Here is a 45,824-nt window from a genome sequence, read left to right on the forward strand (position 1 = left end):
GCAGCGCGCTTGCGATCGTGGAGATGCTGAAGACGGGAACGACCGCTTTTGTCGATATGTACGATCGCATGGATCAGGTTGCGCAAATGGTGGAGCAATCGGGAATCCGGGGTGCTTTGACGCGCGGCGTAATCGGATTGTGCCCGGAGGAGATTCAACAGGCGAAGCTGAAGGAAGCGATTGCTTTTGCCCGTGACTGGAACGGTAAGGCGGACGGCCGAATCACAACGATGATCTCTCCGCATGCTCCTTACACTTGCCCTCCTGATTATATTGAGAAGTTTGTGCAGGCAGCCCATGATTACGATCTGCCGGTTCATACCCATATGTCAGAGACGCTTGCCGAAGTGGAGCAAAATGTACGCGATTACGGTTCCCGTCCGGTTGAACATCTGGACAAGCTTGGTTTCTTCTCGCGGCCGGCGCTTGTTGCGCATGCCGTGCATCTGAACGATGAAGAGATTGCCCTGCTGGCCGAGCGCAACGTTGCCGTATCCCATAACCCTGTCAGCAACCTCAAGCTGGCAAGCGGCGTGGCCCGCGTTCCCGAGCTTCTTCGCGCAGGCGTGACGGTGTCGCTTGGGACGGACAGCGTAGCAAGCAACAACAACCTGGACCTGTTCAAAGAGATTAAATTTGCGGCGTTGCTCCATAAAGGAATCTCAGGCGATCCGACCGTCATTCCGGCGATGGAAGCATTGCGAATGGGAACCGTCTACGGTGCCCGTTCGATCTGGCAGGAAGGCAGCATCGGGCAGCTTGCGGAAGGAATGAAAGCCGATTTTATCGCGATTGATCTGGAACAGCCCCATTACTATCCGCTTACGGATATCGTATCCCACCTTGTTTATTCCGGATCCGGCCGGGACGTCAAGCATGTATGGGTAGACGGCAAAAAGGTTGTTCATAACGGCGAATGCACGATGATGGACGAGGAAAAAATCCGCTTCGAGGCACAGGCCAGCTTTGAACGGCTGCTCAACGCATAATGAGAGCGACAACTAGAAAACGTCAGCCGGTGATGAGTCCGAAGCGCTGGCTGGCTGTTTTCCTTGTTGCTCTGGTTGCTGTCATCGCGGTAGTCATTATGTACTACAACACCATTCAGCAGCCGTTCTGGAATTCGGAGAATCCGATCCGGAAAGAGGCAAAGGAAGCAGCCGGCTTGACCGAGGTATCATCCATCACGAAGCAGGTTTGGGATACGACATCGTGGATCGTGAAGGGCGAGAATGACGCGAAAGAAGAAGTTTACGTATGGCTGATCGGTCCGGACAAGACCGTTCAAACGGTCAAAGCCTCCGAAGCAACGGATAAAGATGCCATTAAGCAAGCCGTCTTGCAGAAGAAACCCGATGCGGCGGTCAAACGCATTCAACCGGGAACTTTAAACGGCCAGCTCGTTTGGGAAGTATTTTATTCGCAAGGCAAGAATCCCGAGAAATACAGCTACGATTTCTATGATTTCCGCAGCGGTGCTTACGTGACCGAATATCATCTTCCCGCCAAAACAGCGAGCTAGCCGCAATAACGCGGCTGGCTCCGCTTCCTGTTTTTACACCGCCTCTTTGATGTCGTTATATGATATACTTTCGTATGGCAGAGTTGATATACGTTAGTGTTGCTATATAACAGATATAGAGGAGGAAACCAACTATGAAACTTCGTATTGTCCCGTTCGTGCTTTCCGCTGTAGCTACAGCCTTGCTGCTATTCGGTGGATGGATGTTATATAAGCAGTTCGCCGTTGTTTCTCCTTTCCAGAAGTCTATTGGACAAATTGAAGGCATTGCTTCGGCGAATGCTCCTACTATAGATCAAGACCGCGTTTCGGTGCAGGTAACCCTTAAGCCGGATGCGAATTTGAAAGACGTTTACGAATCCATTTCCAAAGAAGGCAAAGAGGCGATTGGCAGCCGCGAGCTGTCGCTCGACATTACGAATCAAGCGCCAAGCGATCAATTAGAGAAGGTGTGGTCTTCGGTTCTGTTTAATGTGGCCGAAGCGATGGAAAAGAAAAACTACTCGGAGATTCCGAATGCTCTTCAGAAAGCAACCGCGGATCACGCGGGCATTACATTCGAAACCGCGCTTGACGATAACAATGTGTACATTACGCTGAAGGATGGTAACTCGACGAAGTATGTAGTGCTTCCACGCACTCCTGCTATGCTGGAGGTGTCGGCTAATGCGTAAATATTGGATTGAGATTACGGCAGGCTTTGTTCTGATGACAGTTGTTTTCCTTGCTTTCAGAGGAGTTAATATTTTCCCTGTCCTGCTGCTTGCTTGTTTGGCGGGGGGAGTCTGGTTTGCATCGCGCGGAGGCAAAGGACGTATGACCGCTCTGCCGGGGTCTAAGCGCAGCAAGCAGATTCACGCGGTATCCATCAGTTTTGATCAGATTGGCGGTCAAGATAGAGCCAAGCAAGAGCTTACCGAAGCTTTGGACTTCCTGGTTAAACAAGACGAGATTGCGAAGCTTGGCATTCGCCCGATGAAAGGGATTCTCCTTACAGGCCCTCCGGGCACAGGTAAGACGCTGCTTGCGAAGGCAGCCGCCCATTATACGGATTCCATCTACCTGGCTGCCTCGGGCAGTGAATTCGTCGAGATGTATGTGGGCGTAGGTGCGGGACGTATCCGAGATTTGTTCAAAGAAGCTCGCGAAAAAGCAAGAAAAGCAGGCAAGAAAAGCGCCGTTATCTTTATCGACGAGATCGATGTTATCGGAGGCAAGCGGGACGGCGGGCAGCATCGGGAATACGATCAGACGCTGAACCAGCTGCTTACCGAAATGGACGGCATTCATTCCGACGAGGCGCCGCGTATCCTGATTATTGCCGCGACGAACCGCAAAGAGATGCTGGACAGCGCGCTTCTCCGTCCAGGGCGTTTCGACCGTCATATCGGCGTGGATCTGCCGGACAAGAAAGGACGCCTTCATATTTTGCGTCTGCATGCGGCCAATAAACCGCTTGATGAGTCGGTTGACCTGGAACGAATCGCATCCGAATCGTTCGGCTTCTCCGGTGCCCAGCTGGAAAGCGTCATGAACGAAGGCGCAATCTACGCGATGCGCGAGCAGAGCGGGACGATCTTGGAGCAGCATCTGGCGATGGCCATCGATAAAGTCATGATGGGCGAGAAAACGGACCGCGAGGCTACGGCGGAAGAGCGTGAACGTGTTGCCCTGCACGAACTTGGTCATGCTATATCCGCAGAGCTGGTTCGGCCGGGAAGCGTATCTCAGGTGGCTTTGTCGCCGCGTGGTCAAGCGCTTGGTTATGTCCGTCATAACCCGCAGCAGGACCGCTATCTGTACACGAAAGAGTTCTTGGAAAGCCAGATTATGATCGCGCTTGGCGGCGCAGCCGCCGAAGAGATTTTCTACGGCGGACGCAGCACCGGCTCCCGAGGCGACTTCGATCAAGCGATGAATATCGTTCGCACGATGGTGGAATCAGGACTTACGGAGCTTGGTATCATTGACGCCAACATGATGACGCCGGACAAATGGGCGAACATTACCCGTTCCATCCTGGATGATCTGATGAGCAAGACAAAAGCGATGCTGGAAGCAAAACGCGAAGTATTTGTTCAATCCCTGGATGTGCTGATCAAGGAAGAAACGCTTGGCGGCGACGATTTCCGTGCTCTTCTAAGCCGGTTGTCCCAAAGCGCATAATAGTGGTATACCGCAATGAACGGCAGTTCATGTTAAACTGCCGTTCATTTTTTGGTGTAAAGGCAACAAAATCGAAAAGCGCATAAATCGTTCATTTGTTGTTCATGAGGTGTTCAAGATCCGTTCATCCTTCCGCCTTCATTCTTTGACTAAAAAAGGGTATAATGGATGCGAGGTAGAGAGAATTATTCTCAATCACACCCAAAAAGAGAGAAAACATACGAGGAGAGAATTTACAGAACTATGGCAATTAAAAAAGTTGGCGTTATCGGCGCCGGTACAATGGGGCAAGGTATTGCGGAAATGCTCGCATCTAAAGGGCTGGATGTGTATGTAATCGAAAGCTCGGAGGAACGCTTAACATACGGTATGCAGATGATCGAACTCAACCTGGATAAGCAGATTGAGAAATGGGCTCTGACGCAGGCTGAGAAAAAACTGATTCTGAATCGTATCCATACATGCACGAGCTATGAGGACCTGACTTCCTGCGAGCTGGTTATCGAATCTATCACCGAGGATTTGGAAAGCAAAAAGCAGGTCATCAAGAAGCTGGACGAGATTTGCGACGATAACGTCATTATTGCCAGTAATACCTCCACGCTTAGCTTAACCGAGCTGGCAAGCGTAACCGTCCATCCGGAGCGCGTTATCGGCCTTCACTTTATTTATCCGGTATCCAAGATCGACCTGGTTGAAATTGTCCGCGGCCTGAAAACCTCCGATGCCACGTTTGACGCAACGAAGGAATTCGTGGATGAGGTGATTCAGAAAAAAGGAATCATGGTGTTCGAGTCGCCAGGTTTTGTAACAACCCGTCTGATCTGCCTCTTCATTAACGAAGCGCTGCATGTTCTCGAGGAAGGCGTAGCATCGGCCGAGGATATCGACAATGCGATGCGTATCGGCTATTCGTTCCAGAGCGGACCTTTCGAGATGGCGGACCGCTTTGGCTTAGACTCCGTCCTTGCTGCCCTTGACCGGATGTTCCGCGAGTACGGGGAATTGAAATACCGTCCGTCCATCGTCCTGAAGAAGATGGTGCGCGGTGGACATCTCGGCGTGAAATCGGGCGTCGGATTTTTCAAATATGACAAGGATGGAGACCGTATCTAGATGAAAGTACTCGTAATCAATGCAGGAAGCTCTTCGCTGAAATATCAGCTTTATAATATGGAGAATGAGACGGTGCTTGCGAGCGGGCGCGTCGAGAGAATCGGAATGGATTCCTCGATCGTGACCCACGAACCTCCAGGCAAGCCGGACGTGACGCAAGTAAGCGAGATTCTTGACCACATCACGGCGGTTAAAAAAGTGATCGACATGCTGACGCATCCCGAGCATGGCGTAGTAGCTTCGATGGGAGAGATCGACGCGGTTGGGCACCGGATCGTGCATGGCGGCGAGGTGTTCAAGAGCTCGGCGCTTGTAACGGCTGAAGTGAAGCAAGAAATCAAAAAGCTGTTCGATCTTGCTCCGCTTCATAATCCGGCGCATATGATGGGCATCAACGCGGTAGAAGCCAATATGCCTAACGTTCCGCAGGTGGTCGTGTTCGATACCGCCTTCCATCAGACCATGCCTAATACTTCCTACTTGTATCCTATTCCTAGAGTGTTGTACCGCCGCCATAAAGTGCGTCGTTACGGCTTCCACGGAACATCGCATCAATATGTCAGCCGGAAGGCTGCCAAGTTCCTTGGCAAGCCGCTAGAGTCGCTGAAGATGATCTCCTGCCATATCGGCAACGGGGCAAGCGCAACGGCCATTCTGGACGGCAAGTCGTTCGACACCAGCATGGGGATGACGCCGCTGGAAGGCTTGATGATGGGTACGCGCAGCGGTGACCTGGACCCGGCCATTGTTCCGTACGTGATGAACAAAGAAGAACTGACGCTAAGCGAAGTGAATTCGATGCTGAACAAACACAGCGGCATGCTTGCGATCTCCGGCATCAGCAGCGATATGCGCGAAATCGTGGAAGCAATGGGCGAAGGCGACGCCAACGCCAAGCTGGCTTTCGATATGTATACGTACCGCGTCCGCAAATATATCGGCGCTTACGCGGCAGCGATGAACGGCGTTGACGTTATCCTGTTTACGGCAGGGGTTGGGGAGAACTCGAACGTTCTGCGCAAGGCGGTATGCGAAGGCATCTCGTTCCTGGGCGTTGAGCTGGACGAAGAACGAAACAATATTCGCAGCAAGGAAGTACGCGAGATTTCGACGGATGCTTCCCGCGTGAAGGTGCTGGTTGTACCGACTAACGAGGAGCTGCTAATTGCCCGCGATACGTATGCGATTGTGAAAGGCGAGTCCAAATAAGAATAGCAGTAGTTAAGGTAGCGGAGGGATCGGTTGCATGAGCAATGAGGACATGTGGAAGGCCTATTCGCGGGGGATGGCGGCCGTCATGAATGAAGGGGGCGTGCATGTATCCGCGCTGCTTCTACGGTCTTACCGCCAATTGAATTTATCCGATACGGAAGCCATGCTGCTGCTGCAGCTTATGCTGTTCGGAGAATCGGAAGGGATTGAATTCCCCACAATGGAGCAGCTGGCGGAACGTACCGGCTCGACGACCAGAACCATTGAGCAGACGATTGGCCGTCTGATGAAAGAAGGTTTCTTGACCATCGACGAGCGGATTGATCCGGTGACCGGAATTCAATCCGAGCAATATAATTGGAGCGGATGGCTGCTGAAGGCTGCCGAATGGGCGGCTGAAGAGAAGCGGGAGACGCGGAGAGCGGAGCGGCGCACGGTGAAGCGGGTCACGGATCCGGGCAACATTTTCTCGGTGTTCGAGCAGGAATTCGGACGTCTGTTATCGCCGATGGAATGCGAGACGATAACCGGATGGCTCGATCAGGACCGCTACGCGGATGAACTGATCCGGTTTGCCTTGAAGGAAGCCGTCTTTGCAGGCAAGCTGAATTTCCGTTATATCGACCGGATTCTGATTGAGTGGGGCCGAAACCGGGTGACGAACGTGGATGAGGCAAGAGCCCATTCTCAGAAGTTCCGTGGACCACGCGGATAGCACTTATATCGATTATACGAAAGCCTTGTACTTCCTAATGCGGGAGTACAAGGCTTTTTTCATTCCGTTATCGCGAGAACTGCTTCCTGTATTTCAGGGGCGATGTGCCTGCGTATGCCCGAAAGCAATTGGAAAAGTATGGCGCATGGCGGAAGCCCGTCTTATCGGCGATAACCGAGATGGACCATTCGGTCTTTACGAGAAGCAGCTTGGCTTGCTCCAGCCGGTATTGGTGCAAATAGTCCATGGGGGAGCAGTGATAGATTTCTTTCATGCACCTGACGATGTAATTGGGATGAAAATGAAGCGCCTCCGCCAGAATTGCGTTGGTCAGCTCCGATTGATAATGCTGCCGGATATAGGCTTCCGTCTTGCTGGCGAGCTTCATGGCCGGAGAATCCGTATTCGCGCGATCCCGCCGTTCCTCCAGTAAGCCAAGCAGCTCGATAAAGAGCTGATGCTCGTGCCAATAAACGCCTCGTTGATGCTCGTTGGAGTAGGTTAACAGCTGAACGAGATGCCGCTCGGCAAGAGTAAATTCAGGCGGCGCCGCATACTGGGGAATCTGGATAAAATAAGGGTTTTCCCAGACCTGTCGCAAAGGCATAGGCGGGGAAGAAGGTTCCGACGAATGCTCCTTCCAGTCCCCTTTAAAGTCGAAATGAACCCAATAAAAGGACGTATCGCTGTCGCAAGGCTTAGTTGAATAATGATAGCGGTCCGGCAGAAGCAGAAGCGCCTCACCGGCTTTGACTTCCCACTGCTTGTCTTCTTCCCCGATATATAACGTTCCCTTCGTTACCCACAGGAGATCAAACAAGCCAAGGTTGCGGCGGTTAGGATGTTGCTCGCCGGGCTTATACACGGTCTGGCCGATTGCGATGTAGTAAGGCATAGGAGGAAGCTGCAGGGTTACGTAAGTCATGCGGTTAGCCCATCTCCCGTCAGTGTTATATTTTATAAAAAAGAAGGTCGTTTTGCTTGTAGTTTCCTTGTCTTCCCGAGAATAAACTAGAAATCAGCAATAATCAAATCTTTTATATTCGAGCAGGAGGAACGTTCATGGCGAAGCAACTTAACAGGCAGCTGGGAAGCAGTCAGGTACATATTGAGGATGCTTTTTGGAACCGCTTTACGGAGCTGGTGCGCGAGACTGTCATTCCTTATCAATGGGAAGCGTTAAACGACCTGATCGCGGATGCGGAGCCAAGCTATGCCATCCGTAATTTCCGTGTCGCGGCGGGACTTGAAGAGCATCCCTACGGCGGTATGGTGTTCCAGGACAGCGACGTGGCGAAGTGGCTGGAGGCGGTTGGTTATTCCTTGGCGAATCATCCCGATGCCGAGCTGGAGCGCACCGCAGATGAAGTGATTGATCTCATCGCGATGGCTCAGCATGAAAATGGCTATTTAAATACGTATTTCACGATAAAAGATCCTGGCAAGCAGTGGACCAATCTGTATGAGGCGCATGAGCTGTATTGCGCGGGCCATATGATGGAAGCGGCGGTTGCTTATTATGAAGCTACGGGAAAACGCAAGCTGCTGGACGTCATGAGCCGGTTCGCCGATCATATCGACGAGATTTTCGGCGCGGAGGAAGGCAAGCTGAGAGGCTATGACGGCCATCAGGAGATTGAACTTGCGCTGGTGAAACTGTACCGGGCGACAGGGGAAAAGCGTTATTTGAAGCTGGCCCAGTTCTTTATTGACGAACGCGGGGCGGAGCCGAATTTCCTGGTCGAAGAAGGGAAGCAGCGTGACGGCTATAGTTTGTGGGCCGGAGGCAAACGCCCGATTCCAACCGTGCCGCAATTAGCGTACAACCAGGCGCATAAGCCGGTCCGCGAGCAGGAAGCGGCGGTGGGCCACTCGGTCCGCGCCGTGTATATGTATACCGCGATGGCGGATTTGGCGAGATTGACCGGGGATAAGCTCCTCCTTGAAGCCTGCGAGCGGTTATGGAACAACATGACGCGAAAACAAATGTATATTACCGGCGGCATCGGTTCCACGCATCACGGCGAGGCATTCTCGTTTGACTATGATCTGCCGAACGATACGGTATACGCGGAAACCTGCGCCTCTATCGGCCTGATCTTCTTTGCGCAGCGGATGCTGAAGCTGGAAGCAAAAAGCGAATACGCCGATGTCCTGGAGAGAGCATTGTATAACAACGTGGTAGGCAGCATGTCGCAGGACGGCAAGCATTACTTCTACGTCAATCCGCTTGAAGTATGGCCGCAAGCCTCCGAGAAAAATCCGGGCCGCCATCATGTGAAGGCCGAGCGTCAGAAATGGTTTGGCTGCTCCTGCTGTCCTCCCAACGTGGCTCGTCTGCTAAGCTCCTTGAATGACTATATTTATACGATATCTGCCGCGAACAATACGATTTACACCCATTTGTTTATCGGCAGCGAAGCCCGATTTGAACTCGCTGCAGGCTCCGTTGCATTAAATCAGCAATCGCAGCTTCCGTGGAAAGGGTATACCCGATTCGAATTTACCGATGTTCCGGGAACACGGTTTACATTTGCCCTTCGAATTCCATCCTGGAGCAGGGGGACGGCCGTTCTGAAAATTAATGGTCAGGCGGCGGAGTTTAAGGCAGAGAATGGGTACGCAGTGGTTAACCGCAATTGGCAGCGGGGAGACGTTGCGGAATGGGAGCCGGCGCTTGAAGCTCAATTGACAGCCGCGCACCCTCAAATCCGCGCAAATGCGGGCAAGGTGGCTATTGAGCGCGGTCCGCTTGTTTATTGCTTGGAGGAAACGGATAACGGAAGTCCGCTTGCCGCGGTGTCGCTCGTTACAACGGGAGAGCTTCATTCCCGCTTTGATGATCAATTGCTGGGCGGAGCGGTTGTCATTGAAGCCGAGGGGAAGCTGGATGAACAGGATTCCTGGCAGGAGGATACGCCGTATCGTCCGTATGAGCAGCGCAGCGCTTCAAAGCACATTCAGTTGAAGGCTGTACCATACTATCTCTGGGGCAACCGAGAGAAAGGCGAGATGACGGTCTGGATTCGGGCTTTGGGATAGATCGTAAGGAGAGCATGCGAATTGCCGCATGCTCTTTTTTTGGTATGTTGTTCGGGGTTTATGAAAATGCAGCCATCTCCCTGTCCTAATGGAGAGGAGTGGGCAAGCTTGATTATTGATGTTCATGCCCATATGGGCTGGGATCAAGTGTTTGATGAAGATTTTACCTTTGAAGAGCTGCTTGAAAAGCATGACATATATGGGATTGCCACTACGATTGTTCAGCCCGCCACCTGCCATGATCTGGACACGGTTCGCGCACAGCATGATGCTATTGGTGAACTCAGTAAGCGTTATCCCGGTCAGTTCCTGGGTATGGCCAACCTAAATCCTCATCTGCCTGACAAGGTGTACGAGGCAGAGGTTCGTCGCTGTATGGAGGAGCATGGATTTGCGGGCATTAAAGCCCATACGTTCGCTCATGCCGTTCACTCTGGCAGCCGCGACGGAAGGAAAGTGTTCGGTCTGGCGAGCAAACTGGGAGTACCGGTTATGGTCCATACGGGAGCAGGTATTCCATTTGCCAATCCTGCCAATTTGATCGGCGTAGCGCAGGATTATCCGGAGCTTCCCATCGTGATGGCTCACTGCGGCATGATGATTATGGCCGGTGAGACGGAAATCGCAATGAAAGCATGCTCCAATCTATACGCCGATATTACCTGGACAGCAGGTTTTAACCTGCGGCATTGGTCTCACCAATTCGGCGCTGACCGGTTCATGTTTGGTACGGATCATGCGGACAATACGGGCACCGAGCTGGCGAAGGTGAGAAGCTGCGGGCTTTCGCAGGAAGATCAGGATTGGATTTTGCATGGCACGGCCAAGAAAATATATAAGCTTTAATAGGCTTTTAATTAGAACGGAGGAAGCAGGGCGATGGTACAAAAACTTCGGGTAAGCGACAACGGGCGGCGCTTGACACAAGAAGACGGACAACCGTTCTTCTGGCTTGGCGATACGGCATGGGAATTATTTCATAAGCTGAATAGAGAGGAAGCAGAGCACTATCTGAGAACACGAGCGAACCAGCGGTTCAATGTCGTACAGGCGGTTGCTCTCGCCGAGCTGGATGGACTTGAGACGGCCAATGCATACGGCAAGCGGCCGTTAAGCAAGAATGAAGCGGGAGAATATGATCCTTCTTTGCCGTTAACGGAAGAAGAGGCTTACGATTATTGGAAGCATGTGGATTATATTATTGATTTCGCTGCCGAACTGGGGATTTATATTGCTCTGCTGCCGACTTGGGGAGACAAATACAATCTGATGTGGGGCAAGGGGCCAGTCGTGTTTAATGCTGAGAATGCCAATGCGTTCGGTCGCTGGCTGGGCGCAAGATATAGCAGCCGCTCCAATATCGTTTGGGTGCTGGGTGGCGACCGGCCCCTAACGGAATTCGAGCATTTTGCCATTACAAGAGCGCTTGCCGCAGGAATTAAAGAAGGCGGCGCGGACCAACTGATGACGCTGCATCCGATGGGAGGGCATTCTTCATCCTACCATGTACATCGAGAGACTTGGCTTGATTTTAATATGATTCAATCGGGACATGGCGAAGGTGTGCAGCGCAACTATGAGAAGGTGCTTTCCGATTATGGGCTCACGCCGGTTAAGCCAACGATGGACGCGGAGCCTTGCTACGAGGATCATCCTGTCGGCTTCAGAGCGGACAACGGCTACTTCGATCAATCGGATGTGCGCAAGGCTGCTTATTATGGAGTACTATCTGGAGCATGCGGACATACGTATGGACATCATTCGATCTGGTGTATGAGTCGGGGGCAGTATGGATCCTTAGAGTTTGATCAGGCTGGAGGGTATGTCATATGCGAATGGAAGGCTGCGCTCGAGCGGCCGGGAGCCAATCAGATGAAATTTGTTCTGGCACTGCTAGAGTCTAGGGGGTTAGAAGAATTGATTCCAGATCAGGAGCTTCTAGAGGATAACGGAGCAGGCTCAAATTATGTACCAGCAGCCAGAGGAAATACATTCGCCTTGTACTATTCGCCAAACGGGCTTTCCATTCATGCTCGACTTGGACGCTTATCTGGCCAAACGCTGTCTGCTTCTTGGTACAATCCAAGAAGCGGAGAATTCACCAATGCAGGAATACTGTCTAACGAAGGTACGAGACGCTTCATGCCTCCTAGCAGCGGAAGAGGTGAAGATTGGATATTGGTACTGGCCGAATAAAAAAATGTTAAGAAACGCAGTCAGTGTAATGAACATTTCCTTTGTAACGGTTAAGGCAAACGCGATTGCCGCGTACGACCGTTATGAGATTGAAATTCATGTAGATGAACCTGAATTTCGCAAGCGGCAGAAAATCGTGACAGCTTGATTCCGGTAGACGGATTTTGCGAAGCGGAAGACGGAAGCTTGTTTCGGATTCGTTTCATGCCGCGTTCGGCGAGCCGATATGTGTATACATTTTTTTACAGTATCAAGGAAGGGCAATTCGATGCCATTTGCCCGGCATTCGCAAGGAAGAAAAAACAAGACGTACTCTGGACCGCTTCCATCATTATAAAGTGAACCGGGTGCGGATCGGGCTAAGCTCCAGCCGGGTGCGCAATGCGCCGGCCTGGTTCGAACCGGTATGCGAGTCGGAGGATTTCACCTTCTGCTATAGCCAATTGGAAGGCTGAACGTCCGGAAGATGCGGGACCTGGCTTTTAAAATAACCCAAAAATGAACTGAGGCCCAAGTATGCTAAAGCTGCCGGAATAATCCCTGGCCTGATAAAAAACCAATGATTATGACAGAAGTTGTCACTATTAACCGTTACACTATCAGAGAAAGATCAATCTTAAAGGTTGAAGGAGATGAATAAATATGGACGTGCAACTGATTCCGTATATTATGCTGGACGGAGGCGCTCGTGAGGCGATCGCCTTTTACGAGCAAGCGTTAGGAGCGAAGGTGGTATTCAAGACGACCTTCGGCGAAGCTGGGCAAGAGGTGTCGGAGCAGGCGAGGGACCGAGTGGCCCATTCCGTCCTGAAGATCGGAGGATCGGATCTGTATGTCGCCGATACAGACCCGGGGGTCCGGTTCGCGCAGGGCAAGCAAGTAAACATCTGCATCAACATCGCCGATAAAGAGCAGGCCCAGAAGTATTATGAGGCGCTGAAAGAGGGCGGACAGGTCGAACACCCTCTGCAGGAGGTCTACTTCAGTCCCGCGTACGGGATGGTAACCGACAAATTCGGCGTTACCTTCCAGATTTTTACAAAGAGGACTTAATGGTTGGTTCACCTTGCGCAAGACCGATGGATGGGAGATTATAGTGCAATCAATAAAGCTGCAGCAGGTCAGAGGATCTGCTGCAGCTTTTTTTTAATACAATCTCTCCTCGGACGGGATCGATACCTCGACTGTTATGGAGTTATGAAGTTATGAGTAATCTGCCTTTCAAGAAAAGTTATGAAGGAAACTTAATACAGTAAATCGATCTTTAGCCAGTCGCCGATGCTAGTCGATTACGGTACGATTATATGAGGCGAGACCTACCTGCAGAAGAAACGAGTAAAGTAAAGATAGTGAAGCGAAGGAGGATGAACCTTGAATAACGAGAAATATGCAAACATGCTGATCATGCCAGAACTTAACACGATCGGGAAGCGATTGTTTCCTTTCGGCCTATTGTCGGAGCTAAGACAGCAGACCCCTGTCCGGTACGATAGTGTTCGAAATTGCTGGGACGTCTTCTCATATGGAGAAGTCCAGCGCATCCTGAAGGATCCCAAAACATTTTCTTCCGTGAGAGGAGCCGCGGGAGGCCAAAATCTACTGTTCATCGATCCACCCAAGCATAAGCAGCTGCGCGATCTCGTCAATAAGGCGTTTACGCCGAAAGCGATTCAGGGGCTGGTGCCGCGTATTGAAGAGATTTCCGCGGACCTTCTGGATGGCGTGGACGGAGTGGATATGAATCTGGTGAGTGATTTCGCCACTCCGCTGCCGGTCATCGTCATCGCCGAGCTGCTCGGAACGCCAGCAGAGGACCGGGCTCATTTCAAACACTGGTCCGATATTCTCGTCGAAAGCGCTGAGGACGAGTCTGCCGAAGCATACGAGGCGATCATGCGGAAGCGTATGGAGGCGATGCAGGAGCTCGCCCAATATTTTGGACAGCTGATTAAGGTCCGCTCTAGAATGCCGAAGGATGATCTGATCTCGGCCTTGCTCGCTGCGAAAATTGACGGGGTCCAACTGACGGAACATGAAGTGATCAGTTTTTGCGTGCTGCTACTGGCCGCCGGCAACGAGACGACGACCAATCTGATTGCGAACGGAATGCGCGTTCTGTGCGAGCAGCCCGAGCTGCAAGACGAGCTGAACCGGAGTCCAGAATTAATCCCCGGCTTCATTGAAGAGACGCTGCGGTATTACCCACCGATTATTGCGATAGGAAGGACCGCGACTATGGATGTCGAGCTCGGCTCGCACCGATTCAAAGCGGGCGACCAGATTATTGCCTGGGTGGGAGCGGCGAACCGTGACGAATCAGTCTTTGCCGCTCCCGAGCGTTTCGATCCTCGCCGAATGCCGAATCCACATATGTCCTTCGGCTTCGGCATTCATTTTTGCCTGGGTGCGCCGCTCGCTCGATTGGAGGGCAAGATCGCGCTTCAAATGCTGACGAATCGGTTCGATCAGTTCCAACTGCCAGACGGAAACGACTTGGTGCCGATTCGAAGCTCGTTCGTCTTCGGCGTTAAGGAGTATCCAATTTCATTCGTACGACGCTCCTGACGAATTCGTTGGTGGAATTCCTTTACGGGGCATGGAATTTTATAACTTATAGGTATGTAGGTTTCTTGAAAGAGAGAATGGTGTAATCGCATGGAAATTGGTATACGAAAAACATTCGTTAAGCTAAAAGGGAACGATAGTTTAAATAAGCTACCAGAACGAAGTTGCTGGCCAGATTGCACTTACTACTCGAAGGACAAGTCAATTCTATGTTGCTATTGGATATGAGAAGTTGGCAAAGCAAAAACAAATTCACGTTAGTTGAACCATAGACTGTTAAGCTACCGTTGACTAAAGTGAACAAGCCCTGGTAATTACCAGGGCTTGTTCTTATTAATTCAGGGATACAGCGTAATTGCTCTTTTAAGGAACATGACGAAGTACTGGCCGAATATTACGTATGGCTATTTTTCGAGAGATAGAAGTTGCTGCGCCACGATATAGCCCGATCCGCCGTTAATGCCGTGTCCTGGCCATGTGGCAGCACCTAGCATGAATAGATTGGGGATCTCCGTTCGGTGTCCAGGCTGGGAAGGTAGCGGACTGAACAAGTAGCTCTGCGCGAGATCGTGCGAACCGCCATAGGGATCGCCGGGGCCAGAATTTGGATTGAAACGGGCCAGGGTGTCAGGTGTGACGACGGACTTGTCGATGATAGCGCTTGGGATATTCGGAATATGCTTGCCTACAATGGAGATCACGCGTTCTGCAAATCGTTCAGTCAGCTCTTTCGTCCATGTACCGTCGCCGACGTCAATTTGACCAGCAGCATCGCCACGGGGACGACAAGGAACCTCAAGGACTTGGAGTCTCATGATCGCTTTGCCTACTGGCGCTCGGGTCGGATCGAGATTCGTAGAGCAATCGACTGTAAAAGTTGGCTTGGCCGGCAGAAGATCGGCCATCCCTTGTGCAATGGCTTGGGTAAAGCCGTCTAGCCCATCGGTCAGGTGGGGCTGGCCGACTCTGGCAAACCGAGAATCAGGCCATTTTGGGGCTTCACTCAGGGCGAGATGAATCTGAACGCAGCCTCTTCCATAGCGGAATCGCTTTGCTTGACTGCGAATATCAGGACTGACTTGCGTATCGGCCAAGAGCGACAGGTACAACTGGTCCGGGACGGTGGAGGCGACGACAGCATGCTTCGCGTGGTATTTTTCGCCTTCTGCTGTTTGAACGGCGACTGCCTTGCCGTCTTTGACTACAATCCGCTCGGCTCGCGTACTCGTCACGATCGTGCCACCTTGGTCCAGTACCAAGCGAGTCAAAGCCTGCGCAAGCTTCTCGCTGCCTCCTTCGGGAATAGGCATTCCGCCTCCCATCAGAGCCATCGTAGTGAGCGGCACCCAGATGCCGCTACCGACTTCGTCCGGCGTACGACCCAGATGCGTTACCCATGACGCTAACATGGCGCGCATGACCGGCGACTGGAATTCACTTACCGTGTTGCGGGCAGTGGAGAAGAGAGAAGCGGCGAAAGCCGAGTAGCCTTTGCCCCCAGCACGGTGGTCATATAGTAACTTCTGGAGGATCCCAGAAGCTTTTTGACCCGATAAGTCTAGGTTGAACAACTCGAATACGTTTCCCGCATACGGTGTAAATGCATCGAACATCCGTCCTAGCACAGCGCCATCACCGCGGGCCAGACGTTCTGCTTCGACGGTAAGTCCCTCGACTGAGCGTGCAAAGACAGCTGTCTCACCGTTCTCCATCGAAACGCCGGTTGGCAGATCTGTGTTCACGTAACGCAGTCCTCTCGCTTCGAGAGCTTCCCTGAAGTCCGCATAAGCAGGGCTGTTCAGGAACAAGGGGTGGGCAGCGGCATAGACGTCATGCTTGAAGCCAGGCAATGTCAACTCTTCAGTACGTAAAAATCCTCCTGGGCGGTCGTTCTTCTCGAGTATTAGGACGCTTCTCCCCGCACGCGTCAAATAAGCGGCCGCTATTAACGAGTTGTGGCCACTTCCAATAATGACTACATCGTACTTGCTCAACATCAATTCCTCCCTCCGTGTCTTATAACCAGATTCAGTTTAATGCAAGTGAGCAACGAGGGGTGGCGCTTGCTGTCGACTGATCCAAAATTATTCTTAAAAGATTTCCTAACTAGCTGTTTCACATTACAATGGTGTGATAGAACTGGATACGGACTATCTAGTGGAATTATTGGTTCACTTTTAGGGATCATAGGTTCGACTGCTTTTATTGAACTCCCATGAAAATAAACTTAGCTCAAAACCTGAAAAAGAACATAATAAAATAGACCCAGAATAATACTTTTTAAAAAAAAGGCTGAGCCTTTGAAATTGATGCTAATGGAGTTGTGTAGTAGTTTAGCATCTTTCATAGAAAAACAGAGGTAAGGCTGGTGCAACCAGTCAAGAGGATTAGTCTCCCATAAGTGCTACCCATAATGGGTGCGACATTCTGTGATGTTTGACAGATTAAACATTTTCATCCTCTGTGGTCAGCGCTGTTTTTGCGCTGCATGATGGTTAAAGGGCAGTTTAACGTAACATAACTCCTGACGAACTCGTCTTTCTATTGAAACGGATATATAACAAATGAGGGTGGTTTCTAAATGAAGATAATGTCTTGTTCGTCTGTTCTTACTCTGTGCATCGTATTTTGTCTTATCCTAATAGTAGGATGCTCTAATGCTAATGAAGGAACAACTACTGGAGAAAATACTAATTGGGAACCTTCCAAGTATGAAACAGTCAACGACCTTAATGGAGTAACGATGATTATTAAGAAAGGAACGGTCAACTCTACTGGATTGACTGTAGTATTCGAAAATAACTCTGGTAAGCAATGTACTTATGGTGAATTTTTTTCGCTGGAAAAGAAAATTGAAGGTAGATGGTATCACGTCCCTGTTACCATTGATGGTAATTACGCGTTTAATGATATTGGATATGGCTTTGGCTCTTCAAATGTTAGTGAATGGACAGTTGATTGGAAGTGGCTCTATGGAAAACTTGTTACTGGTGAATATCGGATAGTGAAAGATATACTCGATTTTAGAAAAGCAGGCGACTACGATAAATACTATTTGGCGGCGGAGTTTACAATCAATTAGCTATCAGGTCAACCCGCTCATTAAAGTAACGAGGAACGATAGTTCAAATTAACACAGTAGCAGCCGGCACATCATCGGTTGCTTTTTTTATTGAAGTAAAAGTGCAGGATAGCGGATTGCCAATTTCAAGGGGTTTAAGGGGGAGAGTCATGTCGCAAAAGAATTTGCTAAAAAAAGTGACAAAGGTTTTACGTACGATAGAGTGGGCGCTGCTGATCTTACTTATCGGTTATTCTATATTGATCATTAACCCGTTTTCCGACATGTACCAATTTAACAAAGATATCCATAAGGCGAAACGCGAAGGTATCTATTTCGATGCAGATGCGAAATTTCAGTCGTACTTCGGCACTGCAGTTCGTTTGGACGGAGTTGTATATAACCAGAAAGAACTTCTTGTTTATATGTCAGGGAAAGCATTCGGACCGAATTCAAAATTACCTAACCGGGTTCAAGTAAAGACAGACAAAGGAACCATCTTGCAATCCAGTGGTGGTGGAAGTTCTACGGATATTTTGAGAGCGAGAGGCATTTATGATTTCAAAGATGTCCCGGCAGGTATCCAATCTATTACCGTTTATAACGAAGCATACAGTGAATCGTTCTCGTTCCAAATTGATCTCCAGGGGGGCGATGTACAATGATGGACATAAAATATAGAATGAAACTTATGCCTATAGGTCATTTTCTGCGTTGGCTGGCCATCCTTGCCCTAGTTCTCTTCTTGTTCAGAGCGCATTACGGCTCAAAACCATGGAGCCTGGAAAGTGTCGTCCATCAAGCTCAATCTAGCATGGAGATGCCTTCGGCTTCAATTGCTTCGATTATGGACTCGGGCAGAGGCATACAATCGGTAATTCTGTTGGATCGTGAACATTCGATGTTCCATCATATGTTCGTCGCCCGTCCGTTTGGCATGTTGTGGGAAAACCGAGGCGGCACATTTGGTATGTCGCTTGATCCAGACGTTCTTATCGATTTCAAGTGGGGCATGTCGACTTTCGGCACATATCGACATTACTACTACATCGGTCAAGTTAAAGACTCGCGCGTCGCCCATGTCAAAGTCATCTGGCATGACGGATACGAGCAAAATGCTTACTTAACTGACGGAGTATATCAAGTGGCCCGGGCGATCAAACGTTCTTACGATGACGGTCAATCTCCAGTATTGAAAACTCATATGATAGCATATGACAAAAAAGAAACGAAACTATATGAATTGACGCCCGAGCAAAGAGAAGTTAAGAAAACTAAGTAACATTCAGAATAATTGCAGCGGGAACGTCTGATTATCCATTAACTTAACGCGAACTATAGTTCAAAACAATAAACCTTCAGTAGATCTGAGATCCGCTGCAGGTTTATTGTAGTAAAGGACAGCATTCAATATAGATGGATTAAAGCCTATCCGCGGCTTTTTGTTGAATCCAGTGCCGAGGAACTGCCAGACATATCACCTAGTAACCTAGATCTATTACAAAAATTTCAACTTAGTGTTAAAGTTGTTTGACATCAGGTACGACCCGGAGGTGAATCAATTGAAAAAACAAAGATATATGCTTGTTCTTGCCATTTTAATCATAATAGTTTTTATAGCGTACTTTACATTTTGGTGGAAGGATCCTTATAAGGAAATCAAACTGGACAGTCCCGCCTTTATTTATAGTGATCACTTTAATAAAACAACCAGGCTTACTCTCGAGGGGAACTATAACAGAGACGATCACAACTTCCAAGGTTCGTTGACAATAGGTAATAATATCAAGCTTGATCATGTTATAATTTTGCACGGTGCATTATTGATATCATATGAAGGCAGCGAACGAACATCCGTAGGTCCAGTATTTTTCGATCATAAACAGGTAAGAATCTCTGTTGAAATCACTGATCCTGGTTTATATAAGTTGCTTACCTCTGAAAGTTATGATGGTAAATCCAAGCTTGTGATCAGTTCACCTGCTACTACTGCCGAAGAGGCGAAAACAGTAACCGAGGATCTTATGCAAATTAAAACGATATTTGATAAATAATCGATACCTCTTATTAATTGAATGTTGAGCTACCATGAAAATTCATTGAAGTAACATCAAAAATAGACAAAATCAAAGAAGGGTGCGTATTTTAAGCTTTTTTAAAGTTGAGCACCTATCACAACACATATTTAATCATAGGATCAGGACACATCCGAAATAGAAACGGAATACCCCAAGCTCTCAAGTCTTCGTACGGAATTTCTAACGACCGCAACATGTTTATGTCGTTCAAAGTAGTCTTCGCCCAGATCTACATACATATCTTTTCGGGTTAGTAAGTAATAACCGATCCTTAGCATAGCATGAGCCACCACAATAGCGGCACGTTTTCTGCCTTTTTTAGCAAGTGTCCGACGATACATGGCACCAAGGTAGTTCTTGGATGCACCTACTGAATGTGCAGCTTCTGTCAAAGCAGCTTTCAAGTATTTGATTCCTTTTTTGCCTTTAGTCGACTTGCGCTTGCCGGCACTCTCGTTATTCCCAGGAACTAATGCAGCCCAAGAACATAAATGAGCTGCCTAGGAAACTGTTTCTCAATATTTGTTCCAAGCTCAGCTAGAATCTGTTCCGCCATGCGTGGGGCAATGCCAGGAATGGAATCTAATCTCTCTATGTCTTCCTGAAAAGAGCTAACTCTTTGGGCAATCTCTTGGTCTAATAGATCAATTTGTTCTGTCAGGAAATCGATGTGGTTTAGAATGGTTTTGATCATTAATCGCTGATGAGGATTCACATAGCCACGCAAAGCTAATTCTAGTTCTGGCTTTTTTCTTTTTTAGTGTACGTTGGGCTAAGTTTGCTAGTGTTTCAGTATTTTCTTCGCCACCTGCAATGGCACGAAGCATGTTCTTAGAGGAAACACCCATAATGTCTGAAACAACCGATCCAAGTTTAATATTTGCTCCTTCTGGAACTTTTTGAATTCGGTTGTGCTGACTAGCACGCTCTTCAATTATGCTACGACGGTACCGAACCAATTCTCTAAGTTCCCGTTGGGCGCGGTTTGGAATAAAACTAGCTGTGAGAAGCCCATGACGTAGTAGCTGAGCAATCCATTCTGCATCTTTGACATCGATTTTACGCCCCGGAAGTGCCTTCATATGTTGAGCATTCACGACTAGAAACTGAATGTCTTCCGATTCTAAGAGGTTAACTTGGTTTCCAAAATACACCGGTACTTTCCATCGCTACATGCGTACAGCCATGGTCTTTAATCCAGTCTATTAATTGCAATAAAAAGACTGTTTTAGTAGGGAAAGTACAAATCTCCTTTCCTTCGGGAGTCATTACACATGCAGCGATAGAGTCTTTATGAACATCCATTCCACATGCTCGTTCAATGAGAACATCCATTAAAAAATTCCTATCTACGGCTCTGTAATGGAGCTGGTGCAACAACCAAATTAGGATTAATCTACTATGAGTGCTTCCCGAGGGAGCGACATTCTGTGATGCACCGTGATCGTTGGAGTCAGACTAACAGATGGGCTCTAACGCACCATAGTTCATCGACCTTCTTCTCCCAGCCGTAGTAGCATTATTAACGGCATTTCTCTTTTCATTCTCTGTGGTGCAGCGCTGTTTTTTGCGCTGCATGATGGCTAACGGGGATGCTCCAATCAGTTGAAAGCAATGGTATAACTCGTTCCACAGTGTATTCCGCAAGTAAGCAGTGGCAGAAAATCATTGGTTTCTACGAAAGCACGGTTTTAAGATGTGGTTTGTTCAAATGTACCGATAAGCGATATGTGATTACGGGAAATGTTAGTTAAATAAGTCGAAGGTCATTGCCAGTATGATAACCTATAGGGTGATAAAATGAAATTGATCGGTAGTAAAACAGAACAAGATATGAGGCGTCAACTTATGTGTTCACATGACGCTTTGTTTTCTCAAGTTCCCGAAGCTATTACGAAGCTCAGGATACTACAGAATAAGTTTCCTAACCTACTCACAGCGTATAGCCTCCATTGGATACCAGAGCAAGGGGAGGACATCATAACTTACCTCATAAATACGGATACAGTGGCGATAGTCGAGACCAACCGTCATGATTTGAATATTGAGCCTATAATCGAAACAATGATGTTATCAGAATACAGGATTGGATTATCCAAGCAAGATCGCATTAAATTGGCAGTTGCACTGGAACTGGCACAAGAAGTTTTAAGGAGCATAGATAAGTAATGAGGTTGAACGGGAGACGATAGGCTGGCGATGGAACGATCCATCTGATTTTGCATTGCTGCAAGCACCACCCGGATTGAAAGCCTCTATATATTAAAGTATACATATTCCAAAGATCCGTACGACGACAATACCTCAACCAATCTCCTGCGCCGTCTCTTCTCGCAGCCTTTTGATATCACTGATCGGCGGGAGACCGAACAGCCTTGCGTATTCGCGGCTGAACTGCGAGGGGCTCTCGTAGCCGACACGGTAAGCGGCATCGGCGGCATCGAGGGATTCGGCCAACAGCAGGCGGCGCGCCTCTTGAAGGCGAATCCGCTTCAGGTACTGCAGCGGGCTCAGTGCAGTCACTTCCTTGAAGTGACGGTGCAGCGACGAGGGACCCATATGGGCCATTCTCGCTAGCTCGTCGATATGAAGCGGCTGGGCATAATCCAGCTTGATGCGGGCAATGACTCTGGCGATCCGACTAATGCCGCTACCGGCGAGGCCAAACTGCTTAAAGGCTTCACCTTGGCCTCCCTTCATTATACGGTAATAGATTTCGCGAACGATCAGCGGCGCCAGATGAGGAATGTCGCCAGGCGTATCCAGCAGCCGGACGAGCCGAACCGCCGCATCCAGAAGCTCGGGACTCGTCTGGTCGACGAATGCGCCCCGCTTCGCCTCCCTGCCATCTTCCGCCTCCGGCTCCACGTCTTTCATCACTTCCAGCACCTGGGCGGGATCCAGACCAAGCCGCATGCACAAATAAGGCGCTTCGGGAGAAGCCTGAATAAGTTGTGAGGTGACCGGCAGATCGACCGATACTACAAAATGCGAGGAGGGACCATATGTAAAGCTGTCTCCTCCCAGCATAACGACCTTCGTGCCTCTGGCGACGATGACGATTGCTGGCTCATAAACCGTATTGACCGGTAGTGTGGTTTTTGAGCTGCGGATCAAATGCAGCAATGGCACGGATGTTCCGAACATCCCGTCTCTGCCCGTATGACGCTCGATCAACCAGACCAGCTCGGCGAGCGTGTCAGCTGACTTAAGGCCACAAAAGAACGATTGCCTGTCTTGATCATCTCCTAACAGCGGCACTGCAAGTTGTGGTTGCGGCATTTTCTTCCTCCATCGTAATCCTCTTGGTAAGTTCATTATAACACCGATCTCCTGCACACGTCTGTTCAGTCGGAGGATTAGGCAATAACTTGATACGAATCGGTTACCTAGTAGGGCACCCATCGTTGCATAATTAAGGCGAAGATTAAACATACCTGAAAAGAGAGGCGAATCCGAATATGATAAGAAGAACGTTAGGGAAGAGTGGCCTTGAAGTGTCGGCGCTCGGACTCGGCTGCATGGGAATGTCCGACTTTTACAGCGGCAGGGACGACGAGGAATCCCTGCGCACGATCGACCGCGCATTGGAGCTAGGCATCAATCTGCTGGATACCGCGGATATGTATGGCGTCGGCAAAAATGAAGAATTGGTCGGCAAAGCGCTCAAGGGACGCCGCGACAAGGTGGTAGTGGCGACCAAGTTTGGCAACGTGCGTAGCGAGGACGGCAAGTACCTAGGTATCAACGGCCGTCCAGAATACGTCAAGGCCGCCTGCGAAGCAAGCCTGCGTCGTCTCGGCGTCGAATACATTGATCTGTACTATCAGCACAGAGTCGATCCGAACACGCCGATCGAAGAAACGATCGGCGCAATGGCCGAGTTGGTACGCGAAGGCAAGGTGCGATACCTTGGTATGTCCGAGGCGGCTCCGGCTACCATTCGTCGTGCGGCAGCCGTGCATCCGATCGCCGCGCTGCAGACGGAGTATTCGCTGTGGAGTCGCGACGTCGAAGACGACATCTTGGCTGTATGTCGGGAGCTAGGCATCGGCTTCGTGCCGTACAGCCCGCTTGGCCGCGGATTTCTGACCGGACAGATTCGCAAGTTCGAGGATCTGGCGGAGGATGATTACCGCCGATTCTCCCCTCGCTTCCAAGGAGAAAACTTCCAGCGCAATCTGGATCTCGTCGAACGAGTCTCCGAGCTGGCTGCCGAAAAGGGCTGTGAGCCGTCACAGCTAGCGCTTGCCTGGTTGCTGGAGCAGGGAGACGATATCGTGCCAATCCCTGGTACAAAGCGAATCAAATACCTGGAGGAGAATGTAGGCTCGCTTGCGGTCGAGTTGACAGAAGCAGACTTGGTGCGCATCGACGAAGCGGCTCCGCGAGGAACGGCATTTGGCTTGCGTTATCCCGAAGCTGCGATGAATGGCCTCAACCTGTAAGGCTGATTTTCACCATCTAATCTCATACGTTAACGGCAGCCGATCTTTTAGATCGGCTGCTTTCGTGTATGGAAATTTATCTTTAGTCAACAAAACGGGCAGATGACAATTACTTCATAGTTAACGAATCTTGAAATTACGATCACATGTTCGTTATAATATAGCTATAATGATGGTTTAGTTGGAGGAGACATATGTTTCAATCTTCAATGAAACTTGATGAAGTGCGAGTAATAGGTAAAGAAAGAGCTATTGAGCAGTTGAAATTTCTGGTTGTGCAGCAAATTAGAGCAGCTGGCGAAGAGGAAATGAATTATAGACGATCAATCTCTGAGACTGAACAGGACCTAATAGTAGCTGCTATACTAAAGTAATTGAATTAAACGGTCGGTAGTCCGAAAGGACTTTCCGGCTCTTTAATTTATTGTTGGGTGACAGGAGCATCAAAAAAGGTATTCGGATGTAGTAAAAGTTATTATTATTGTTAAATTTGTAGCATAGTATGTAAGTGAATGCTCTGCAAAGTGGCTGCCACAACAATAGATTATTAGAGTGTCCAAATATTATGGACATTTCTGGGAATTGCATATACACTTTATAGTGGCTGGGCTTTTGAAGGCGACGGTCTCGCTTTTATGCACGCGGGTGGCACGATCGGAGAGGGACTATTCTTCGCAACGCTGGAAGGACTGGGCACCGTTTACATCCAATCCTTGCCGTTCAGCAGGCTGGCGAGCCGCGTATTCGCAGCAGCGCCTCGCCGATTCGGCACGGGAGGCAAGGACGAAGGAAGTGCGGCAGGCGCTATCTTCAATATGCTGAAGGGTGACTAGCAGCCTATTCAACTACACTCCGTCCCGGATGGGATGGAGTTTTTTTGGCGGAGGGGAATCGATAATGAACTATGATTTTAATCGAGTGTGGTTGACCAGGAAGTTCGAGGAGATACAGAAACGAATTTTGAAAGCGCTTAATCAGCTGGATGATGGGCAGGTCAATTGGAGTCCGGGAACTAACAGCCACTCCATAGCGACGTTAATCAGGCATATGGAAGGCAATATGCTCGAACGAGTAAATAAAGGGATTCTCCATCAGGATATCGTAAGAGATCGCAATGCGGAGTTAAAACCGACGTTCACGACGAGCGAAGAGCTGTCTAGGAGCATACGGCAGCGCCTACAATTTGTGATAGATACTATTTCCTCCTTATCGGATGAGCAGCTGGAACGAACGCAGCAGGTCCGCGGCAAGGAACGCACAAACGCGGATATGCTGCATCAATGCGCGGCGCATTATTCGGAGCATATGGGCCAGATATTTTATATCGCCAAGCAATTATTGAAGGAAGATTATCAATCGACGTCGATTTAAAAAACTCTCTATAGCCGCATAGACAATTCCTTAAAGATTTGCTAAACTTTCAGACGGCGTTTGTTTAGGGGAATTCACTTTTAGGGAAGAAGGGGACTGTAGATGAACAAAACAGAGCTTGCAAGAGAAATTATGCAAACGTCACGACTGACGGGAGAATTCAAGCTTCGCTCAGGTAAAACCTCGAATCATTATTTCGATAAATACTTGTTCGAATCGAATCCCGTGCTTCTGGCTGCGATCGCAGAACAGCTTGCACCCCTTGTTCCGGAAGGAACGGAAGTTTTAGCCGGACTTGAAATGGGCGGTATTCCGATTGCCACCGCGCTTTCCCTCAAAACGGGCATTCCGGTCGTCTTCGTCCGCAAGAGAGCGAAGGAATACGGAACAAGCAAATTGGCCGAAGGAATCGATATTACGGGCAAAAAAGTCTGCATTATCGAGGATGTCATTACTACGGGCGGACAGGTGCTCTTAAGCGCAGCAGACCTTCTGAACCACGATGCGGAGCTGAAAGAGGTGCTTTGCGTCATCGAGAATGAAAAGGCTGGCAGAGCCAATCTCGAGGAAGCCGAATTCGAAGTGCGCTCCTTGTTCAAGATGGAGGAATTACTGGCCGCAGTTGAAGAAATCGTATAAGTAACCCGCATTTATTAATTCCTAAAAAAAGCTGGTCAATCTCGTAGTATGCGAGTTGACCAGCTTTTTCGGTTCATTTGCGGCCGTTCAGCATTTCCCAGCGGTACACGTATTCGAACAGGAACTCAAACGCTTCGATATGGCGCTTCGCTTCGAAGGCGTTCGCCCCCCATGCGTAAATGCCGTGCTTGCGGAGAATGATACCCGGAATCCGCTTGTCGAGGCGTTCCGTCACTTCCGGTACGATGCGAGGAATTTCAGCGAAGTTGGAGACGATCGGAATGTCGATATGCGCTTCCTCGTCCCAGATGTTGAGGCCTTTGATCAGTTCTACCCCATCCACAGGCACGGCTCTGCGCTCCCAGAACCATTCGGACATAACGGCGCTGTACACGGAGTGAACGTGGAAAATAGCGCCTGCGCCCGTTAAACGGTAAATCTCGTTATGGATAAGCGTTTCGGCAGATGGCTTTAGGCTTGTTGCTTCGCAAGCTTTGCCATCCTTGTCGACAAACAAGTAATCCTCCGGCGTATGTACCGTTTTATCCTTGCCGCTTGCCGTAATGGCGAAGTAGAATTCGTCAGGGTTGAAATCCCCTACGCGAACCGAGAGATTGCCGCTTGTTCCGGCAAACCATCCGCGTGAGGCGAACAATTCTTTAACGCTGCGCAGCTCCGCGAGCGCCTGCTGCTTTTGTTCCAGCTTAATATCGGTAAAAGCCATGTTAAACGATCCTTTCTTTCTTCAGCTCATGCACAATGTCATGGAAGGTAGTAAATTCGGTATGCGGGAGGCCAAGCTCCTTGCATTTATCCGTCAAATGATGGCGGGAGAAGACCGTATCGGCCAGCTTGGCGCCTTCAAAATCGGTTACGCTGTCGCCGATAATAATCCGTTCGTATTCGCTTGCCGGGAAACGGCGCATGATCGTAGTTTTGCACATTCCGCAGTCATTGGTGCAATGCTCGTCGCAGGGATGCGGCCATGTGATTTCAATCTGCTCGCCGCTGAAGTCGCTGCCGTTGCAGTAGATATGATCCTCCGGAATGCCAAACCGGGCTAGCACCGGATACACGAAGAAGTCGATGCCGCCGCTGGTCACGTAGAACTCGATCTGCTCGTCCTTGCAATATTGGAGCAGCTTGGCAAAGCCGTCACGGATTTGCACGTTGTTGATGCCATACTCCACAACTTCCTTCTGAATGGAAGCCGGTAGGAGGCGGAACATCTGGCCAACGCCGTCTCGGATCGAAATTTTCTGGGAAAGTACCGCGTTTGCAATGTCTTCCCATCCCGGCGGATTAAAATGCTTGATGATAGCTACAATGTTATCGTTGACGGTGATGGTTCCGTCAAAGTCGCAGAAGATGATGCGTTTCTTGGCTGTTGTCATTCCTTAATCCCCCATGCGTCAATAGCCGCTTGAAGCGGCTCATTACCCGGCTGCACCGCTGCTTCGCGAAGCGGTACGCCGTTCATAGCTGCCGTGATCGCGCTGCGGAAAGCTTTGCCGCCTGCCGCCGTGCCCATTGGATGGCCGTGGATGCCGCCGCCGGCATTAACGACCACGTCCGTTCCAAAGTCGCGCAAAATAAGCGGAACGAGTCCGGGATGGATACCGGCGGACGGTACCGGGAAGCTGGTCCGGAGCGTATCCGAAGGCGCGAGAAGCGCGTCTTTTACCGCCAGGTTCTCTTCCTTCGGCATCACAACTGAACCGTAAGGGGAAGGGAAGAGAACAAGATCCGCGCCTGCCAGACGCATCAGCTTGCCAAGCAGGACGGAAGCGCTGATTCCGTAATGCGGCGATGGATAAAAGGCGCCTGCCATTGCCGGATGCGCCGCGATTGGCACGTTAATCTCAGGATCCTTGCTCAGCTCGTGCAGCACGTCGTAGCCGTACGACAATACGTTGAACAGCAATGCGTTTGCACCAGCCGCGATAGCTTTGCGCGCTTGGCTTGCGAGCTGCGAGGTAGGGCCTGTCAGGTTAACCGCGTACAACAACTTTTGACCGGTTTCCTGCTGGGCCTTGCGGGCTGCCTCCATGCAAACCTCCACGCGCTTCTCCAGCGGAGTAAGCGGGTTCTCGAACAGGATCTCGTCATCCTTTATAAGGTCGACGCCGCCAAGCGCCTGCTTATAGAACTGCTCCTGAAGGTTTGGAAGATCATGTCCGACAACGGATTTAAAGATACTCATCAGGAGCGGGCGATCGTGAACGCCAAGAAGCTGACGCACGCCTTCCAGGCCGTATTTAGGACCAGGGAAGGCGGATTGGAATTGCTCCGAGACATCCAGATCAATGAGCTTGATTTTGCCGTCCATGGACAGCTTGCCGAAGATCGTCACGAGCAGGGCAGGGATATCGCGGCTGAAGTTGATGTCCGGGTACGCAATGCGGATATCCGCGAAACGCTCGCTGCCCGCCTGTTCATGGACTTCTACGGACAATACCTTGCCAAGATGCTTCTCCATCTCGGCTTTGCGAGCTTCAGGGAGCTCCGTCCAGCTTCCAACCGTTAAGCCAACGGCGATGGATAAAGCTTTTTTATCGAAATCCGCTTTCTCGTCAAAGCAGCGGTAAGTAGCGACACACATTTGATTCATTAGGACAACGTGCTCCTTTCAATATCGGATCCGATTTCGCCTGCGCGTTCAGCCGAACGCAGCATGCCGCGAACGACGGCTTCCGTTAACCCGCTAGCAGCCATGGATTCGATCGCAGCCTGCGTTGTACCGTTAGGGGAGGTGACTTTGCGGCGGAGTTCAGCAGGCTCTTCGCCGGTTGTTCTGACCATCTCGGCAGCGCCAAGAACGGTCTGAACGATCAGCTCCTTCGCTTGGTCGGCAGGGAGGCCAAGCTTCTCCGCGGCTTGCATCATGGCTTCCATGAAGAAATAAACATATGCCGGGCCGCTGCCCGACACGCCAACGATCGAATCCTGCAGCGATTCCTCGACAACCGCATTAATGCCGATCGAAGCGAACATCGTTTCCGCAAGCTTGCGCTGTTCTTCCGTTACGCTGCCCGAGTAGCTGATACCCGTTACACCCAGGCCGATTGTGCTCGAAGTATTGGGCATCGTGCGCACGATGGCGGCGGACCTGCCTAGCACGCGTTCGATGGAAGAGATCGACAGACCGGCGATAACCGAGACGATCAGCTGCTTCTCCGAGAGGAGATGCTTGATGGACGAAATCGCGCTGACGGCATCCTTAGGCTTCATCGCCAGGAAAATAATATCCGCATCCTGAATAAACTGCTCGTTCGTAGAGCCGTTTAATACCGTCTGAATACCATACTTCTCGCTCAGCTCGTTCAAACGGTCCGCGTTTTGACGGTTCAGCATCGAGATTTGCTCCGGCTTTGTCAGCTTTTGATTAATAAGTCCGCGTACGATAGCTTCCGCCATCGACCCTGCGCCGTAGAAGCTGATTTTCAAAGCTTCAATGTCTATCCCGGCATTTGTTTGTTCCATTGATAACATTTCGTTCACCCTCCAAGCTTGTTTTCCTCTATATCTTAACCGCGGATTTGACCGTTGCCGTAAACCCGGAATTTTGTTGATGTTAGAGCCGGCAGACCCATTGGTCCGCGTGCATGCAGCTTTTGCGTGCTGATTCCGATTTCCGCTCCAAAGCCGAATTCGAAGCCGTCCGTGAAGCGGGTAGAAGCGTTATGATAAACCGCTGCCGCGTCAACCTCGTTCAGGAAGCGCTCGGCATGTCCGGCATTCTCCGTTACGATGCATTCCGAATGCTTCGTGCTGTATTCGCGAATGTGATCAAGCGCCTCGTCTAAGTTTGCTACAATACGAATATTTAAAACATAATCGTTATATTCCGTAGCAAAATCCTGTTCAGTGGCAAGCTTGGCTTGCGTTATGTTTTCCGTCGTTCGTTTATCGCCGCGCAGCTCGACGTTTGCCGCAAGGAAGCGGTCAGCGATTTGCTCAAGATGTTTCTCTGCAAATGCTTCGTGCAGAATCAGGGTTTCCATCGAATTGCAGACGGAAGGGCGCTGAACCTTCGCGTTGAAGGCGATCCGTTCCGCCATGTCGTAATCCGCGCTCTCATCGACGAACGTATGGCAGATGCCGGCACCCGTCTCGATAACCGGCACGGTCGCGTTTTCGACTACATTGCGGATCAGTGCCGCGCCGCCGCGCGGGATGACAACATCTAGCAATCCGTTTAATTTAAGCATCTCGTTAACGGAAGCGCGGTCCGAATCTTCAATCAGCTGAATCGCATCCTCAGGCAAAGCGGTTGAAGCCAGCGCTTCCCTAAGCACCTCAACGATGCGGCGGTTCGAGTCCAGGGCGGCGGAGCCGCCGCGAAGCACAACGCAGTTGCCGGTTTTGAGGCAAAGGCCCACAGCGTCAACGGTAACGTTAGGACGCGCTTCGTAGATCATGCCGATAACCCCAAGCGGCACGCGCGTTTTCTCTACGCGAAGACCGTTAGGACGGTCGAATTGCTCAAGCAGCTCGCCCACCGGATCCGGAAGCTCCACAACTTGGCGAAGACCTTCCGCAATGTCCGCAACACGGGCTTCGTTCAAAGCGAGGCGGTCCAGCAGGGAAGGGCTTGTGCCATTCTCGCGGCCGCGTTCCAGATCTTTTTTATTGGCTTCGATAATAGAAGCCTGATTCTCGATAAGGGCATCGGCCATCGCCGTAAGGGCGGTGTTTTTCTGCTCGGTCGTCATTTTGTTCATGATGCTGGCAGCGGCCTGGGCAAGCGTTGCTTTTTGTCTAACTTCACTAACCATCACGATTCCTCCTAAAATGAAATGCGAAGCCATTCCTGCTTCGAAAGCATAAACGTAATGAATTGCTAAATACTCTATCGAAGGGAAACCCACTCGTCGCGGTGAATGACTTCGATTCGATTAACATCCACCCGGCGTTTTACTTCTTCGGTACTGAGACCGGCTACGGCTTGAACCTGCCAAGCTTCGTAGTTTACGACGCCGCGGCCAATCGTGTCTCCAGTCAGGTTTGTTACCTCTACAACATCCCCCGAATGAAAATCTCCTTGAATCTCGCGGATACCGGCTGGCAGCAAGCTTTTGCCGCGTACAAGCAGGGCATGCTCGGCGCCGTCGTCAACGATAATGCGTCCATGGGGGTTGGAGTGGAAGCCCAGCCATTGCTTCTTCATGGGCAGGCTATGTAACCGGGTATCGAAATAAGTGCCTTTGCCCGTACCGTCAACGGCTAATTGCAGATCACCAGCCTGTTGAACTTTTCCGATAAAAGCTCTGACGCCGCCGCGCATGGAAATTCGCGCCGCCTCGATCTTGGAGCGCATGCCCCCGGTACCGACCGCAGAGCCAGCTCCTCCAGCCAGCTGCATAATTTCCTCCGAGATTTGATCCACCCGTTCGATCTTGACGGCCTCCGGATTTTTTCGCGGATCCTCCGTATACAGGCCGTCCATATCGGTTATCATGACCAGGCTGCTTGCTTTCGTCATCGCCGCAACCAGCGCGGACAATTTGTCGTTATCGCCAAATTTCAGCTCAAGCTCGTCGGTAGCCACCGTGTCGTTTTCATTAATGATAGGTATGATGCGGAGGCGAAGCAATTCCTCTATCGTTTTAAGCGCATTCTGGATCCGTTTGCGGTTGGAGAAGTCTGCCCGGGTCAGCAGGATTTGGGCTACCCCGATGCCGAACTCTCCGAAAGCTTCCTGATAAGCCTGCATGAGCAGCGCCTGACCAACCGCGGCAGCTGCCTGCTTCTCGTGTACCGCTTTTGGCCGCGCTGCGTAACCGATCTGGCGGAAGCCCGCAGCCACCGCGCCGGAGGTTACCAGAATAAGAGGGCAGCCTTGCTTGTGCAAAGCGGCGAGTTCAGAAGCAAAATAGGTGATACGTTCGCGGTTTAAGCCGCCTTCTTCCGAGGTTAAGGAGCTGCTACCGATTTTGACAACAATTCTCTCCGACATCTTCTCATCCCATTTCCTGACAAAATAAAAAGACCTTCGTCCATAAAGGACGAAAGTCTATAGCTTCCGCGGTACCACCTTTGTTGACCGAATGGCAAATACGCGCAATCAGGTCCATCTCAAGCCTCATAACAGGAGGCGCTGTCCGGCTCTCGCCGGCCGCTCGGGGGTTGGATTCAGCAAGGAACCGAGGCAAATCTTGCAGCCTGACGAATTTGCTCTCTGGGCACGGCCGCCCTCGCTTACTAGTCCCGTCATCACGTTACATGTTCAGTTAATGCTAGCATATCATGATCATTCCTTACTGTAAAGCAAGGCAAACGCCATAAAACAGCCGTCAGACCGGGATTTGCCGGTCTGAAAGACAGATTAAAAGATGCCTAGCTTGCCTATCCGTTCGATGGCTTCAACGAGCCGTTCCTCGCTTGTCAAAAGGCCAAGGCGCACATAACCTTCGCCATGCGTGCCGAAACCGTTGCCCGGCGCGACAACAACGTCGGCTTGCTCAAGGACTAGGTCCGCGAAGGATTCGGAGGTATAGCCCTCTGGTACCGGAAGCCAGCAGAAGAAGGAGCCGCCGGGACGGTCAGCTTTCCAGCCGATTTTCGCAAGAGCGCCGAATACCGCTTCGCGGCGGCTCTCATAGCGGGCCGTAAGCTCGGTTACGCAATCCTGCGGACCCGTAAGGGCAAGCGCCGCCGCTTCCTGAATGCCGCCAAATAGGCTGCAATAGTAATGATCTTGAATCAGATTGATCAGGGAGACGATCTGGGCATTGCCAATAGCAAAGCCAACCCGCCAGCCAGCCATGTTGTACGTTTTGGATAGCGTATAGAACTCTACGCCGACTTCCTTTGCGCCGGGCGTTTGAAGGAAGCTGACCGGTTTTTTTCCGTCAAAGCCGATGGCGCCGTAAGCAAAGTCGCTTGCAACTACGACTCCCGTGCGGCGTGCAAAGGCAACTGTCTGCTCATAAAAGGCGGAATCCGCAACGGCGCCGGTCGGATTGTTCGGATAATTAATGAACATCAGCTTGGCGCGTTTCAAAGCTTCCTGATCAATAGCGCTGTAATCAGGCAAGAAACGGTTAGCCGCCGTCAGCGGCATAAAGCTCATCTCCGCGCCGGAAAGCGCAACGCCCGACCAGTAGTCCGGATAACCGGGATCCGGAACAAGACATACGTCACCTGGATTAAGCAGGCACTGGCTGATTTCAACGAGACCCGTTTTGCCTCCGAACAAAATGGCAACCTCGGTAGCAGGATCCACCTCAACGCCATAATCCTCTTTATAGCGTGTGGCTACCGCTTCCTTCAGGAATGAATAGCCGCTGAAAGGCGGGTAACGGTGATACATCGGATTAGCCGACGCTTCCTGCATTTTTGCTACGATATGGGGAGGGGTAGGCTGGTCCGGATTGCCTTGCCCCAGATTGATCACATCCCGGCCTTTGGCCGCTTGGGCATTCGCTTTGCCGACAAGCTTGGCGAAAAACTGCGTTGGCAGCGCCGTCATGCGGTCTGCCGGTTTGATTACATGCTCACTCACTCGAGTTTCCATTTGCTCACACTCCACCATCAATGCTCTCTAATCGCCTTAACGACATTAGCTTAAATGTAGCATGTAAAAACCGTTTATGTCGAGTAAATTAGTCGGCATGGAGCGTGCAATTAGGCTGTTTTATTCCGCAGGAATCCCGATTTTCTTTATAAACGGTTTAATGTCCTCTTTGAAGAGCAGTAGGTAAGGTCTGCGCTGTTCATCGAATACGAGAAGGAGCGGAGGCTTGCCATCGCAATAAAACAAGAACACATCGTCGGCCAGCAGCTTGGTGCCGTTGACGGAAATCGTAACCGGCTTCTCCAGCGGTACGCGGTAAACGTAATTGCAGCTGTCGTCATTCGTAAGCTGCGGGGCAAGTCCCGTAATGGATGAGATCCATTTGTTCGCAAATTCCTGGTACTCCTTGTCGTTTGGCGTGGTAAGCACGACTTTGCCGGCTTTCACGTCAAATACCTGAACGGGTTTAAAAGGCTGATCCTCCGGTGCTGCCGCAAAGGCGGAGGCAGAGGCGAACGTCAGCATGACGCATAAGGCGAGCAGCAAGGCTGCTAATCGTTTTTGGCGCATTTTATATCTCTCCTTGTCCGGGAATGAATAACTCTTCTCCATTAATCTGTCCATCTTGACACAGAACCATGAGAAGGTATCATTAGGGAAAAGTAATCGATGAAAGGAACAAGGCCTATGACACAGCTATTGCGTATTGCGCTTTTGCAAATGAATATAGAGGTAGGACAGCCCGAAGCGAATTTCGCCAAGCTGTCCGGCATGCTCGAGGAGGCTGCTTCCCAGCCTAACAAACCGGATGTCATCGTTTTTCCGGAGATGTGGAACACAGGTTATGCCTTAACCGAAATTACGGAGCTCGCTGACCCGCATGGTGAACGCACGAAAGCTTACCTGACGGAATTCAGCCGAAAGCACGGCATTCATATCATTGCCGGATCGATCGCGGAAGGGCGCGAAGACGGCGTGTACAACACGATCTACGCTTTTGACCGGGAAGGAAATCAGATCGGGGATTATTCGAAAATTCATTTGTTCCGCTTAATGGATGAGGAGAAATACCTGACAGCGGGCGATAAGCTTGGCAAGCTTGAGATTGAGGGCGCGGGAGCGGGAATGATGATCTGCTATGACATCCGGTTCCCGGAGCTGGCCAGAAAGCTTGCGCTGGATGGAGCGAAGCTGCTCTTCGTGCCGGCTGAATGGCCGCATCCGAGGCTTCATCACTGGCGCACGCTTCTGACGGCCCGCTCGATCGAAAACCAAATGTTCGTTATTGCCTGCAACCGCGTAGGCGTTAGCGGAGAGACGCATTTCTTCGGGCATTCGATGATTCTTGATCCTTGGGGCGAGACCATTGCCGAAGCCGGGGAAGAAGAGACGATTGTTTACGCCGAGATCGATTTATCTCTCGTTGATGCCGTACGCGGTAAAATTCCGGTATTCGAGGACCGCAGACCTTCCTTATATTAAGGAGCTATTTGTACGGACTGATCGTTCTGTTCATCGTTTCAATAAACGCCACGGCCGCTTTGGACAAATACCGTCCTTTGCGGCTGGCGATTATCAAGGTGCGGGAAGGACGGTCCTTTAGCGATAAATAAACGGGTACGAAATCGCCGCCCGCGGCCCGGGTCAGCATTTTCGGGACAAACGTGATGCCCATGCCGCCCGCAATCAGCGATTGCACCGTCTCAATATTGCTGCTCTCAAACACGATGTTAGGAGTAAATCCAGCCTGCTGGCACAGATGCACCAGAATCTGGCGGAAGCCTTGGCCTTTCTTCAAGCCGATGAAATGCTCGTCCCGCAGCTCCTCGATCGAAATCTCGTCGGCGCGTCCGGCCAGGCGATGGCTGGGCGGTACGGCCAGGCAGATTTCCTCTTCCATTAGCGGTTCCCATTCCAGCGTCTGATCGACGAGAGGAAGAGTAAGCAGGCTTAAATCCGTACCCCCGTTAGCCGTAAGCTGCTCCAGCTTGACGGTTGTGTCTTCTACTAATATGACCTCGATCTGCGGATACAGTTCCCCGAACACCGGCAGAACCAGCGGCAGTATATGCGATCCCGTGATAGGCAGCGTCCCTACGACAAGACGGCCTCGCTTCATCTGCGCCATATCGTCCATCTCTTGCTTTAGCTGCTCGATGGCATCCAGAATCGACTGGGATTTATCCACGAATACCTGGCCGGCCTGCGTCAGCTCAACCGAATTCGTCGTGCGGCGGAAAAGCAGGACGCCCAGCTCTTGTTCCAGCTTGGACAGCTGCTGGCTGAGCGAAGGCTGCGCGATATGCAGCTTCTCGGCAGCGCGCGAAAAATTTTTCTCGATTGCGATTTGAATGACGTATTGAAGTTGTCTAAGTTCCATTCCAGCATTCCCCTTATAGTCCAAATGAGAATAGTTATCGATCTTTTATAGTTATTGCCTATAATCATTATAGATATTATATCTTTGTTGAATCAAGCAGGAGATGCTATGCTAGTAACATCTAATAGAGCAAAGCGATTATTCGCTTGAACGATGGGGTGAACATAATGACGAAAAGAACACTGTTTGAGAAAATCTGGGATAAGCACGTCATTCATCAAGAAGAGGGCAAACCAAGCATCATTTACATCGACCTTCATCTGGTGCACGAGGTAACTTCGCCGCAAGCCTTCGAAGGACTCCGCATGTCGAACCGCAAAGTTCGCCGTCCTGACCTGACATTCGCGACAATGGACCACAACGTTCCTACCAAGGATCGCTTCAATATTAAAGACCCGATCTCCAAACAACAAATCGACACGCTGACGCAAAACTGCGCGGACTTCGGCGTAAAACTGTTCGACCTGAACAACCTCGACCAAGGCGTCGTGCACGTTATGGGTCCTGAGATCGGCCTGACTTACCCGGGCAAAACAATCGTCTGCGGCGACAGCCACACTTCGACGCACGGCGCGTTTGGCGCTCTTGCGTTCGGTATCGGTACTTCCGAGGTTGAGCATGTTATGGCGACGCAATGTTTGCAGCAATCCAAACCTAAAACCATGGAAGTTCGCTTCAAAGGTTCCCGCAAACCTGGCGTTACCGCGAAGGACTTGATCCTTGGCGTTATCGCGAAATACGGCACGGACTTCGCTACCGGTTACGTTATCGAGTACACAGGCGAAGCTATCCGGTCCTTGACTATGGAAGAGCGCATGACGGTCTGCAACATGTCGATCGAAGGCGGCGCGCGCGCCGGTCTGATTGCACCGGACCAAACTACGTTCGACTACCTGAGAGGCCGCGAGTACGCTCCAGCGAACTACGACGAAGCCGTGGAAGACTGGAAGCAGCTTACAACAGACGAAGGCGCGACTTACGATACAGTGGTTGAATTCGATGTTGATTCGCTGATCCCGCAAGTAACTTGGGGCACTAGCCCGGGCATGGGTACGGACATCACTTCTTCCGTTCCGTTCCCGAAAGATCTGCCAACGGAAAACGAGCGCAAAGCAGCGGAAAAAGCGCTTGAATATATGGACTTGAAACCAGGTACGCCAATGTCCGAAATCGAGATCGACTATGTCTTTATCGGTTCCTGCACAAACGGCCGTATCGAAGACCTTCGCGCTGCGGCTGAAATCGCGCGCGGCTACAAAGTAAGCGAGAAAGTAACGGCTATCGTCGTTCCGGGCTCCGGACGCGTTAAGCTGCAAGCCGAAAAAGAAGGTCTCGACAAAGTATTTGCGGAAGCCGGTTTTGAATGGCGCGAAGCAGGCTGCTCGATGTGCCTTGCGATGAACCCTGACGTATTGCAGCCGGGACAACGCTGCGCATCGACATCCAACCGTAACTTCGAAGGCCGTCAAGGCCGCGGCGGACGCACGCATCTCGTATCGCCTGCAATGGCTGCGGCTGCTGCAATCAATGGCCGCTTTACGGACGTGCGCGACTGGAAAATCAAATCCGAAGTGTTGAACTAATTGAACGTGTGAGAGAGGGGTATTACCGACATGGAAGCTTTTAAACAACTTACGGGCATCGTTGCCCCGGTCGACCGCGTGAATGTCGACACGGACGCTATCATTCCTAAACAATTCCTGAAACGCATCGAGCGCAGCGGCTTTGGCCAATTCCTGTTCTTCGAATGGCGCTTCCACGAAAACGGCGAAGTAAACGCTGATTTCGAACCAAACAAACCGCGCTATCAAGGCGCTTCCGTTCTGATCTCCCGCGCGAACTTTGGCTGCGGCTCCTCCCGCGAGCATGCTCCTTGGGCGATTCTGGACTATGGCTTCAAGGTTGTTATCGCACCTTCGTATGCGGACATTTTCTACAACAACTGCTTCAAGAACGGCATTCTGCCAATCAAACTGAGCGAAGAGCAAGTCGAAGACCTGTTCCAGCGCACGGCGAAGCATGAGGGCTACAAGCTGTCGGTTGATCTGGAGAACAAAAAGCTGACTGACGAGTACGGTCTTGATCTTTCCTTCGATCTTGACGAGCACCGCCGCCAGTTCCTGCTTCTTGGTTTGGACGATATCGGTCTGACACTGCAGCATGAAGACGAAATTACGGCTTACGAACAAAAGCGTCCTGCCTATTTGGGTTAATAGATAGACTAAGAAAAGGGGGCAGCTCTTCGGACAAAGAAGAGTTGTCCTCTTTTTTCCTCTGCACGCAACTTTTTCTGACAAATTGCGTCTATTTAATCGTCTAGCAAAGTCGAATGATCTCACATTCGATGCAGGCAATTTCAGTCATCGAGGTGGAAAATGAAGAAGAAGTTTGTACCTATTTTGTTGTTTATGGCGGTTCTGTTTACTTTGTTCACTGGAGTGGGACAAGCTGCAACAACGCCAGTCGTCCCGAAGCTTTATCTGAACGACCAATTGCTGAAGCCTTATGACGATCCTCAGATCGTCAACGATTTTACCCTCGTCCCGATCAGGGTCGTGTCCGAGAACATGGGCTATGAGGTAAATTGGGCGGCAGCTACAAAGACAGTCACCATACATAACGATCAGAACGTAATTGTACTTACCATTGACAACAACATCGCACTCGTTAACAACAACAAGGTGCAAATGGACATGTCTGCCAAGCTGCAGAAGGGCAGAACAACGATGATTCCAATCCGTTTCGTAAGCGAACAGCTTGGATTAACGGTAAAATGGGATCAAGCGTCTCAGTCCGTCTATTTGTACAAAGCAGCGGACCCTGAAGAACCTTCAACTACGCCGGATCCCGGTCAGACAGGTTCGATCACTTCGATTCAATACGACAGCAGCTTCGGCATTATCATCAATTACGATGGTAAAGTAACGGCCAATAAACCGTTTAAGCTCGATAGTCCCAAGCGCATCGTAATCGATTTCCCGAACGCGACTTATTCGGACAATTTGTCGTCGCAATTCATGGGAGCGGAAACACGCATTCCCGTAGCGGATAATCCGTACATCTCCATGTTCCGTTACTCGGTATTTTCTACGAATCCGGCTACTGCTAGACTAGTGCTTGATTTGAATACGGACAAAGATGCGGATGCCGTGGTTCAAGATAACGGAGCCGGGGTAATAACCATTGGTCTTACGGATCCGGCGACGACCCCTCCGGTTGATACGACAACCCCTCCGGTAACAACGGATCCGGGTACGAAAGTATACAACGTTGTAATTGATGCCGGTCACGGCGGAACCGACCCGGGCGCGAAAAGCATTAACGGCCGCTGGGAGAAGGAAGTAAACCTTGCTATTTCTCTTAAAGTCAAAGCTTTGCTGGACAAAGAAAAAAATATTAAGCCGCTGCTTAGCAGACCGGAAGATAAATTCGTAACGCTTGCAGACCGCGTAACGTTCGCCAAGAACAACAAAGCTGATATTTTTATTTCGATTCATGCAAACAGCAATCCTACATCAAGCGTATCCGGAACCGAAACCTACTATACGCGCGACAACAGTAAAGCGCTTGCGAATGTGATCCACAAGCATCTCGTGAAGGCTACCGGTCTTAAGGACCGCGGCGTGAAATACGGAAACCTGCATGTAACGAGAGAAACAACGATGCCTGCCATTTTGCTCGAGACCGGATTTTTGTCCAATAAAGGCGACTCCGATATCCTGTACAGCGATGCGGCGCAAAATAAAATGGCATCAGAAATCGTAGCTGGAATTAAGGAGTACCTGAAACTTTCCTAGATTCTAAGAATTTAATCTTTTGACTTAGATATAAGGGCTTAGAATTTACCGGAATGAGACAAGCTTGCCGTCCAAGAACGGCGAAAGCAGTTTCACCTTGAGAAAGCGAGGAATTCGATCGTGCGCAAACCGGCATTCATCCTATTATTATTAGTCGTTATTCTTACCGCAGCCGCATGCGGAAACACAAACAAACCTCTCGGGCAGTCCGGAAATGAGGTAAGCGGCAATGCATCTTCTCCAAGCCCAACGATAGAAGCGATTGCAACTACGGAGGAAGCGGCGACTCCCGATCCATCCGTAGAACCGACCGTACAGGCTGAACAAGAAACTTCCGTTAAGATCTATTATTCGGATACGGAGCTCGAGAAGATGGTATCTAAGGATATTCAAGTGAAGTCGGGCTCCAATGAAGACCTGATCAAGCAGGCCTTGGCTGCTTTGCAGCAGGATGGACCCGAAGGCACGGTGAATTTGTGGAAGCCTATTCCAATCAAATCCGTGACGCTTAAGGACAATGCGGTAACCATCGACATTGAGCTGCCGGATACCGCCCGTCTTGGCGCACCGGGAGAGCAAATGCTGCTGGATTCCCTGGGTCAGACCTTGTTCCAGTTTGATTTTGTGCAATCTTACGATCTTCTGGTTGACGGTAAAGCGCTGGAGAGCCTGATGGGTCACTTTGATCTGGACCATCCAACGGTTCGTCATTCCTAGAATCAAACAAATGAATTGAGGAGGATTATTCAACCATGCCAAAGCATTCATCCCGTTCCAAACTTATTGCCGGCGCCTTAGCGTTCTCCTTGCTTGCCGGTGGCACCTCCATTGCGATTCCGGCTCCATCCGCGTTTGCGGCCGTATCGAACAGCATGTTTGTTGACACGATCCCCGCATGGGCGCAGAAGCATGTTTCCAAGCTGGCGCTTCAAGGCATTATTAATGGTTACAAAACATCCAGCGGCACGACGGAATTCCGCCCTCTGAAAAGCGTCTCCCAAGAAGAAGCGGTCGTTATGGCTCTTCGTTTCGCCGGACTTGAGGGCGAAGTAGATCCGGACGGAATCGTCGCGTATCCGGATTCCTTCAAGGTAAGCAGCTATGCCAAGCCTTATATTATCGTAGCTTTCAAGAATGGTCTGCTTGACCAGAATGATGAGTACGCCAACGCGGCTGCCAACCCGAAAGCAGCATGGGGCACAACGCCGGCGACTCGCGAATGGGTAACGAAGCTGTTGGTGAAAGCCATTGACAAGAAACAATTAGCGGATGATCTGAGCAAGACCGCTTCCACGTTCGCCGACGGCAATCAGATTACGGCAAAATATTTGGGCTACGTTAACGCGGCCGTATCGCTTGACCTGGTAAAAGGCGTATCCGCGACGAAGTTCGATCCGAAAGCTCCGGTTAACCGTGCGAGCCTTGCCACTTTGTTCAGCCGGGCAGAGAAGCAATACAAGGTGCCTTATGCCGGACAAGTAAGCGGTATTGTTACCGCTCAAACCGCTTCATCGATCACGCTGTACAGCGAAGGGAAAGAAACAACCTACACGCTTGATTCCAATACTTTGTACTATTCGGCAGACAGCGATAACGCCATTGCGGCGGGGGATATCAAGCTGTATACGGACGTTACACTGATTGGCAACTCCGGCAAAGCGCTGTACGTGGAAACGCAAGGCACGGAGCAGCATGTCAAAACGACAATCGCCAAGCTGGACCGCATCAATACGACGGACCGTTACTTCTACGCATGGGTGAACGACGAGCCTGTGAAGTTCACGTATAGCAGCGCGGTTACCGTAAAAGACAGCACCGGCAAAACGCTTCAAATCTCCGATCTGAAGCGCGATGCGAATCTGACGATCGTACAGGATACTTTCCGTACGGCTCCTCAGGTTGTATCCATTACGGCAGAAGCGCAGACTGGCGCTAATACCGTAACCGGACAATTCTATTCCGCAGGCAGCGGCCTGATTAACTATCTGGTAGACGGTACTCTGCAGTCCAAGTTCCTGGCCGATAACGTAGTTGTCGTGATAAACGGTATCGATACGCCCACGGTTAGCGACTTGCTTAAAGACGTTGATAATATCAAGCTGACTTTGAATGATAATCAGCAAGTGACGCGCATTGAGGTGGTAAACCGGAATGTCTCGACGATAGAGTCCGCTACGGTTGTCAATTACAGCGGCGATAATAAGCTGCTTACGGTATTCGATCCTGCAACTTCGAACGCCAATGCCCTGTTCCTGACGGATTCCACCAAGATTGATTACAGCGGATCGTCTATCACGGTAAGCCAGGCCAGATCTTATCTGGTTGCGAACCGCAAAGTGAAAATTACGTATTCCGGCAAAAACATTATCTCGCTCAGCTTTATTTACAAACAAACCGGCAGCTTGGTGTCGGTAAATACAACGGATAAATTATTGTCCGTTAAACTCGATTCGGGCGAAAAGGTATCCATTCCTTACGTGTCGCCGCTTCTCCAAATTCCCGGCGTATCCGTGCCTACAATCGGAAGCCTGCAGGCAGGGGATACCGTAACCGTATTGCTGGATGCCAATCAGGAGAAGGCGGCTACGATTCAGGTTCATAAAACCTTGCAGTACCAGGTTGTGTCCGCAAACGCGTCGACGAAGCTAGTTACCGTGAAAGCGGCGGATAATTCGCAGAAAGACATTTCGCTGGTTAATGTTCCGATCACGGACGAGAACGGAAATGCCTTGACGGTGGGCGCTTTGACAAGCGGCACGATCATTAATGTCCCTTACATCGGCAGCAACATCCAGTCGGTGAAGACGATTACGATGAAATACGGCACCGTTTCCTCCGTTGCGGCAAGCAGCTTGACCGTTACCGAACCTAGCGGCACATCGTCAACGGTGACGTTCTCGAAAGGCATTAAAGTCGTCAAAGGCACTCAAACAACCTATTCGTCCTCCGCGATAGCCGCGGGAGATATCATTCAAGTCTACAAGGACGAGAACGAGCAGACGATTGTTACGGTAGCAGTCGGCGACAAGCGTACCTTCTGGAAGTACGATGCTCCTAACGCAACCCTGTGGACTTACAAAAATACTTCGGAGGATAACAGCAACTTTGCTTATATTACTTCGAACACAAAAATCCTGTATAACAATGCGTCCATCCAAGTGAGCGCGTTAAAAGACGGGGATACGATTACAGTATATGCCTTCAATAATACGGCTCTCAAAATCGTAAAATCGTAGGCTTTTGTTAAAAATTAACGGGATTTCATGAAGACCTCGCCCTAAATTCTTATATTTTGTGAAAATACCGTCCAAAAGGGCGGTTTTTTCTTTATTTAGGGCTGAATAAGGTTGCTTCTCGTGACAAATTTCGCTACACTTTGAACGATAGTGTTTGGGATTAGGAGAGAGACGATGAATGCGAAGCAGAAGATGCGACATATATTGGATACGTTGGCGGAGATGTTCCCGGATGCACATTGTGAATTGCATCACAGCAACCCGTTCGAACTGACCATAGCCGTCCTGCTGTCGGCGCAATGTACGGATGAGACGGTGAACAAAGTCACGGTCAATCTGTTTCAGAAATACAAACGGCCGGAGGATTATTTGGCTGTGCCGCTGGAAGAGCTGGAGCAGGATATTCGCCGTATCGGATTATTCCGCAGTAAGGCATCTAATATTCAAAAGCTATGCCGCATCCTAATCAATAAATACGAAGGGGAAGTTCCCGAGAGGCATGAGCAGTTGACGGAGCTGCCCGGCGTTGGGCGGAAGACAGCCAATGTGGTTGTCTCGAACGCGTTTGGCGTTCCCGCTATCGCCGTAGATACGCATGTGGAGCGGGTATCGAAACGGCTTGGCGTGGCTAAGCTGGATGATACCGTGCTGGAAGTCGAAAAGAAGCTGATGAAGCTTGTGCCCCGCGAGGAATGGACGCTCACCCATCACCGGCTAATTTTTTTCGGCCGCTATCATTGCAAAGCACAAAACCCGCAGTGTCCGATATGCCCGCTGCTGGATCTGTGCAAGGAAGGCAAACAGCGTATGAAGCCGGGTGGACAAACGAAAACTAAAATTTTAGCAACTAAACCGAAAAAAGCCAGTGAAGGATGATGAAGATGAAATGCATTTCCGTGTATACAAACAATTTTGAACTGTTCTCCGATATTTTTGAGCAGGTTCTCGAAGCACCTCCGCAAGAAAACGAGGATATTCTGGTAGAAGGCGTCACCGTAAGCGGCTCCGGCGATGTACCGGATCAGTACATTGAGCGTATGCGCCAAAAGCCTGAAGTCGTTGTTATGAAGGAAAAAGAACGCAACATTATGATTTTGCAGCACGGCAACGTGTTTGAAATCTGCCTGCCTGCGGAAGAGGAAGCTGTATAGACCATGATGGAAACGACAGTACGAAGCATGACAGAAGCACTGTCGCATGCCGCTGCGGAAATGCAGTCGGCGGGCGACAGTCTACACGCAAAGCAAGTACTGGAGTTGAACAGTAAGCTGGCCGAAGGCCGGCTTACTGTTGCATTTTGCGGACATTTTTCAGCCGGCAAATCAACTCTGGTTAACCGATTATGCGGAGCACAACTGCTTCCGTCCAGCCCGATCCCTACAAGCGCAAACGTTGTGGCCATTCGCGGCGGCGAGACGGCAAAGGCAAGCGTCGTTAGCGTGAAGAACGGAGAGCGCGTCAGCGTGGATATTCCGCTCGAGGAGCTGGACGCGTATTGCAAAGACGGCGAGAACATTGAATCCGTATCGATCTATTATCCTACCGATCGCCTTGGCGATCATACGGTTCTTCTCGATACTCCCGGTATCGATTCCACGGATGACGCTCACAGAATGTCGACTGAATCCGCCCTTCATTTGGCGGATGTCGTCTTTTATGTAATGGATTATAACCATGTCCAATCCGAGATTAACTTTGCGTTCGCGAAGCAATTGAAGGACTGGGGCAAGCCCTTATACTTTATCGTAAATCAGATTGATAAGCACCGTGACCGTGAATTGTCGTTCGAGCAGTACCGGAAGAGTGTGGAAGAAGCGTTTCAAGCTTGGCATCTGGAGCCGGCGGGAATCGTTTATTTGTCGTTGCGGCAGCCGGATCATCCTCATCAGGAATGGGAGCAGCTCGAGCTTTTGCTGTCCCAGCTGGCAGCGGAAAGAGTACCTCTTGCGGCATACAGCGTAGATGCTTCGCTGCATCATCTGGTGGCCGAGCACAAAAAATGGTGGGACCTGCGGGATGAACCGGAGCGTGAACGCCTGATTGCCGAAGCTGGAGGCGAGGAAGCGGCAGCCAAGGTGAAGGCGGAGATGGCTCAGCTTGAAGCCGAGAAGAACAGGCTTGCGGAAGAGCCGGAGCGCCTGCGCGTTGAGCTCCGCCGCAGCGTTCAGTCGCTTCTGGATAACGCGATCATTACACCGGCGCCATTGCGGGACAAAGCGCATGTCTTCCTGGAAAGCCGGAAGCCAGGCTTCAAGACGGGCCTGTTGTTTGCCGGGGCGAAAACGGCTGCAGAGCAGGAACGCAGACTGGAGACGTTCCGGACCGAATTTGCTTCTCAGGTGAATGCCGCCATTGACTGGCATGTGAAGGATATGCTTCGCCGCGCGGCAGAGAAGGCCGGCTATCCGGCCGATCGGATAGAGCAGGAGCTGATCGCCGGCTTATCCTGGCAGCCTGAGCCGAACTGGCTTATCGAGAAAGTAAATACCGGGGCGACCTTCGGCAATGAATATACGATGGTTTACAGCCGCGAGCTGGCCGCGGAAGTGAAGCTCATCTACCGCAAGCATGCGTTCGATATCATCGACGTGCTTGCGCAGCATGTTGCCGCCGCGAGCACAGCCGCAGCGGATGAGGTTGCCGCGCAGCTAGCGGCGCTTGGCGAGCAGGCCGGCGCGCTCGCGCAGCTCGCGGCGCTGGCGCAGCGCGCAGCCGCGCATGCGGCGCAGCTCGCCGCAGCGCTGCCGCCGCGCGCGCCGCG

43 protein-coding genes and 2 pseudogenes (1 of these 45 running past the window's edge) are annotated in these 45,824 nt (G+C 50.6%); 32 read left to right on the forward strand and 13 right to left on the reverse strand.

Annotation, left to right across the window (positions count from 1 at the left end):
* From CFI03_RS02515 to CFI03_RS02545, 7 genes are all read left to right on the forward strand, one after another.
* Positions 1-989, forward strand: the 3' portion of a protein-coding gene (locus tag CFI03_RS02515) for an amidohydrolase (RefSeq protein WP_481857645.1). The gene continues 325 nt to the left of window position 1, outside the view; 989 of the gene's 1,314 nt are visible here — the last part of the coding sequence; its start codon lies off the left edge, out of view; the stop codon is at positions 987-989.
* Entirely contained in the window at positions 989-1,522 is a 534-nt protein-coding gene (locus CFI03_RS02520; RefSeq protein ID WP_248756365.1) for a cell wall elongation regulator TseB-like domain-containing protein, read from the forward strand. Before CFI03_RS02515 ends, CFI03_RS02520 begins: the two co-directional genes overlap by 1 nt.
* Before the next feature lie 134 nt (positions 1,523-1,656).
* Positions 1,657-2,196: a hypothetical protein gene (locus tag CFI03_RS02525; RefSeq protein WP_248756366.1), complete on the forward strand. Its 540-nt coding sequence runs from the start codon at positions 1,657-1,659 to the stop codon at positions 2,194-2,196.
* On the forward strand, positions 2,189-3,688 hold the full coding sequence (locus tag CFI03_RS02530) for an AAA family ATPase (RefSeq protein ID WP_248756367.1): 1,500 nt from the start codon (positions 2,189-2,191) through the stop codon (positions 3,686-3,688). The genes CFI03_RS02525 and CFI03_RS02530 overlap by 8 nt, the downstream gene beginning before the upstream one ends.
* Before the next feature lie 243 nt (positions 3,689-3,931).
* Positions 3,932-4,804, forward strand: a complete 873-nt coding sequence (locus CFI03_RS02535) for a 3-hydroxyacyl-CoA dehydrogenase family protein (RefSeq protein WP_127494070.1) — start codon at positions 3,932-3,934, stop codon at positions 4,802-4,804.
* Entirely contained in the window at positions 4,805-6,013 is a 1,209-nt protein-coding gene (locus CFI03_RS02540) for an acetate/propionate family kinase (RefSeq protein WP_127494068.1), read from the forward strand.
* A 37-nt stretch (positions 6,014-6,050) separates the two neighbouring features.
* Positions 6,051-6,731, forward strand: a complete 681-nt coding sequence (locus CFI03_RS02545; RefSeq protein WP_248756368.1) for a DnaD domain-containing protein — start codon at positions 6,051-6,053, stop codon at positions 6,729-6,731.
* Positions 6,732-6,798: 67 nt separating this feature from the next.
* Here CFI03_RS02545 and CFI03_RS02550 read toward each other — a convergent pair whose 3' ends face one another.
* Positions 6,799-7,656, reverse strand: coding sequence for an AraC family transcriptional regulator (locus tag CFI03_RS02550; RefSeq protein ID WP_248756369.1), 858 nt, complete (start codon positions 7,654-7,656; stop codon positions 6,799-6,801).
* Between the two features lie 137 nt (positions 7,657-7,793).
* On the opposite strand from CFI03_RS02550, the gene CFI03_RS02555 reads away from it, so the two are divergent.
* The 6 genes from CFI03_RS02555 (at position 7,794) to CFI03_RS02580 (ending at position 14,534) form a co-directional block, all read left to right on the forward strand.
* Positions 7,794-9,773: a glycoside hydrolase family 127 protein gene (locus CFI03_RS02555; protein WP_248756370.1), complete on the forward strand. Its 1,980-nt coding sequence runs from the start codon at positions 7,794-7,796 to the stop codon at positions 9,771-9,773.
* A gap of 108 nt (positions 9,774-9,881) precedes the next feature.
* On the forward strand, positions 9,882-10,619 hold the full coding sequence (locus CFI03_RS02560; RefSeq protein ID WP_248756371.1) for an amidohydrolase family protein: 738 nt from the start codon (positions 9,882-9,884) through the stop codon (positions 10,617-10,619).
* Between the two features lie 33 nt (positions 10,620-10,652).
* Positions 10,653-11,969, forward strand: a complete 1,317-nt coding sequence (locus CFI03_RS02565; RefSeq protein ID WP_248756372.1) for a glycoside hydrolase family 140 protein — start codon at positions 10,653-10,655, stop codon at positions 11,967-11,969.
* Positions 11,970-12,244: 275 nt separating this feature from the next.
* Complete coding sequence (locus CFI03_RS02570) at positions 12,245-12,424, forward strand: hypothetical protein (RefSeq protein ID WP_248756373.1); 180 nt, start codon at positions 12,245-12,247, stop codon at positions 12,422-12,424.
* Between the two features lie 187 nt (positions 12,425-12,611).
* Entirely contained in the window at positions 12,612-13,022 is a 411-nt protein-coding gene (locus tag CFI03_RS02575) for a VOC family protein (RefSeq protein ID WP_248756374.1), read from the forward strand.
* A gap of 342 nt (positions 13,023-13,364) precedes the next feature.
* Entirely contained in the window at positions 13,365-14,534 is a 1,170-nt protein-coding gene (locus CFI03_RS02580) for a cytochrome P450 (RefSeq protein WP_248756409.1), read from the forward strand.
* A 404-nt stretch (positions 14,535-14,938) separates the two neighbouring features.
* On the opposite strand, the gene CFI03_RS02585 is transcribed toward CFI03_RS02580, so the two are convergent.
* Positions 14,939-16,531, reverse strand: a complete 1,593-nt coding sequence (locus tag CFI03_RS02585) for a phytoene desaturase family protein (protein ID WP_248756375.1) — start codon at positions 16,529-16,531, stop codon at positions 14,939-14,941.
* Positions 16,532-17,115: 584 nt separating this feature from the next.
* On the opposite strand from CFI03_RS02585, the gene CFI03_RS02590 reads away from it, so the two are divergent.
* The 4 genes from CFI03_RS02590 (at position 17,116) to CFI03_RS02605 (ending at position 19,649) form a co-directional block, all read left to right on the forward strand.
* Entirely contained in the window at positions 17,116-17,616 is a 501-nt protein-coding gene (locus CFI03_RS02590) for an immunoglobulin-like domain-containing protein (RefSeq protein WP_248756376.1), read from the forward strand.
* A 149-nt stretch (positions 17,617-17,765) separates the two neighbouring features.
* On the forward strand, positions 17,766-18,260 hold the full coding sequence (locus tag CFI03_RS02595; protein WP_248756377.1) for a hypothetical protein: 495 nt from the start codon (positions 17,766-17,768) through the stop codon (positions 18,258-18,260).
* Positions 18,257-18,877, forward strand: coding sequence for a hypothetical protein (locus CFI03_RS02600; protein WP_248756378.1), 621 nt, complete (start codon positions 18,257-18,259; stop codon positions 18,875-18,877). The genes CFI03_RS02595 and CFI03_RS02600 overlap by 4 nt, the downstream gene beginning before the upstream one ends.
* Before the next feature lie 280 nt (positions 18,878-19,157).
* Positions 19,158-19,649 (forward strand): hypothetical protein, encoded by a 492-nt coding sequence (locus CFI03_RS02605; RefSeq protein ID WP_248756379.1) that lies wholly within the window; start codon positions 19,158-19,160, stop codon positions 19,647-19,649.
* A 143-nt stretch (positions 19,650-19,792) separates the two neighbouring features.
* On the opposite strand, the pseudogene CFI03_RS31395 reads toward CFI03_RS02605, so the two are convergent.
* Positions 19,793-21,008 (reverse strand): annotated as a pseudogene (locus tag CFI03_RS31395) (IS110 family RNA-guided transposase).
* Positions 21,009-21,473: 465 nt separating this feature from the next.
* Here CFI03_RS31395 and CFI03_RS02615 point away from each other — a divergent pair.
* A complete protein-coding gene (locus tag CFI03_RS02615; RefSeq protein WP_248756380.1) occupies positions 21,474-21,842 on the forward strand; it encodes a hypothetical protein in 369 nt (122 codons plus the stop codon).
* Positions 21,843-21,977: 135 nt separating this feature from the next.
* Here the strand turns inward: CFI03_RS02615 and CFI03_RS02620 are convergent, their stop codons facing one another.
* On the reverse strand, positions 21,978-22,955 hold the full coding sequence (locus CFI03_RS02620) for an AraC family transcriptional regulator (RefSeq protein WP_248756381.1): 978 nt from the start codon (positions 22,953-22,955) through the stop codon (positions 21,978-21,980).
* 179 nt (positions 22,956-23,134) lie between these two features.
* Between CFI03_RS02620 and CFI03_RS02625 the strand changes: the two genes are divergently transcribed.
* The 5 genes and pseudogenes from CFI03_RS02625 to pyrE all read left to right on the forward strand — a co-directional run bounded on the left by CFI03_RS02625 (position 23,135) and on the right by pyrE (position 26,131).
* Positions 23,135-24,121: an aldo/keto reductase gene (locus CFI03_RS02625; protein ID WP_248756382.1), complete on the forward strand. Its 987-nt coding sequence runs from the start codon at positions 23,135-23,137 to the stop codon at positions 24,119-24,121.
* 194 nt (positions 24,122-24,315) lie between these two features.
* Complete coding sequence (locus CFI03_RS02630; RefSeq protein WP_248756383.1) at positions 24,316-24,495, forward strand: hypothetical protein; 180 nt, start codon at positions 24,316-24,318, stop codon at positions 24,493-24,495.
* A 240-nt stretch (positions 24,496-24,735) separates the two neighbouring features.
* Positions 24,736-24,954 (forward strand): annotated as a pseudogene (locus tag CFI03_RS02635) (TIGR00266 family protein); the annotation flags it as partial.
* 64 nt (positions 24,955-25,018) lie between these two features.
* Entirely contained in the window at positions 25,019-25,492 is a 474-nt protein-coding gene (locus CFI03_RS02640; RefSeq protein WP_248756384.1) for a DinB family protein, read from the forward strand.
* Between the two features lie 102 nt (positions 25,493-25,594).
* Positions 25,595-26,131: an orotate phosphoribosyltransferase gene (gene pyrE, locus CFI03_RS02645; RefSeq protein WP_127494046.1), complete on the forward strand. Its 537-nt coding sequence runs from the start codon at positions 25,595-25,597 to the stop codon at positions 26,129-26,131.
* Positions 26,132-26,204: 73 nt separating this feature from the next.
* Here pyrE and mtnB read toward each other — a convergent pair whose 3' ends face one another.
* The 8 genes from mtnB to CFI03_RS02685 form a co-directional block, all read right to left on the reverse strand.
* Positions 26,205-26,855, reverse strand: a complete 651-nt coding sequence (mtnB, locus tag CFI03_RS02650) for a methylthioribulose 1-phosphate dehydratase (protein ID WP_248756385.1) — start codon at positions 26,853-26,855, stop codon at positions 26,205-26,207.
* A 1-nt stretch (position 26,856) separates the two neighbouring features.
* Positions 26,857-27,525 carry a 2-hydroxy-3-keto-5-methylthiopentenyl-1-phosphate phosphatase gene (locus CFI03_RS02655; protein WP_248756386.1) on the reverse strand — a complete coding sequence of 223 codons (669 nt, stop codon included), beginning with the start codon at positions 27,523-27,525 and terminating at the stop codon, positions 26,857-26,859.
* Positions 27,522-28,742 carry a 2,3-diketo-5-methylthiopentyl-1-phosphate enolase gene (locus CFI03_RS02660; RefSeq protein ID WP_248756387.1) on the reverse strand — a complete coding sequence of 407 codons (1,221 nt, stop codon included), beginning with the start codon at positions 28,740-28,742 and terminating at the stop codon, positions 27,522-27,524. The genes CFI03_RS02655 and CFI03_RS02660 overlap by 4 nt, the downstream gene beginning before the upstream one ends.
* On the reverse strand, positions 28,742-29,623 hold the full coding sequence (gene proC, locus CFI03_RS02665; protein WP_201003477.1) for a pyrroline-5-carboxylate reductase: 882 nt from the start codon (positions 29,621-29,623) through the stop codon (positions 28,742-28,744). The genes CFI03_RS02660 and proC overlap by 1 nt, the downstream gene beginning before the upstream one ends.
* Positions 29,624-29,658: 35 nt before the next feature.
* The gene (locus tag CFI03_RS02670) at positions 29,659-30,909 is read right to left on the reverse strand and encodes a glutamate-5-semialdehyde dehydrogenase (RefSeq protein ID WP_248756388.1); all 1,251 of its coding nucleotides are present in this window, start codon (positions 30,907-30,909) and stop codon (positions 29,659-29,661) included.
* Positions 30,910-30,983: 74 nt separating this feature from the next.
* Positions 30,984-32,090, reverse strand: a complete 1,107-nt coding sequence (gene proB / locus CFI03_RS02675) for a glutamate 5-kinase (RefSeq protein WP_248756389.1) — start codon at positions 32,088-32,090, stop codon at positions 30,984-30,986.
* Positions 32,091-32,459: 369 nt separating this feature from the next.
* The gene (locus CFI03_RS02680; RefSeq protein ID WP_127494032.1) at positions 32,460-33,650 is read right to left on the reverse strand and encodes a pyridoxal phosphate-dependent aminotransferase; all 1,191 of its coding nucleotides are present in this window, start codon (positions 33,648-33,650) and stop codon (positions 32,460-32,462) included.
* Between the two features lie 120 nt (positions 33,651-33,770).
* Positions 33,771-34,220 carry a hypothetical protein gene (locus CFI03_RS02685; protein WP_127494030.1) on the reverse strand — a complete coding sequence of 150 codons (450 nt, stop codon included), beginning with the start codon at positions 34,218-34,220 and terminating at the stop codon, positions 33,771-33,773.
* A 117-nt stretch (positions 34,221-34,337) separates the two neighbouring features.
* On the opposite strand from CFI03_RS02685, the gene CFI03_RS02690 reads away from it, so the two are divergent.
* Positions 34,338-35,132, forward strand: a complete 795-nt coding sequence (locus tag CFI03_RS02690; RefSeq protein WP_248756390.1) for a carbon-nitrogen family hydrolase — start codon at positions 34,338-34,340, stop codon at positions 35,130-35,132.
* Between the two features lie 4 nt (positions 35,133-35,136).
* On the opposite strand, the gene CFI03_RS02695 is transcribed toward CFI03_RS02690, so the two are convergent.
* Complete coding sequence (locus CFI03_RS02695) at positions 35,137-36,030, reverse strand: LysR family transcriptional regulator (protein ID WP_248756391.1); 894 nt, start codon at positions 36,028-36,030, stop codon at positions 35,137-35,139.
* A gap of 167 nt (positions 36,031-36,197) precedes the next feature.
* Here CFI03_RS02695 and leuC point away from each other — a divergent pair, with 167 nt between their 5' ends.
* The 8 genes from leuC to CFI03_RS02735 all read left to right on the forward strand — a co-directional run.
* Positions 36,198-37,613: a 3-isopropylmalate dehydratase large subunit gene (gene leuC, locus CFI03_RS02700; protein ID WP_248756392.1), complete on the forward strand. Its 1,416-nt coding sequence runs from the start codon at positions 36,198-36,200 to the stop codon at positions 37,611-37,613.
* A gap of 30 nt (positions 37,614-37,643) precedes the next feature.
* The gene (gene leuD / locus CFI03_RS02705; RefSeq protein ID WP_127494022.1) at positions 37,644-38,243 is read left to right on the forward strand and encodes a 3-isopropylmalate dehydratase small subunit; all 600 of its coding nucleotides are present in this window, start codon (positions 37,644-37,646) and stop codon (positions 38,241-38,243) included.
* A 162-nt stretch (positions 38,244-38,405) separates the two neighbouring features.
* Positions 38,406-39,827 carry an N-acetylmuramoyl-L-alanine amidase family protein gene (locus CFI03_RS02710; protein WP_201003468.1) on the forward strand — a complete coding sequence of 474 codons (1,422 nt, stop codon included), beginning with the start codon at positions 38,406-38,408 and terminating at the stop codon, positions 39,825-39,827.
* A 120-nt stretch (positions 39,828-39,947) separates the two neighbouring features.
* Positions 39,948-40,544: a GerMN domain-containing protein gene (locus tag CFI03_RS31265; protein WP_248756393.1), complete on the forward strand. Its 597-nt coding sequence runs from the start codon at positions 39,948-39,950 to the stop codon at positions 40,542-40,544.
* Between the two features lie 35 nt (positions 40,545-40,579).
* The gene (locus CFI03_RS02720) at positions 40,580-43,063 is read left to right on the forward strand and encodes an S-layer homology domain-containing protein (protein WP_248756394.1); all 2,484 of its coding nucleotides are present in this window, start codon (positions 40,580-40,582) and stop codon (positions 43,061-43,063) included.
* Between the two features lie 174 nt (positions 43,064-43,237).
* Positions 43,238-43,939 (forward strand): endonuclease III, encoded by a 702-nt coding sequence (gene nth / locus CFI03_RS02725; protein WP_248756395.1) that lies wholly within the window; start codon positions 43,238-43,240, stop codon positions 43,937-43,939.
* A gap of 5 nt (positions 43,940-43,944) precedes the next feature.
* Positions 43,945-44,214 (forward strand): NAD/NADP transhydrogenase alpha subunit, encoded by a 270-nt coding sequence (locus CFI03_RS02730; RefSeq protein WP_127494012.1) that lies wholly within the window; start codon positions 43,945-43,947, stop codon positions 44,212-44,214.
* Positions 44,215-44,217: 3 nt separating this feature from the next.
* Positions 44,218-45,824 (forward strand): dynamin family protein (locus CFI03_RS02735; RefSeq protein ID WP_248756396.1); only part of this gene is annotated, 1,607 nt, incomplete at its 3' end.

It is taken from the genome of Paenibacillus sp. ATY16 (genome assembly GCF_003399985.2).
Taxonomy (GTDB): Bacteria; Bacillota; Bacilli; order Paenibacillales; family Paenibacillaceae; genus Pristimantibacillus; species Pristimantibacillus glycanilyticus.

What these genes read in the sequence shown, in the direction of transcription:
- proC (WP_201003477.1), bottom strand. Translation starts at nt 29,623, where the DNA reads ATGTTATCAATGGAACAAACAAATGCCGGGATAGACATTGAAGCTTTG.
- CFI03_RS02530 (WP_248756367.1), top strand. Translation starts at nt 2,189, where the DNA reads ATGCGTAAATATTGGATTGAGATTACGGCAGGCTTTGTTCTGATGACA.
- CFI03_RS02540 (WP_127494068.1), top strand. Translation starts at nt 4,805, where the DNA reads ATGAAAGTACTCGTAATCAATGCAGGAAGCTCTTCGCTGAAATATCAG.
- CFI03_RS02660 (WP_248756387.1), bottom strand. Translation starts at nt 28,742, where the DNA reads ATGAATCAAATGTGTGTCGCTACTTACCGCTGCTTTGACGAGAAAGCG.
- CFI03_RS02720 (WP_248756394.1), top strand. Translation starts at nt 40,580, where the DNA reads ATGCCAAAGCATTCATCCCGTTCCAAACTTATTGCCGGCGCCTTAGCG.
- CFI03_RS02575 (WP_248756374.1), top strand. Translation starts at nt 12,612, where the DNA reads ATGGACGTGCAACTGATTCCGTATATTATGCTGGACGGAGGCGCTCGT.
- CFI03_RS02595 (WP_248756377.1), top strand. Translation starts at nt 17,766, where the DNA reads ATGTCGCAAAAGAATTTGCTAAAAAAAGTGACAAAGGTTTTACGTACG.
- CFI03_RS02590 (WP_248756376.1), top strand. Translation starts at nt 17,116, where the DNA reads ATGAAGATAATGTCTTGTTCGTCTGTTCTTACTCTGTGCATCGTATTT.
- CFI03_RS02565 (WP_248756372.1), top strand. Translation starts at nt 10,653, where the DNA reads ATGGTACAAAAACTTCGGGTAAGCGACAACGGGCGGCGCTTGACACAA.
- CFI03_RS02655 (WP_248756386.1), bottom strand. Translation starts at nt 27,525, where the DNA reads ATGACAACAGCCAAGAAACGCATCATCTTCTGCGACTTTGACGGAACC.
- leuD (WP_127494022.1), top strand. Translation starts at nt 37,644, where the DNA reads ATGGAAGCTTTTAAACAACTTACGGGCATCGTTGCCCCGGTCGACCGC.
- nth (WP_248756395.1), top strand. Translation starts at nt 43,238, where the DNA reads ATGAATGCGAAGCAGAAGATGCGACATATATTGGATACGTTGGCGGAG.
- CFI03_RS02600 (WP_248756378.1), top strand. Translation starts at nt 18,257, where the DNA reads ATGATGGACATAAAATATAGAATGAAACTTATGCCTATAGGTCATTTT.
- CFI03_RS02685 (WP_127494030.1), bottom strand. Translation starts at nt 34,220, where the DNA reads ATGCGCCAAAAACGATTAGCAGCCTTGCTGCTCGCCTTATGCGTCATG.
- CFI03_RS02585 (WP_248756375.1), bottom strand. Translation starts at nt 16,531, where the DNA reads ATGTTGAGCAAGTACGATGTAGTCATTATTGGAAGTGGCCACAACTCG.
- proB (WP_248756389.1), bottom strand. Translation starts at nt 32,090, where the DNA reads ATGTCGGAGAGAATTGTTGTCAAAATCGGTAGCAGCTCCTTAACCTCG.
- CFI03_RS02520 (WP_248756365.1), top strand. Translation starts at nt 989, where the DNA reads ATGAGAGCGACAACTAGAAAACGTCAGCCGGTGATGAGTCCGAAGCGC.
- CFI03_RS02580 (WP_248756409.1), top strand. Translation starts at nt 13,365, where the DNA reads ATGCTGATCATGCCAGAACTTAACACGATCGGGAAGCGATTGTTTCCT.
- CFI03_RS02615 (WP_248756380.1), top strand. Translation starts at nt 21,474, where the DNA reads ATGAAATTGATCGGTAGTAAAACAGAACAAGATATGAGGCGTCAACTT.
- CFI03_RS02680 (WP_127494032.1), bottom strand. Translation starts at nt 33,650, where the DNA reads ATGGAAACTCGAGTGAGTGAGCATGTAATCAAACCGGCAGACCGCATG.
- CFI03_RS02555 (WP_248756370.1), top strand. Translation starts at nt 7,794, where the DNA reads ATGGCGAAGCAACTTAACAGGCAGCTGGGAAGCAGTCAGGTACATATT.
- CFI03_RS02690 (WP_248756390.1), top strand. Translation starts at nt 34,338, where the DNA reads ATGACACAGCTATTGCGTATTGCGCTTTTGCAAATGAATATAGAGGTA.
- mtnB (WP_248756385.1), bottom strand. Translation starts at nt 26,855, where the DNA reads ATGGCTTTTACCGATATTAAGCTGGAACAAAAGCAGCAGGCGCTCGCG.
- CFI03_RS02695 (WP_248756391.1), bottom strand. Translation starts at nt 36,030, where the DNA reads ATGGAACTTAGACAACTTCAATACGTCATTCAAATCGCAATCGAGAAA.
- CFI03_RS02630 (WP_248756383.1), top strand. Translation starts at nt 24,316, where the DNA reads ATGTTTCAATCTTCAATGAAACTTGATGAAGTGCGAGTAATAGGTAAA.
- CFI03_RS02640 (WP_248756384.1), top strand. Translation starts at nt 25,019, where the DNA reads ATGAACTATGATTTTAATCGAGTGTGGTTGACCAGGAAGTTCGAGGAG.
- CFI03_RS02625 (WP_248756382.1), top strand. Translation starts at nt 23,135, where the DNA reads ATGATAAGAAGAACGTTAGGGAAGAGTGGCCTTGAAGTGTCGGCGCTC.
- CFI03_RS02545 (WP_248756368.1), top strand. Translation starts at nt 6,051, where the DNA reads ATGAGCAATGAGGACATGTGGAAGGCCTATTCGCGGGGGATGGCGGCC.
- CFI03_RS02535 (WP_127494070.1), top strand. Translation starts at nt 3,932, where the DNA reads ATGGCAATTAAAAAAGTTGGCGTTATCGGCGCCGGTACAATGGGGCAA.
- pyrE (WP_127494046.1), top strand. Translation starts at nt 25,595, where the DNA reads ATGAACAAAACAGAGCTTGCAAGAGAAATTATGCAAACGTCACGACTG.
- CFI03_RS02525 (WP_248756366.1), top strand. Translation starts at nt 1,657, where the DNA reads ATGAAACTTCGTATTGTCCCGTTCGTGCTTTCCGCTGTAGCTACAGCC.
- CFI03_RS02620 (WP_248756381.1), bottom strand. Translation starts at nt 22,955, where the DNA reads ATGCCGCAACCACAACTTGCAGTGCCGCTGTTAGGAGATGATCAAGAC.
- CFI03_RS02730 (WP_127494012.1), top strand. Translation starts at nt 43,945, where the DNA reads ATGAAATGCATTTCCGTGTATACAAACAATTTTGAACTGTTCTCCGAT.
- leuC (WP_248756392.1), top strand. Translation starts at nt 36,198, where the DNA reads ATGACGAAAAGAACACTGTTTGAGAAAATCTGGGATAAGCACGTCATT.
- CFI03_RS02550 (WP_248756369.1), bottom strand. Translation starts at nt 7,656, where the DNA reads ATGACTTACGTAACCCTGCAGCTTCCTCCTATGCCTTACTACATCGCA.
- CFI03_RS02710 (WP_201003468.1), top strand. Translation starts at nt 38,406, where the DNA reads ATGAAGAAGAAGTTTGTACCTATTTTGTTGTTTATGGCGGTTCTGTTT.
- CFI03_RS02670 (WP_248756388.1), bottom strand. Translation starts at nt 30,909, where the DNA reads ATGGTTAGTGAAGTTAGACAAAAAGCAACGCTTGCCCAGGCCGCTGCC.